Source organism: Arthrobacter crystallopoietes (assembly GCF_017603825.1).
Lineage (GTDB): Bacteria > Actinomycetota > Actinomycetes > Actinomycetales > Micrococcaceae > Crystallibacter > Crystallibacter crystallopoietes_B.
In genome coordinates this window covers 3546004-3602540 of sequence record NZ_CP072014.1, presented here as the reverse complement: position 1 = coordinate 3602540, position 56537 = coordinate 3546004, and the positions used below count along the sequence as shown (strand labels likewise).

Annotated in this window: 55 protein-coding genes and 1 tRNA gene (2 of these 56 only partly in view); 38 read left to right on the top strand and 18 right to left on the bottom strand. The window is 64.1% G+C overall.

The features are described 5' to 3' along the window. Positions 1–517: the 5' portion of a spermidine synthase gene (locus tag J5251_RS16480; protein ID WP_139006522.1), read on the bottom strand. It extends 254 nt beyond the left edge of the window; 517 of the gene's 771 nt are visible here — the first part of the coding sequence; its start codon is at positions 515–517; its stop codon lies beyond the left edge, outside the window. Positions 518–519: 2 nt separating this feature from the next. Continuing rightward, positions 520–1761 (bottom strand): aminotransferase class I/II-fold pyridoxal phosphate-dependent enzyme, encoded by a 1242-nt coding sequence (locus J5251_RS16475; RefSeq protein WP_139006521.1) that lies wholly within the window; start codon positions 1759–1761, stop codon positions 520–522. Between the two features lie 75 nt (positions 1762–1836). On the opposite strand from J5251_RS16475, the gene coaD reads away from it, so the two are divergent. The 8 genes from coaD (at position 1837) to fmdA (ending at position 7249) form a co-directional block, all read left to right on the top strand. Next, positions 1837–2319 (top strand): pantetheine-phosphate adenylyltransferase, encoded by a 483-nt coding sequence (coaD, locus tag J5251_RS16470; protein ID WP_139006520.1) that lies wholly within the window; start codon positions 1837–1839, stop codon positions 2317–2319. Between the two features lie 115 nt (positions 2320–2434). Continuing rightward, positions 2435–3010, top strand: a complete 576-nt coding sequence (locus J5251_RS16465; RefSeq protein ID WP_139006567.1) for a YceD family protein — start codon at positions 2435–2437, stop codon at positions 3008–3010. 2 nt (positions 3011–3012) lie between these two features. Beyond that, the gene (gene rpmF / locus J5251_RS16460) at positions 3013–3216 is read left to right on the top strand and encodes a 50S ribosomal protein L32 (protein ID WP_055240805.1); all 204 of its coding nucleotides are present in this window, start codon (positions 3013–3015) and stop codon (positions 3214–3216) included. Positions 3217–3226: 10 nt separating this feature from the next. Next, positions 3227–3922 (top strand): ribonuclease III, encoded by a 696-nt coding sequence (rnc, locus tag J5251_RS16455; protein ID WP_139006519.1) that lies wholly within the window; start codon positions 3227–3229, stop codon positions 3920–3922. Then, a complete protein-coding gene (mutM, locus tag J5251_RS16450) occupies positions 3915–4880 on the top strand; it encodes a bifunctional DNA-formamidopyrimidine glycosylase/DNA-(apurinic or apyrimidinic site) lyase (protein WP_208574621.1) in 966 nt (321 codons plus the stop codon). The genes rnc and mutM overlap by 8 nt, the downstream gene beginning before the upstream one ends. Positions 4881–5029: 149 nt before the next feature. Then, positions 5030–5671 (top strand): AmiS/UreI family transporter, encoded by a 642-nt coding sequence (locus tag J5251_RS16445; RefSeq protein WP_208574620.1) that lies wholly within the window; start codon positions 5030–5032, stop codon positions 5669–5671. Continuing rightward, positions 5668–5952, top strand: a complete 285-nt coding sequence (locus J5251_RS16440) for an FmdB family zinc ribbon protein (protein WP_139006516.1) — start codon at positions 5668–5670, stop codon at positions 5950–5952. Before J5251_RS16445 ends, J5251_RS16440 begins: the two co-directional genes overlap by 4 nt. Positions 5953–5992: 40 nt before the next feature. Further along, entirely contained in the window at positions 5993–7249 is a 1257-nt protein-coding gene (fmdA, locus tag J5251_RS16435) for a formamidase (protein ID WP_208574619.1), read from the top strand. A gap of 76 nt (positions 7250–7325) precedes the next feature. On the opposite strand, the gene J5251_RS16430 is transcribed toward fmdA, so the two are convergent. The 4 genes from J5251_RS16430 to J5251_RS16415 are packed head-to-tail and all read right to left on the bottom strand — an operon-like array spanning position 7326 to position 12908. Further along, on the bottom strand, positions 7326–8141 hold the full coding sequence (locus J5251_RS16430; protein ID WP_208574618.1) for a serine hydrolase domain-containing protein: 816 nt from the start codon (positions 8139–8141) through the stop codon (positions 7326–7328). A 23-nt stretch (positions 8142–8164) separates the two neighbouring features. Next, positions 8165–9193, bottom strand: a complete 1029-nt coding sequence (locus J5251_RS16425) for an NAD-dependent epimerase/dehydratase family protein (RefSeq protein WP_208574617.1) — start codon at positions 9191–9193, stop codon at positions 8165–8167. After that, positions 9190–11889, bottom strand: coding sequence for an alpha/beta fold hydrolase (locus J5251_RS16420; protein ID WP_208574616.1), 2700 nt, complete (start codon positions 11887–11889; stop codon positions 9190–9192). Before J5251_RS16420 ends, J5251_RS16425 begins: the two co-directional genes overlap by 4 nt. Then, a complete protein-coding gene (locus J5251_RS16415) occupies positions 11883–12908 on the bottom strand; it encodes a 3-oxoacyl-ACP synthase III (RefSeq protein WP_139006511.1) in 1026 nt (341 codons plus the stop codon). The genes J5251_RS16420 and J5251_RS16415 overlap by 7 nt, the downstream gene beginning before the upstream one ends. A 248-nt stretch (positions 12909–13156) precedes the next feature. On the opposite strand from J5251_RS16415, the gene smc reads away from it, so the two are divergent. Next, positions 13157–16780: a chromosome segregation protein SMC gene (gene smc, locus J5251_RS16410; protein ID WP_208574615.1), complete on the top strand. Its 3624-nt coding sequence runs from the start codon at positions 13157–13159 to the stop codon at positions 16778–16780. Between the two features lie 48 nt (positions 16781–16828). Here smc and J5251_RS16405 read toward each other — a convergent pair whose 3' ends face one another. Further along, positions 16829–17563, bottom strand: a complete 735-nt coding sequence (locus J5251_RS16405; RefSeq protein WP_208574614.1) for a glutamine amidotransferase — start codon at positions 17561–17563, stop codon at positions 16829–16831. Further along, positions 17560–19080, bottom strand: coding sequence for a CYTH and CHAD domain-containing protein (locus J5251_RS16400; protein ID WP_208574613.1), 1521 nt, complete (start codon positions 19078–19080; stop codon positions 17560–17562). The genes J5251_RS16405 and J5251_RS16400 overlap by 4 nt, the downstream gene beginning before the upstream one ends. A 191-nt stretch (positions 19081–19271) precedes the next feature. Here J5251_RS16400 and ftsY point away from each other — a divergent pair, with 191 nt between their 5' ends. Further along, complete coding sequence (gene ftsY, locus J5251_RS16395) at positions 19272–20462, top strand: signal recognition particle-docking protein FtsY (protein ID WP_432264405.1); 1191 nt, start codon at positions 19272–19274, stop codon at positions 20460–20462. A 128-nt stretch (positions 20463–20590) separates the two neighbouring features. On the opposite strand, the gene J5251_RS16390 is transcribed toward ftsY, so the two are convergent. The 3 genes from J5251_RS16390 to J5251_RS16380 form a co-directional block, all read right to left on the bottom strand. Further along, positions 20591–22273 carry an HNH endonuclease gene (locus tag J5251_RS16390; protein WP_244250703.1) on the bottom strand — a complete coding sequence of 561 codons (1683 nt, stop codon included), beginning with the start codon at positions 22271–22273 and terminating at the stop codon, positions 20591–20593. 203 nt (positions 22274–22476) lie between these two features. After that, the gene (locus J5251_RS16385; RefSeq protein ID WP_139005356.1) at positions 22477–23274 is read right to left on the bottom strand and encodes a dioxygenase family protein; all 798 of its coding nucleotides are present in this window, start codon (positions 23272–23274) and stop codon (positions 22477–22479) included. A gap of 163 nt (positions 23275–23437) precedes the next feature. After that, a complete protein-coding gene (locus J5251_RS16380) occupies positions 23438–24718 on the bottom strand; it encodes an MFS transporter (RefSeq protein WP_139005357.1) in 1281 nt (426 codons plus the stop codon). Positions 24719–24895: 177 nt separating this feature from the next. On the opposite strand from J5251_RS16380, the gene J5251_RS16375 reads away from it, so the two are divergent. Both J5251_RS16375 and J5251_RS16370 read left to right on the top strand, forming a co-directional pair. Continuing rightward, on the top strand, positions 24896–26194 hold the full coding sequence (locus J5251_RS16375; protein WP_139005358.1) for an ammonium transporter: 1299 nt from the start codon (positions 24896–24898) through the stop codon (positions 26192–26194). Further along, complete coding sequence (locus tag J5251_RS16370) at positions 26191–26529, top strand: P-II family nitrogen regulator (RefSeq protein ID WP_139005359.1); 339 nt, start codon at positions 26191–26193, stop codon at positions 26527–26529. Before J5251_RS16375 ends, J5251_RS16370 begins: the two co-directional genes overlap by 4 nt. A gap of 99 nt (positions 26530–26628) precedes the next feature. Here the strand turns inward: J5251_RS16370 and J5251_RS16365 are convergent, their stop codons facing one another. Further along, positions 26629–28047 (bottom strand): glucose-6-phosphate dehydrogenase, encoded by a 1419-nt coding sequence (locus J5251_RS16365; protein WP_139005478.1) that lies wholly within the window; start codon positions 28045–28047, stop codon positions 26629–26631. 239 nt (positions 28048–28286) lie between these two features. Here J5251_RS16365 and ffh point away from each other — a divergent pair, with 239 nt between their 5' ends. The 20 genes from ffh (at position 28287) to J5251_RS16265 (ending at position 44564) form a co-directional block, all read left to right on the top strand. Further along, positions 28287–29873, top strand: coding sequence for a signal recognition particle protein (ffh, locus tag J5251_RS16360; RefSeq protein WP_208574611.1), 1587 nt, complete (start codon positions 28287–28289; stop codon positions 29871–29873). Positions 29874–30020: 147 nt separating this feature from the next. Next, positions 30021–30497, top strand: a complete 477-nt coding sequence (locus J5251_RS16355; protein ID WP_139005361.1) for a hypothetical protein — start codon at positions 30021–30023, stop codon at positions 30495–30497. 9 nt (positions 30498–30506) lie between these two features. Beyond that, entirely contained in the window at positions 30507–31217 is a 711-nt protein-coding gene (locus J5251_RS16350; RefSeq protein WP_208574610.1) for an alpha/beta fold hydrolase, read from the top strand. Between the two features lie 23 nt (positions 31218–31240). Beyond that, the gene (locus tag J5251_RS16345) at positions 31241–32470 is read left to right on the top strand and encodes a hypothetical protein (protein ID WP_208574609.1); all 1230 of its coding nucleotides are present in this window, start codon (positions 31241–31243) and stop codon (positions 32468–32470) included. 98 nt (positions 32471–32568) lie between these two features. Further along, positions 32569–33456, top strand: coding sequence for a VOC family protein (locus tag J5251_RS16340; RefSeq protein WP_208574608.1), 888 nt, complete (start codon positions 32569–32571; stop codon positions 33454–33456). 74 nt (positions 33457–33530) lie between these two features. Further along, complete coding sequence (locus J5251_RS16335; protein WP_139005365.1) at positions 33531–34013, top strand: hypothetical protein; 483 nt, start codon at positions 33531–33533, stop codon at positions 34011–34013. 201 nt (positions 34014–34214) lie between these two features. After that, entirely contained in the window at positions 34215–34655 is a 441-nt protein-coding gene (gene rpsP / locus J5251_RS16330) for a 30S ribosomal protein S16 (protein WP_074702046.1), read from the top strand. Beyond that, positions 34656–34898: an RNA-binding protein gene (locus J5251_RS16325; RefSeq protein WP_074702047.1), complete on the top strand. Its 243-nt coding sequence runs from the start codon at positions 34656–34658 to the stop codon at positions 34896–34898. It begins immediately after the preceding gene. A 112-nt stretch (positions 34899–35010) separates the two neighbouring features. Then, positions 35011–35559 (top strand): ribosome maturation factor RimM, encoded by a 549-nt coding sequence (gene rimM, locus J5251_RS16320; RefSeq protein WP_208574607.1) that lies wholly within the window; start codon positions 35011–35013, stop codon positions 35557–35559. Then, positions 35560–36351, top strand: a complete 792-nt coding sequence (trmD, locus tag J5251_RS16315) for a tRNA (guanosine(37)-N1)-methyltransferase TrmD (protein ID WP_139005367.1) — start codon at positions 35560–35562, stop codon at positions 36349–36351. A gap of 232 nt (positions 36352–36583) precedes the next feature. After that, on the top strand, positions 36584–36943 hold the full coding sequence (gene rplS, locus J5251_RS16310; RefSeq protein ID WP_074702050.1) for a 50S ribosomal protein L19: 360 nt from the start codon (positions 36584–36586) through the stop codon (positions 36941–36943). Positions 36944–37063: 120 nt separating this feature from the next. Beyond that, positions 37064–37690 carry a signal peptidase I gene (gene lepB, locus J5251_RS16305; protein ID WP_244250702.1) on the top strand — a complete coding sequence of 209 codons (627 nt, stop codon included), beginning with the start codon at positions 37064–37066 and terminating at the stop codon, positions 37688–37690. Positions 37691–37692: 2 nt separating this feature from the next. Next, positions 37693–38448, top strand: a complete 756-nt coding sequence (gene lepB / locus J5251_RS16300; RefSeq protein WP_139005368.1) for a signal peptidase I — start codon at positions 37693–37695, stop codon at positions 38446–38448. Further along, complete coding sequence (locus tag J5251_RS16295) at positions 38445–39158, top strand: ribonuclease HII (protein ID WP_139005369.1); 714 nt, start codon at positions 38445–38447, stop codon at positions 39156–39158. The genes lepB (J5251_RS16300) and J5251_RS16295 overlap by 4 nt, the downstream gene beginning before the upstream one ends. A gap of 88 nt (positions 39159–39246) precedes the next feature. After that, the gene (locus tag J5251_RS16290; protein WP_074702055.1) at positions 39247–39573 is read left to right on the top strand and encodes a DUF2469 domain-containing protein; all 327 of its coding nucleotides are present in this window, start codon (positions 39247–39249) and stop codon (positions 39571–39573) included. A gap of 130 nt (positions 39574–39703) precedes the next feature. Next, complete coding sequence (locus J5251_RS16285; RefSeq protein WP_139005370.1) at positions 39704–40060, top strand: YraN family protein; 357 nt, start codon at positions 39704–39706, stop codon at positions 40058–40060. Continuing rightward, a complete protein-coding gene (locus J5251_RS16280) occupies positions 40060–41607 on the top strand; it encodes a YifB family Mg chelatase-like AAA ATPase (protein ID WP_139005371.1) in 1548 nt (515 codons plus the stop codon). Before J5251_RS16285 ends, J5251_RS16280 begins: the two co-directional genes overlap by 1 nt. Beyond that, positions 41604–42812 (top strand): DNA-processing protein DprA, encoded by a 1209-nt coding sequence (locus J5251_RS16275; protein ID WP_244250701.1) that lies wholly within the window; start codon positions 41604–41606, stop codon positions 42810–42812. Before J5251_RS16280 ends, J5251_RS16275 begins: the two co-directional genes overlap by 4 nt. 88 nt (positions 42813–42900) lie before the next feature. Next, positions 42901–43854 carry a tyrosine recombinase gene (locus J5251_RS16270; protein WP_208574606.1) on the top strand — a complete coding sequence of 318 codons (954 nt, stop codon included), beginning with the start codon at positions 42901–42903 and terminating at the stop codon, positions 43852–43854. 206 nt (positions 43855–44060) lie between these two features. Continuing rightward, on the top strand, positions 44061–44564 hold the full coding sequence (locus tag J5251_RS16265) for a DUF3145 domain-containing protein (RefSeq protein WP_074702062.1): 504 nt from the start codon (positions 44061–44063) through the stop codon (positions 44562–44564). 122 nt (positions 44565–44686) lie between these two features. Here the strand turns inward: J5251_RS16265 and fabF are convergent, their stop codons facing one another. The 6 genes from fabF to aceE form a co-directional block, all read right to left on the bottom strand. After that, entirely contained in the window at positions 44687–45922 is a 1236-nt protein-coding gene (gene fabF, locus J5251_RS16260; RefSeq protein WP_139005374.1) for a beta-ketoacyl-ACP synthase II, read from the bottom strand. A gap of 94 nt (positions 45923–46016) precedes the next feature. Further along, on the bottom strand, positions 46017–46262 hold the full coding sequence (locus J5251_RS16255) for an acyl carrier protein (RefSeq protein ID WP_074702064.1): 246 nt from the start codon (positions 46260–46262) through the stop codon (positions 46017–46019). A gap of 122 nt (positions 46263–46384) precedes the next feature. Further along, positions 46385–47437 carry a beta-ketoacyl-ACP synthase III gene (locus tag J5251_RS16250; RefSeq protein ID WP_431188563.1) on the bottom strand — a complete coding sequence of 351 codons (1053 nt, stop codon included), beginning with the start codon at positions 47435–47437 and terminating at the stop codon, positions 46385–46387. Between the two features lie 11 nt (positions 47438–47448). Beyond that, the gene (locus J5251_RS16245) at positions 47449–48429 is read right to left on the bottom strand and encodes an ACP S-malonyltransferase (protein WP_208574605.1); all 981 of its coding nucleotides are present in this window, start codon (positions 48427–48429) and stop codon (positions 47449–47451) included. Between the two features lie 94 nt (positions 48430–48523). Beyond that, on the bottom strand, positions 48524–49801 hold the full coding sequence (locus tag J5251_RS16240) for a PucR family transcriptional regulator (protein WP_244250700.1): 1278 nt from the start codon (positions 49799–49801) through the stop codon (positions 48524–48526). A gap of 164 nt (positions 49802–49965) precedes the next feature. Continuing rightward, positions 49966–52707: a pyruvate dehydrogenase (acetyl-transferring), homodimeric type gene (gene aceE / locus J5251_RS16235; protein ID WP_208574604.1), complete on the bottom strand. Its 2742-nt coding sequence runs from the start codon at positions 52705–52707 to the stop codon at positions 49966–49968. Between the two features lie 398 nt (positions 52708–53105). Here aceE and J5251_RS16230 point away from each other — a divergent pair, with 398 nt between their 5' ends. The 6 genes from J5251_RS16230 to gndA form a co-directional block, all read left to right on the top strand. Next, entirely contained in the window at positions 53106–53525 is a 420-nt protein-coding gene (locus J5251_RS16230; protein WP_139005379.1) for a DUF3052 domain-containing protein, read from the top strand. A gap of 4 nt (positions 53526–53529) precedes the next feature. Then, entirely contained in the window at positions 53530–53988 is a 459-nt protein-coding gene (locus J5251_RS16225) for a peroxiredoxin (RefSeq protein ID WP_139005380.1), read from the top strand. A gap of 7 nt (positions 53989–53995) precedes the next feature. After that, on the top strand, positions 53996–54883 hold the full coding sequence (locus J5251_RS16220; protein WP_208574603.1) for an NAD-dependent protein deacetylase: 888 nt from the start codon (positions 53996–53998) through the stop codon (positions 54881–54883). 62 nt (positions 54884–54945) lie between these two features. Next, positions 54946–55018, top strand: a tRNA-Val gene (locus J5251_RS16215). Positions 55019–55175: 157 nt separating this feature from the next. Beyond that, complete coding sequence (locus tag J5251_RS16210) at positions 55176–56126, top strand: serine hydrolase (protein WP_208574602.1); 951 nt, start codon at positions 55176–55178, stop codon at positions 56124–56126. Positions 56127–56285: 159 nt separating this feature from the next. Further along, a protein-coding gene (gene gndA, locus J5251_RS16205) for an NADP-dependent phosphogluconate dehydrogenase (protein ID WP_208574601.1) crosses the window boundary here: on the top strand, positions 56286–56537 show its 5' end (the start). It continues 1185 nt past the right edge of the window; only the first 252 of its 1437 coding nucleotides appear in the window; its start codon is at positions 56286–56288; the stop codon falls past the right edge of the window.

Below are 56537 nucleotides of genomic sequence, written 5' to 3'. Positions count from 1 at the left end.
GCACTCCGCCGGGCGACAGCAGATCGAGCAACTCGCTGTAGAAACTGCCAGTGGCCAGATGCTCCGGGGCATCCTCTCCTGCGAAGACATCGAGTACGACGACGTCGAACTCGCCGTCGATATCGCCAAAGGTCAGTTCCTGGCGGGCATCCCCGATGTATATCGTCAGATCGGTTCCCTCAGGCAGCGGCAGCTGGTCGATGACGTAGTCCAGCAGCTCACGTTCCAACTCCACGGCATGTTGCTCGGAGCCCGGCCTGGTGGCCTGGAGGTAGCGCGCCAGCGTGAGTGCGCCGGCACCGAGATGCAACGAGCGCAGAGGCTGGCCCGGTTCGCCGGCAAGATCCACGACGTTGGCAATGCGGCGCAGGTACTCGTAGAAGACATGCTCCGGGTGCTTCAGATCTACATGTGACTGCTCGGCTCCGCCGATACTCAGGATGTACGCTCCGGGTACCCTGCTGTCCGGGTCAATGGAGGCATGCAGGCCGCTGCCGCGCAGGAAACGGTTCGTCACCGCTAGAGCCTGTCCTTCAAGGTGGCAAGCCTCGAGGCCGCTTCTTCCAGCACATCCACACGTTTGCAGAAGGCGAAGCGCAGCAGCGACTTGGTCCGTTCCGCACCTGCGGGGTGGCAGAACACCGGAACCGGTATGGCTGCCACGCCGACCAGCTCCGGGAGCCGGCGGGCCAGACCTGTTGCATCGGTAATACCCAGCGGCGCCGCGTCCACGTTGACGAAGTAGGTACCCTGCGGTGTGAAGACATCCAGACCCGCCGCCCGCAGGCCCTCGCTCAGGATGTCCCGCTTGCGCTGGAGCGTGTCCGCTATGTCCTCGTAGAACGACCCGTCCAGCGCAAGACCGGCCGCCACAGCGGCCTGGAAGGGGGTGCCGGAGGAATAACTGAGGAATTGCTTGACGGTCCGCGCTGCCGCCACCAGCTCGGCAGGTCCGCTCATCCAGCCGATTTTCCATCCTGTGAGCGAGAACGTCTTGCCCGCGGAGGAAATGGTCAGGGTGCGCTCCGAGGCTCCCGGCAGCGTTGCCACAGGAATATGGGCTACACCGAAGGTGAGGTGTTCGTAGACTTCGTCCGTAATGATGATGGCGTCGTGTCGGTTGGCCAGCTCCACAATGCGCGTGAGCGCCTCCCGCGTGAAGACACTGCCCATCGGATTGTGCGGATTATTGACCAGGATGACGCGCGTCCGGTCGGAAAAAGCAGCCTCAAGCGCAGCCAGGTCCGGCTGGAACCGTGGCGCCAGCAACGGTGCGGTGACGTGGGTTGCACCGCTGAGCGCGATCACGGCACCGTAGGAATCGTAGAACGGCTCGAAGGTCAGGACCTCATCGCCGGGGCCGGTCAAGGCCAGCAGGGCCGCGGCCAGAGCTTCCGTAGCCCCGGTGGTCACGATGATTTCCGTCTCCGGATCCGGCGTCAATCCATAGAAGCGCCGCTGATGATCGGAGATCGCTTCGCGCAGCGCAGGGATTCCCTTGCCCGGCGCATACTGGTTCGCACCAGCCGAGATGGCGTCACGGGCTGCCTCCCGCATCAGCTCCGGACCGTCCTCGTCAGGAAACCCCTGGCCAAGGTTGATCGCACCGGTGCGGACGGCCAACGTGGTGATCTCCTCGAAGATGGTCACGCCCAAATGGCCGTCCGCGCCCAGGAGGTTGGCGCCTTCGGCCGTGCGTAGCCACGGTGCGCGGTTCCCGGATGCGGATCCTTGGGCCAGGTTTTCGTCCGTTCTGCTCATGTCTCCCAGTAATATCACTACAACCGCGGGCTCACGTGCTGTGACTTGTGCAGTGAATGGATTAGATTCATAGATATGCGCCGAGCCGTCTGCCCTGGATCCTATGACCCGCTGCACAACGGGCACGTGGAAATTATTGCCCGTGCCGCCAGCATGTACGACGAAGTGATCGTCGCCGTCTCCACCAACTATGCGAAGAAGTACAGGTTCTCCCTGGACGTCCGCCTGGACATGGCGCGCCAGACCCTGTCCTACCTGCGCGGGATCACCGTGGAGCCGATGGGCGACGGGCTGCTGGCGGAATTTTGCCGCAGCCATGGTGCAGGTGTCATCATCAAAGGGTTGCGTTCCACGCAGGATTACCAGTACGAACTGCCCATGGCCCGGATGAACCGTCATCTTACTGGCGTTGAAACGGTGTTCCTGCCGGCGGAGAACAATTACACACACCTCTCATCCACTTTGATCAAGGAAGTGGCGGCGCTCGGCGGTGATATCGCGGACTTTGTTCCGAAGGCCGTGCTGCAACGTTTCCAGCAGGACGAACAAGGACAATAGTCCGGCGGAGGGTCCATTTGAGAGTATGGGCATCTTCGCGCTAAGATAATACGTCGGTCTATGTTCTATAGGAGTTCTCATCGTTGTGATCATGAATCATGATCAAAATTCGCCCCTGGCCATTTCGGTCAAGGATCTCGGGCGCAGCCCGGGTACTATGCGGACCCTGAACGAGCATGTACCTGCACCGGAGCAGTTCGGTGCAGCACTCATTGGCGTGCAGGAAGGCTCCGATATGGAGCTGGATCTGCGGCTTGAGTCCGTACACGAAGGTATTCTGGTTTCCGGCACTGCCACCGTTGATGTAACGGGGGAGTGCGGGCGCTGTCTGGATGCTATCGAGTATGATCTCTCCGTCAGGGTGCAGGAACTCTTCTACTACGAGGGCTTCGATCCACAGGATCAGGGTCCGGATGATGAAGAGGCTGAAGAGCAGCGGCGGGTAGAGCGCGATTCAATCGATCTCGAACCGGTGTTGCGGGACGCAGTGGTAACCGCCCTGCCGTTCCAGCCGGTGTGCCGGGAAGACTGTAAAGGCCTTTGTCCTGAATGCGGGATGCGCCTTGAAGAGGATCCGGGCCACCAACATGAGGTTTTGGATCCTCGCTGGGCAGCCCTCGCCGGGCTGGCTGGCACAGCTGCCGATGAGGCAGCAACACGTACAGAGTCAGACGAGAGAGAAGAGAGTTAGTCGTGGCTGTTCCCAAGCGGAAAATGTCCCGCTCGAATACGCGCGCACGCCGGTCCCAGTGGAAGGCAACTGCGCCCAACCTGGTCAAGACCGTTGAGAACGGCCGTGTCACCTACAGCCTGCCTCACCAGGCCAAGGTCGTCACCGACTCGGCAGGCACTGCGCTGTTCCTTGAGTACAAGGGCCGCAAGGTAGCCGACGTTTAATAGCGTCCGCATGCCTTCAACTGAAGAGCTTTTGAAGCGTCTCGGTGTCGAAATCGACGCCGAGACGCTTCGTCTTGCTCTGACACATCGTTCCTACGCGTATGAACACGGCGGCCTGCCGACCAACGAGCGCCTCGAATTCCTGGGCGACTCCATCCTCGGCTTCTCCGTCACTGATGCGCTCTACCGCGACAATCCGGACCTGCCCGAGGGCGAGCTGGCCAAGCGCCGTTCCGCCGTCGTCAGCACCCGTGCTCTGGCAGGGGTTGCCCGCGACCTGGATCTGGGCCAGTACATTCTGCTCGGCCAAGGTGAAAAGCTGACCAACGGCGCAGACAAGTCTTCCATCCTGGCGGACACGGTCGAAGCGCTGATCGGCGCTACTTACCTTGTCAACGGCATCGAAACCGCGCGCGGGATGGTCATGCGGCTCATTTCCCCACTGCTGGCGGATGCCGAGGCCCTTGGCGCGGGTACTGACTGGAAAACGAGCATCCAGGAACTGGCCGCCGCCCGCAAAATGGGCAGCGTCGAATATGCCGTCCAAGGCTCAGGACCGGACCACGCCAGAACGTTCGTGGCAACGCTGCGCATCGGGGGCACCGCTTACGGCGAGGGCACCGGCCACTCCAAGAAGGAAGCCGAGCAGGAAGCTGCCGCCGTCTCGTGGCGCCAGCTGCGTTCCGTCGAACCTGCAGATGCCTGAACTGCCTGAAGTCGAGGTAGTCCGCCGCGGCCTGGCCCAGTGGGTACGCGGCCGCACCATTACCGGCGTCGAGGTCCTCGACGAGCGTTCCATCCGCCGCCATGCGCTCGGCGCCGAGGACCTGCGCGGCAACCTCGAAGGAACCAAGGTAGAAGACGTGGTGCGCCGCGGCAAGTTCCTTTGGTTGCCACTGCGCGAAGAAACCAACAACGACGGCGGTACGCCGCAACTTGCGCTGATGGCACACCTCGGGATGAGCGGGCAATTGCTGGTCGAGGATTCCGTCCAGCCTGATGAAAAGCACTTGAAGGTCCGACTCACCCTGAGCCCTGCCGCGAATACCGACGGCACGCCCATGCCGGCCGAACTGCGCTTCGTTGACCAGCGGATCTTCGGTGGAGTTTTCCTGGCGGACCTCGTGCCGACGGCGGACGGGCACGCGGGAGGACTGTCGGAAACCGGCTTACCGCTTGTGCCGGTGGAGGCCGCGCATATCGCCCGTGATCCGCTGGATCCTGCCTTCTCGTTCGATGCCTTTTACCGCCGCCTGCGTGCCCGCCGCACTGGAATCAAACGCGCCCTCCTGGACCAGGGTCTGGTTTCAGGAATCGGCAACATCTATGCCGATGAAGCCCTCTGGGCAGCAAAACTGCACTATGCCCGGCCCACCGATACGATGCGGCGCAAGGAAGCGGAAAGGCTGGTCGAAGCCTGCCGCGGCGTCATGAACCGCGCACTGGACGCCGGGGGCACCAGCTTTGACTCCCTGTACGTGAACGTCAATGGTGCCTCAGGGTACTTCGCCCGGTCGCTGAACGCCTACGGGCGCGAGCGGGAAAACTGCAACCGCTGCGCCGCGCTGGGACTGGAGACCAAGATTCGGCGTGATGTCTTCATGAACCGCTCCTCCTACACCTGCCCGGTGTGCCAGCCGAGGCCGCGCAACGGCCGCTGGTAGCCCGGCGGTCGCCGCCTTTCCTGCCCGAAAGCGGCAATAAGCCCATGCCATAGGGTTTTCCCAACGTCTTCCATTGACTGGGCAACCAGGGGTTGTTAGGTTCGGCCCATACCCGTTCGAAGTTCCACTTCCTTTGCGATGAGGCAAATATGGCTAGTGCCGGACTGTTATACGTAGGAGCAATCCTTTTCATCAACGGGCTGATGCTGCTCGGCCGGATTCCCGGAAAATCAGCCGCAATACTCAATCTCTTCGTGGGCGCCCTGCAGACCGTGGTGCCGCTCGTCCTGCTGGCCCAGGCACAAGGCGAACTGGCCCCGACGTTTGCGGCAGCCGGACTGTTCCTGTTTGGCTTTACCTACCTGTACGTCGGCATCCTGCAGTTGACCGGCATCAGCGCCGAAGGACTCGGCTGGTTCAGTCTTTTCGTGGCTGTCGTCGCGATAGTCATCGGCGTCCTCAGTTTTACCCTGATCTCGGATCCGCTGTTCGGCGTCATTTGGATTACCTGGGCCGTGCTGTGGTTCATGTTCTTCCTCCTCATGGCCCTGGGCAAGAACTCGATCACGGCCGCCACAGGATGGTTTGCCATCTTCTGCGGCTGGTTGACCTGTACCATTCCCGCCCTGCTGTTGCTCAGCGGCAGCTTTGTCTCGACGGCCACCACAGCCTGGACCGGTGCGCTGATTTTCGCCGCATCCTTTGCTGCCTCATTGTTCCTGGGGCGGTCGCGGCAAAAGAGCGAGGCAGACCAGGTTGGGCCGGCAACAACACAAGGAGCGGCTTCATGACCCTTTACGAATACCGCTGTGCTGCGTGCGATGCCGTGGAGCTGAATTTCGCCATCGGACAGGCACCGCAGAGCGCCGAATGTCCTGGCTGCGGACGTCAGGTCCGCAGAGTCTTCAGCCCACCGAGATTGTCCATCGCCGGGACCAGCGCCTACAAACTGCTGGACAGCACGGCCAAGAGTGCCCACGAACCGGAGGTAGTCTCCGGGCTGCCCGGCAGGAAGGCACCCAAGCAACGTTATACGCACAATCCGCTGCACCGGAAGCTTCCGCGGCCCTGATCCGCAGGACGCAGAACATCAATAAGGGGAGTAGAGATTAATGCCAGAAGTCATTTTCCCGCTCGACTCGAGCAAGAAATTCGAAGACCAGGAAAAGGTCGGACACAACCGCTACCATCCGGAGATCCCGCCAGTGGCGACGGTCAAACAAGGTGTGTCGGTCCGGATAGACTGCCGTGAATGGTTCGACGGGGCTATCGTCAATGACGACTCCGCGGAGGACATCCTCAATGCCCCGCTGCTGACCGTGCACAAACTCAGCGGTCCGTTTGCCATCGAGGGAGCCCAACCGGGCGACCTGCTCGTCGTCGACATTCTGGATGTAGGACCGATCCCGCAGGAGGATTCGGGGCCGCTGGCCGGCCAGGGCTGGGGCTACACCGGGATTTTCGCCAAGACCAACGGTGGCGGATTCCTCACGGAGCAGTTTCCGGATGCATACAAGGCCATATGGGACTTCACCGGTCAGAAAGCGACCTCACGCCACGTGCCGAATGTGTCCTTCAACGGCATCATCCATCCGGGGCTGATGGGAACCGCCCCCTCGGCGGAGCTGCTGGCCAAGTGGAACAAGCGCGAGGGCGATCTGATCGCGACTGATCCGGACAGAGTGCCGCCGCTGGCGCTGCCTCCGGAGCCGCAGTCCGCGCTGCTGGGTGCTGTACCGGAATCCGATTTCGACCGGGTTGCTGGCGAGGCCGCGCGCACAGCGCCGCCGCGGGAGAACGGCGGAAACCAGGACATCAAGAACCTGACCAAGGGGTCGCGGGTCTTCTACCCGGTGTTCGTGGACGGCGCCAACTTCTCGCTCGGAGACCTGCATTTCTCCCAAGGCGACGGCGAAATCACCTTCTGCGGGGCTATCGAAATGGGCGGGTTCATCGACCTGCGTTTCGAAGTGATCAAGGGCGGAATGGACACCTACGGCGTCAGTGAGAACGCTATCTTCATGCCCGGAACCGTGGACCCGCAGTTCTCCGAGTGGCTGGCTTTCTCCGGCACGTCGGTCACCTTGGATGGCAGGCAGCACTATTTGGACTCGCACTTGTCCTACCAGCGCGCCTGCCTGCATGCTATCGATTACCTGACGAAGTTTGGCTACAGCCCCGAGCAGGCCTACCTGCTCCTGGGCGCCGCGCCGATCGAGGGCCGGCTGTCCGGAGTGGTGGACATCCCCAACTCATGCTCGACGGTGTACCTGCCGACGTCGATCTTCGATTTCGATGTGCGGCCATCGGCGTCCGGACCCTTCCAGATAGACCCCGGCATCGGCGCGCCCAGCGCTTCAGCTGGCTGAGCTGAGGCTGCAACGGTGCCGCGGACGCGTGTACAAACCGCAGTCCGCGGCACCGCACAGCGACCAGGAACTTTGCTCAGGCAGCCAGATCGGCCAGCGCCGCATCGGTGAAAGCCGGCCAAGCCTCGGCCGCCCAGGGGCCGAAGTCACGGTCCGTGAGCGTGACACAGGCGGCGCCGGCTTCCGGATCCACCCAGAGGAACGTACCCGACTGACCGAAATGGCCGAATGTGCGCGGCGAACTGTTTGCGCCGGTCCAGTGCGGCTGCTTGCCGTTGCGGATTTCGAAGCCCAGGCCCCAGTCATTGTCCTTCTGCCGCCCGAAGCCGGGCAGCACGCCTGCCAACCCGGGGAAAACCACGGAGGTGGCTTCGCTCAGCGTTGAGGAATGCAGTAGTCGGGGCTGTTGCAGCTCCGCCGCGAAGCGCGACAAATCGGCGACGGTGGAGGTGGCTCCAGCGGCAGGGGAGCCCTCCAGCGAAGTCCGCTGCATGCCCAGCGGCAGCAGGACGCCGTCGCGCAGATAGTCGGCGAAGGCCAGTCCGGTTGCCTGTTCCACGGTTTCGCCGAGGACCTCGAAGCCAGCGTTGGAGTACAGGCGGCGTTCGCCAGGGGTATAGCGCACGGAGCGGTCACCGAAGTCGTAGCCGCCGCTGTGTGCCAGCAGATGCCGGACGGTCGAACGCTCCGGTCCTGCGGGCTGGTCCAGTTCCAAGGCGCCTTCCTCCACCGCCAGCAAGACGGCATAGGCGCTAAGCAGTTTGGTGACGGAGGCCAGCGCGTACTGGCGGTCCTGGTCTCCGTGGGAGCCCAGCAGTCCGCCGTCCTTTCCGATCACCGCGGTGGAGGCATTCGGGACCGGCCAGTCGGCGACATGTTTCAGACTCTGCATGCTGATTCTCCTGCGGGTGGTAGTTAGGCGTGCCGGCCGGACGGGCCGAGGTAGTGCTCCGCGAGCCGGTCCAGGCCCTCTTCGATGCTGACCGCGGGGGACCAGTCCAGCACCTCGCGCGTACGGCGCTGGTCAAACCAGTGCGCGGTGGAGAGCTGTTCGGCCAGGAACCTTGTCATCGGTGGCTCGTCGCGGACCAGTCCGCGTTTACCGGCTGCGGTCCACGCACGCTCGATCACGCTGCCGGCGCCCCGGGCGAGCCAACCCGGCACATTCCAGGCAGGGGGTCTCACACCGGCGGCCGCGCAGATGCCGGCCAGCAGTTCGCCTACCGGCCGCGGCTGGCCGTTGGTGACCACCAGCGCCTGGCCGTGGGCGTGGTCCATCCGCTCCACCGTCCGCACTATGGCGGCGGCGGCGTTGTCGATGTAGGTGCTGTCGATCAGCGCGGTGCCATGGTCAAGCAGGGGCAGCCGGCCAACCCGTGCCCGTGCCACGACCCGTTCCACCAGCTGAGTGTCCCCGGGCCCCCAGACGACGTGCGGACGTACGGCGGCCACCCGGAAACCGGGGGAGTCTTCTGCCAAGGCGAGCAGCTCGGCGGCAGCCTTGGATCTGGCATAGTTTCCGTGTGCGCGATCCGGATCCGCAGTTCCTGCGCCGGCGCCGGCAATGGCCGTGCCGAAATGGGCGACCGACGGCGAAGAGACGAGCACAAAGTCCCGCACACCGGCACCGCGGGCGGCCTTGAGCAGAGCCCGGGTACCGTCGATATTTGTGGCGACAAAGTCGCTCCATTCGCCGGTGAAGGAAACCTTCGCCGCCAAATGCACGACGGCGTCAACGCCCGTGACTGCGCGGGCTACGGCCAGCCCGTCGGTCAGCGACCCCAGAACCGTCTCTGCCTGTGCCGCATTACGGCCCAACGCAGCCGGACGCCGCTGGAAGGTGCGCACGCTGTGCCCTTGCTCCATCAGCAGCCGGGCGACGGCACTGCCAAGCATGCCGCTGGCGCCGGTGACCAGGATGTTCCGGGCGTTTCCGGTGCTCATGGCTGGCCCATCCGTCCTCCGGCCAGCGCCTTCGCGGCCCACTGTGCCAATGCGGCCCGGTCGATCTTGGAATTGTGCCGGATATCGGTAGGCAGCTCGGGCACCAGCAGGACGGATGCTAGGTCCAGGCCGGTTTCTGCCGCTACGTTCTCGCGCACCTTGGCACTCAGCTTCCATGCAGCCGGAGCGGGTTTCCGTGCCTTCGGCTGGGTTTCGACGACGGCGACCGGAACCTGGGCGCCATCGGGGCCTACTCCCACCACGGCCGCCCGCGCCACCTGGGAGACCGATTCGGCTGCCTGCTCTGCGGCCACGGGCGTCCTGACGCCGTCGGCGGTAGTCAGGATGTGTGCCAGCCGTCCCTCGACCCAGAGGCGTCCGGCGTCGTCAAGATGCCCAACGTCGCCGGTGCGGTGCCAGCCGGGAACGGATCTGCTGTGCGATTCGGTGATCCACAACCGGTCATAGCGGTCCTTCACGTGCGGAGCGCTGACCAGGATCTCGCCGGTCACACCGGGCCGGGTGAGCGGGTCATCCGTGCTGCTGCCATCCGGGTTCAGAGCGGTGACGGCAACCTTGGTGCCGGATACGGGAGTGCCGACGCAGACGCCGTTGCCCTTACCTGCTGCGCGGATTTCCTCGAGGCTGATGTCGGTGACGGGCAAGGCCTCGGTCATCCCGTACGGCGTGTGCAGGGATGCGTTGGGGACGAGCCGCTGGACTTTGGCCAGCAGCGGCTCCGGGATCGGCGCGCCGGCGGAGAGGAGCAGTTCAACCTCGCCCAAAGCGCCGCGCTGCGGACCGGACAGCTCGGCGGCGGTAGCAACGACGTTGTTCAGTGCCGCCGGGGACGCGAAAACGGCCGTCGCCTGCACGGCGGCCGCGGCTTCGGCCAGTGCCGCCGCGGTCAGGGTCTTGGGCGCGGTGACGTCCATGTCCGGGGTGACCGAGGTGGCTCCCAGCGCGGGCCCCAACAGGGCAAAGGGGGCGAAACCGGCAACCAGCGCGGTGCCGGCCTGCAGCTTGTACGTATCCTTCAAGGTATCCCGCATGGCGGCCAACTGCCGGTGCGTGTAGACCACGCCCTTCGCTGGTCCGGTGGAGCCGGAAGTGAAGAGAATAGCGGCATCCGCGTCCGGTTCCGGACTCGTTGTGGCGGCTTCGGTACCGGGCGTGCCCGGAATCGACTGCAGCAGGTCCTCCACTGTGTGGCTGACGCCGTATAGCGCGCGTTTGGGCGCGCTCATGGCCGTGGCGCTGATTCTTACCCCAGGCCATTGGAAGAGCCGTGCGGCAACGAAGGCGCGTTCGATTCCGATGATGAATTTCGGCCCGGCACCCTTGATGGCACGGCTGAGGCCGGTGGCGCCCAGGCCGGCGTCGGCCACCACGATGACGGCGCCGAGCTTCAGGCACGCGTAGATCAGACTCGTCAGCTCGATGCCGGGCGGAACCAGCAGATTGACCCGGTCTCCGGCCTTGACACCGATGGACGACAAACCCGCTGCCAGACGGTCCACGACAGCGGCCAATTCGGTCCACGACAATATCCGTGGACCCGTTCCCGGCTCGGCGTCGAGGGGGGCCATGTCCACCACGGCCGGCCAACTGTCCCCGGCGCGCTCGGCCAGTTCGGCCAGCATGTGACGGAACGAGGCCGTGTCTGCTGCGGGCACCGTTGCTGCGGCTTCGAGTGTGCCGCTTTCCGGAGTGCTGGCAGCCGCCACTGTATGGGTCAGTCCGTTTCCCGCGCTGTCCAGGTCGAGGCCTGGTTTCAACGTGTCCAGCCAGTTGAAGACGGGGCTTGCGATGTCTGCGTCCTCGGGAAGCAGATGGCCGGCACCTTCGAACCGGTGCACGTCGGCCTGCGGCAGTCGCTGCAGCAGATCGCGCAGGTAACGATCGGAGAAGACCGGATCCTTCGGCCCCCACAGGACCAGGGCCGGAACATCCAGCGAACGGATGCCATCGGCTACCCCGGTGAGCGTGCCCCAGCTGGGTGCAGACGGGTCCGCGGGGATGTCGGCGACGAAATTGCCCACCCCGGACCTGCGCCCGGCACTGCGGTACGGTGCCATGAACGCGTCGCGGACGTCCTTGTCCAGCGGGGGATGCGCCAACGCATGTGTCACGCGGAGGAAGGCGGCCGACGTCGTCGTTCCCCAACTGTGCACGGCCGGGTGCAGTGCGAGCTGCAGCGGGGCGGGGACGGAATAGCCGGCCGGATGAACGGCCGTGTTCGTCAGGACGACCGCGGCAAGCTGCTGCCGGTGGCGTGTTGCCCAGCCGAGGGAGATCAGGCCGCCCCAGTCGTGGCCAACGGTGACGACCGGGCCCGTGAGGTTCAGCTCCCGGGTCAGGTCGCCCAGATCCGTGATGCGGTCCTCAAGTCGGCGGAACGCACCAGTGCGGGCGGAGAAGCCCATGTCCAACTGGTCGACGGCGACAACACGCCAGGGCCGGTCCGCCGCGGTTGCTGCCGCCAGCAAGCTGCGCCAGAGGTAGGACCAGGTGGGGTTGCCGTGCACGCAGAGCAACGTGCCGGCGGGCGTGATCCCGCGTTCTTCCAGTTGGGGGCCGTTGTCGAGCAGATGCCAGGTGTGCGTGCTGCCGTCCGGGTCCGCTGCCGCCGTCGAGGGTACGTTGATGCGGCGGGACCAGACAGCCCGGACGCCGGGCCACAGCTCAGTTACCACGCAATCTCCATCATGGCCGTGTTCAGCCCGGAGCCTACGCCCATGCACAGGACACGGTCGCCGGCGTTGAGGCTCTGCGCTTCCTGGGCCAGGGTCATCGGCAGCGACGCCGGACCCACGTTGCCCCACTTCGGGAAGGTGATCGGTACTCTCTCCTTCACGAGGTTGACGGCTTTGATGATGGCGTTGGTGTAGGAATTGGAGACCTGGTGGGTGACGTAGCGGTCCATGGACCCCCAGTTCCAGCCGTTGTCATGCGCCTCGTGCCACGCCGTGACCACCAGTTCAAGCCCGCCTTCCAGCAGCCCCTTGGTATCGGTGAACATCCCGTCCTGGCCGCCCACGCACAGTCCGTGGTGTTCGGTCCCGGCGCGCGATACGCCACCGATGATCCGGTGCGAGCCGGGGTGCAGGTCCGCCGGGCCGATCACGGCTGCGGCGGCGCCGGAGCCAAGCGTCAGGGTGGCGAATTCGCGCAGGTAGTCTTCCCTGGAGGACCCGGGGTCGTTCAGCCGTCTGAAAGTGGTTTCCTGGGTTTGCTGTGCATCTTCCCCGGCGACGATGAGGGCGTACTTGATCTGGCCGGAGTCGATCATGTTGGCCGCCAGGGTGATCCCGTTGACGAACCCGAGGCAGGCATTGGCAAGGTCGAAGTTGATGGCCGACGACGGTAAACCCAAGCTGTGGTGGATCTTGACCGCCACGGAAGGCTCGAGGTTCTTGCGGGTCACCGAAGTATTGATCAGGAGACCGATTTCGTCCGGCTCGATGCCGGCTTCGGCCATGGCTTTGGCGCCGGCTTCAATGGCGGCATCGTCGAAACTTGTGCCCGGCGACCACCAGCGGCGTTCGGACACTCCGGCGACACGCTCGAGCAGACGCTTGGAAAGGCGCAGACGCTTGAGGCTGGGGGCTAGGCGCTCGTCGAACTCCGCGGAACTGACGACTACCGGCGCCTCCACACTTGTGACGGCCAGCAGTGCCGTGTTGTCATGTCGAAACGTCGCGTTACCGATCAATATCCAGCCTTTATTCGTGTTTCTGTCCGCGGCACCGGTCCGCGCCTGTGATGCACCCCGAAACCTTAACTATGCACCTAATGCGGCCGTTCCCGCACATGCACCGTCCGGCATGCATATGTGATTAACCGCTCCTCCACAACAGACCCGGGAGGCCTGCTTGCGCACACTACCGCCCCTTCTTGCCGCGGTCTGCATAGGAAACACGATAGATTGTTTCAAGGAAAAAGTGCTGCGGGAGACACAATTTGCATCTGAAATCTCTGACTGTGCGCGGCTTCAAGTCTTTTGCGTCTGCCACGACCTTCGATTTCGAGCCCGGTGTCACGGCCGTCGTCGGGCCCAACGGGTCCGGCAAATCCAACGTCGTCGACGCCCTGGCCTGGGTCATGGGCGAACAAGGTGCCAAGACTCTGCGCGGCGGCAAGATGGAAGACGTCATCTTCGCAGGGACCTCTGGGCGTTCGCCGCTGGGCCGTGCCCAGGTCTCCCTGACCATAGACAATGCCGACGGCGCCTTGCCCATCGAATACGCCGAAGTCACCATTTCGCGCACGCTTTTCCGCACCGGCGGCTCCGAATATGCCATCAACGGCAGCAACTGTCGACTGCTGGACATCCAGGAACTGCTCAGCGATTCCGGCCTTGGTCGCGAGATGCACGTGATCGTGGGCCAGGGCCAGCTGGACCGCATCCTGCATGCCACTCCGGATGACCGCCGGGGGTTCGTCGAGGAAGCCGCGGGAATCCTCAAGCACCGAAGGCGTAAGGAAAAGACGGTCCGGAAGCTGGAGTCGATGCAGGCCAATCTCGCGCGCCTGACCGATCTCACCGGGGAGCTCCGGCGGCAATTGACCCCGCTGGGAAAACAGGCCGAGGTGGCCCGCCGCGCCCAGCAGGTGCAGTTCGAGGTCCGGGATGCGCGGGCGCGTCTGCTGGCAGATGACTTGGTCCAGTTGACCGCTGCCCTGGCTCAGGAAGTGGCGGACGAAGCCGCGATGAAAGCCAGGCAGGCCGAGGTGGAACGGACCCTCGAGACCGGACGGCGGCGGCTCGCGGAACTGGAACGGCTGGCGGCAGAGACTACACCGACGCTGAATGCCGCCCGGGATGCCTGGTACCAGCTTTCTTCCGTCCGCGAACGGTTCAGATCACTCGGCAACCTGGCCAATGAACGACGCCGGCTGCTCGGCAATGCGGATGCGGAACCCGAAACCGGACGGGATCCGGACCAGCTGGAACAGCAAGCCGCACAGGTGCGCGAAGAGCAGGCGGAGCTTGAGTTCGAACTGGAGGACCGCAGGGAAGCCCTGGAGGACGCAGTGCAGGCCCGCGCCGACGCGGAAGCCAGCGCCGCCGCCGAAGACCAACGCCTGACCGCCATCCTCCGGGCGGCAGCAGACCGCAGGGAAGGTCTCGCGAAGCTCGCCGGACAGGTGGCGGCGGCCCGCTCGCGGGTGGAGTCAGCGGAAGCTGAACTGGGACGCCTGCGTGCCTCGATCGGTGAGGGCGAGGAACGACGTCGGAAGGCGCAGACCGAGTTCAGCGCGCTGGAATCACAGGTCGCCGGCGTGGAGGAAGGGGAAGAGGGCCTCGACGCCGAATACGAGCAGGCATCGCAGGAGCTGGATGCCATCGAGGAAGAACTCGAATCCCTTGTCGCGGAGGAACGGGAAGCCGAACGTGAGCGTGATGCGCTGTCAGCCCGAAAGGAAGCACTGGAAGTAGGCCTGGACCGACGGGACGGCAGCGAGGCTCTGCTGGCCTCTGGTTCACAGGGAGTCTTGGGCGCGCTGGCAGAACTGATCTCGGTGGAACCCGGGTACGAACCCGCGATAGCCGCGGCCCTGGGAAGCAGCGCCGAAGCGGTTGTCGTTGCCGACCGGGTTGCCGGGGTGCAAGCGCTGGAGTTGATGAAGAGCGAGGACGCGGGCCGGATTGAGCTTGTCTTCGCCCGGACGGGTCATTTCGCCCCTGCGGATCCTGCCCCTGCCAACCAGGCTTCCGCGGATCAGGCCCCGGGTGACCTGGCCCTGCCGGGCGACGCGGTCCGTGCCCTCTCTCTAGTCACGTTGAAGGAAGAAGCCGCAGCGGTACGCGCCTTTCTGGCTTCCGTCGTCGTCGTTGAGGATCTCGCCGGGGCTGCGGAAGCCGTTTCCGCCCGTCCGGAGCTGACCGCGGTCACCAAGGCAGGCGAGGTCTTCAGTGTTTATGGCGCTCGCGGCGGCTCGGCCGGCCGGCCGAGTCTGCTGGAGGTGCAGGCTGCGGTGGAGGAGACGGGCCAACGGTTGGCACAGGCCACAGCCAGGGCAGAACGGGCCAAGTTTGCGATCGCAGCCGCGACGGCGCGGCGTGCAGAAACCGGCGCCCGGGCAGAGGCGGCGCTGGAACAACTGAACGAATCGGACGCCAGGCTGGCGGCCGTGGCTGAACGGCTGGGCCATCTCGGCTCCACGCTGCGCTCGGCCGTGGGGGAGAGTGAACGGCTTGCCAGGCTGGTTGAAGCTGCCGAGGCCAACGTTGCCACTGAACAGCAGAAACTGGCAGAGATCACCCAGCGGCTTGGCGCCGCCCAGGAAGCACCTGCAGAATCCGAGCCCTCAACTGAAGAGCGCGACGCGCTCGCAGCCGCCGCCACCAGGGCACGTCAGAGCGAGATGGAAGCCAGACTTGCCCTGCGCTCGGGCGAGGAGCAGTTGAACGCCATCGGCAACCGCGCCGCATCGCTGGAACGGGCAGCGGCAACGGAACGTCACGCCCGGGCGCAGGCAGCCGAGCGGGCCCGCAAGCGCCAGGTGCAGGCGGCCAAAGCCGCCGCCGTCGCGCGGGGCGTCAAACAGGTGCTGGCGTGGCTGGACGTGTCGGTGGATCTGGCCGAACGCGAACGTGATGCTGCGGAGGAGGTCCGGGCGGCGTGGGAGCGCGAACTGGCCACCGTCCGCACCTCGACCGACACGCTCGCCAATGAGCTGCGGGAGCTGACGGATTCCGTCCACCGCGATGAGATGGCGCGGGCCCAGCAGCGGCTGCGCATCGAGGCACTTGAAACGAAAGCGATCGACGAACTGGGCTTGACGCCGGATCACCTTGTGGCTGAATACGGGCCGGACCAACCGGTTCCGGTGGCCACGGCGGCGTCGAACGACAAATGGGCGGCCCTGCGCGCGGAGGTGGACGAAGACGGTAACCCGGTGATCGAGGGAGTGCCGTTTGTCCGGGCAGAACAGGAGAAGCGGCTGAAGAAGGCCCAACGGGACTTGTCCTCCCTAGGCAAGGTGAACCCGCTGGCACTGGAGGAGTTTGCGGCGTTGGAGGAACGCCACCAGTACCTCAGCGGCCAGCTGGAGGATCTCAAGGCCACGCGCAAGGACTTGCTGGACATCATTAAGGAAGTCGATGAGCGGGTGGAACGCGTCTTCACCGAGGCTTACCATGACACGGCGGCACAGTTCGAACGCGTCTTCGGCCGGCTGTTTCCCGGTGGTGAAGGACGCCTGGTGCTCACGGACCCGGACGACATGCTCACCACGGGTATCGAAGTCGAGGCACGCCCGGCCGGCAAGAAAATCAAACGCCTCTCGCTGCTCTCCGGCGGCGAGCGCTCATTGACTGCGGTAGCCCTTCTGGTGGCGATCTTCAAGGCGAGGCCATCGCCCTTTTACGTGATGGATGAGGTTGAGGCGGCCCTGGATGACACGAACCTGGGGCGGCTGATCACCATTTTCGAAGAGCTGCGCGAATCCAGCCAGCTCATCGTCATCACCCACCAGAAGCGCACCATGGAAGTCGCCGACGCTCTCTACGGCGTGACCATGCGGGGGGACGGCGTCTCCACCGTCATATCCCAGCGCCTTGCCACGGCAGAGGCCTGACGCGCGGAGGCACGAGGGCACAGACCCGCGCCGGTCCCATCGGCAGTGTTAATGCCGCCGATAGCGCCGCACGAAGTTGCGCAGCACGTGCTGGGGCTCGGTGACCACGCTTCCACGGACACTTTCCATGACCCTTGCCGCTTCGGCCGGCGGGAAGTACCCGGCAAAACGGTAGATGGAGATCCGTGTCAGCAGCCCGTCGATGTCGAGTTCGGGGTGGAACTGTGTGGCGTACAGGTTCGATTTCAGCCGGAACATCTGTATCGGGCAGGTAGCCGAGCCGGCCAGCCGCACGGCGCCGGCGGGCAGCGTCGAACACGCTTCCTTATGTCCCACAAAAGCCTGGAACCGGTCCGGCACGCCTGCCAGCAACGGATCCTTTCTGCCATCATCGGTCAGTACTATCTCCACTTCGCCGATCGGCTCGCCGTGGGTCCTGTCCACCACACCGCCCTGATGCAGGCCCAGCGTGCCGACACCGTAGCAGGCGCCGAAAAACGGAAAATCCGTGGCGATGACCTGATCAAGCAGGCGGCCGAGCTCGCGTTCAACGCGGTGCTGCACCGCCGATTTATCCGCGGGCGCATCGCTGGAGTTGAACGGACTGCCGCCCAGAATGATCCCGCTGTAGGAATCCAGATCAATGTTGGGAAGCGGGCTGGCCTCCAGCCGCACCCGGTGCAGTTCCCCCTCCGCGAGGCCGCCGAAGCGCATGAACGCCGCATACTCTTCGTCGGCTGCTTTGTCTTGGGCCCGGGTAGCCAGCAGCAGGAACGGCTTCATGGGTTGATGCTAGTGGAAGGGAACCGTTTCCACTCACGGCGGAAGGCAGCTTCAGCGTTCTCTGCCGCAAACTGTTCCAGGGCGTGCAGACGGCCGTAGCTGAAGCCGTTTTCATTCTGTAGGACAACTCCGGCCCCCAACCGGCGCAGCAGGTCGCGCGTCAGGACGGTGTCCTGGTGTACGCCGAGCGACTGCTGCACCCGTTGCGCCGCCTCGGCGAGCCGCTGTGCGCGCTTCCCGCCTACCGGAATCGCAGCCTCCGCTGCATACCGCAACCGCTTGGCACCGATGCGGACCTCGTGCAGGGCATGTGCATCGGTGGCGCCACCGGGAAGTTGCTCCACCGCCGTGACCACCCTGCGCAGCCGCTTGGCCTCCCGTTTGACGCGCCTGCCGATCACCTCGCGCGCGGGCTCCGCGGCCAGCGCCGTCAGCGGGGGATCGGCAAGCAACGCATCCAGGGCATCGAGCAGGCGGAAGTACCGTTTCGTATCGAGCGCCCGCAATGTCTTGGTCCGCGCTGCCTTCAGGTCGGCCGTGAGCTGCTCATCTATCCTGCGGGCGACTGGCCCCAGCACCAGTTCCGCGGGCTCCCGGGCAAGGACATCCCGGAGCCGGTCCTGGATTACCTGGGCGTCCCGGGCTTCGCCCAGCAGGTCTGCGAGCCACTTCAGCTCGCCCCGCAGCCCACCGACTGTATCGCCGGCCAGCAGTTTCCGGTAAGTAGCCAGGCAGGAGCGCAGGCGCCTGGAAGCCACGCGCATTTTGTGTACCCCTTCAGGCTCACCCGAGCGCACTGGCGGATCCTGTTCCTTCAGGCTGCGGACCTGCTGATCCAAAAAGAAGAGTACGACGGCGGCCGCGTCACCTTTACGTTTCGGAGGGGGCGCAGCCTGCACCGGCTGGCGGGAATGTTGCGCCAATTCAGACCGCCGGGTGGATCCGCGGGATCCACGTTGTGCACCGGAGCCGGCGCACAGGGCGTTACAAGCGTCCAGCAAGTCCTGGTTGCCCTCGACAAGTTCAATCGCCCATTCCCGCCACCGGCGGTCCCCGGACGAACTTCCCTGTTGCTCGGACCGCAGATGGTCATCCAGTATGTTGGCCAGCACCTGATCCCCGGAGCCGCGGAGCCGGTGCAAAACCCGTCTGGTCAGGACCCGGGTAACGGGAACCAACGGCTTGTCCCGCACATGCACACGCACCAACTGCAGTAGGGTCTTCGGCACTCCGTCTGTGCCACGGCCAGGGGGTGAAGAGCTGACCCGGCGCTCGCCGTCGTCGGCTGGCTGCTCCAGTTGCCAACACGCTTGAGGGCCGGTGCGACGTTCAAGCGTGATGCCCCGTGCGGCCAGCACGAAGTCATTCGTATCGAAGTAGACCGCCTCGAACTCGGCTTCCACGCCTTGCTCCACACGGTTCACGCCCGGCAAAGTGTGCAGAGCGGGCAGCGGCGCCGACTCTTCGACGACGAAGGCACGTCCAGTCTTTGTGCCGTATCCGCAATCACTGGCCATATCCGGCCTTTCGCATAAGCCCTGCAATCTGCCTCGGAGCACGGTACGGCCACCGGCCCAGCGCGGCGGGGGAGGTGACGCCATGATAAGCCCGCACGCCGGATTCGCCCACCTCCGGTTCCTGCCCCATCGGCGGCGCGTCCGAAGGAGGCAGGGGCTGTGAGAAGCTAGGGATTGTGAACGACGTAACCATGATCCTTATATATGCTGTCATCGCGATCGCCGTGATCGGTACGGTTGCCATTCTCCTGGTTAAGGGCCGCAAGACCCCTCCGGGAACCTACACCACCACTCGGGACGCCAACGACCCGGTGCGCGGCGGCGGTACCGATACGTTGGAAGCGCCGCCCGCGCCGGCCGGATCCCGTGTTGCGGTTCCTGAAGAGGAACTGCCCGAGACCGATGTCGAAGTTGCCGATGATGCGGCGGGCATCGAGACCGTACCGGTCGAGACCCCTGCTCCGGTTGAGGGCCGGCTGGCCCGCCTGCGTGCCCGTCTGATCAAGTCCAACAACGCCCTGGGCAAGGGCCTGCTGGCGCTGCTTTCCCGGGACAAGATCGACGAAGATGTCTGGGACGAAATCGAGGAAACGCTCCTGATGGCGGACCTCGGTACCGAGCCAACGATGGAGCTGGTCGACGCCCTGCGCGACCGGGTAAAGGTCGCTGGCAGCCAGGACCCTGAGCACGTCAAGGCGATGCTGCGCGAAGAACTCATCAAGCTCGTTGACCCAGGGATGGACCGTTCGCTGGCGGTCGAGCGCCATGCGGATCGTCCGTCTATCGTCATGGTGGTAGGCGTCAACGGCGTGGGCAAGACCACCACTGTTGGCAAGCTGGCCCGAGTGCTGGTGGCCGAAGACAAGGATGTGCTGCTGGGTGCGGCGGATACCTTCCGCGCTGCCGCAGCCGAGCAGTTGGCAACCTGGGGCCAGCGCGTGGGCGTGCCTACCGTAAAGTCCGACATCGATGGTGCGGACCCGGCGTCCGTCGCTTTTGAAGCAGTGAAGGCCGGCATTGACCAGGAAGTTGACGTCGTCATGATTGATACGGCCGGCCGCCTGCAGAACAAGGTGGGCCTGATGGACGAGCTCGGCAAGGTCAAACGCGTCATCGAGAAGCAGGCCATGGTTGACGAGGTCCTGTTGGTTCTAGATGCCACCACCGGGCAGAACGGACTGAACCAGGCCAAGGTCTTCTCCGAAGTCGTCAACATCACGGGCATCGTGCTGACCAAACTCGATGGAACTGCCAAGGGCGGAATCGTCGTCGCTATTCAGCGTAGCCTCGGCGTTCCGGTCAAGCTCATCGGCCTCGGTGAAGGCGCGGACGATCTAGCTCCGTTCGAAGCTGAAGCCTTCGTGGATGCCCTCCTGAATTAAGGACGTTCTACCGTCCCGCGGGCGGTTGCTGTGGGCGGTTCGATGACTAAAGCCGCAGGGCGGACGTGAAAGCACGTCCGCCCTGCGTCGTATCTAGGGCACTTGCTTTGGCCAATCGTAAAATCTCCTCAGGCGGCGGGGCGGTAGAGGAAGTCGATGCGGCCGAGCGCCTGTTCGAAGGTTGACAGCGGCTCGGGCAGCTCGTCCGGCTGCTCTGTTGCCGGTGCCGGTGGTGTGCCGGGCAGCGCTGGTGCGGTTGATAGGTAGGTGTGCCCGGTGGGGGTGGTGGTTTCCACGGTGTGCCGTGGGCCGGGCACAGCTTGTGCGTGCCAGCCGTCGGCTTCCTTCGCGAGGTTGCATGCTTCGCATAGGCCTTGCCCGTTGACCTCGCTGGTGTCCCCGGCGTCGCGCCAGGGCACGACGTGGTCGTGGTGGCGGATCGGCGCGTCGCACCAGGGGGTGCGGCAGAGCTGGTCACGTGCCTGGATCACCCGTTGCATCCCCGCCGGCATCAACCGTGCCCGCGAATCCATCCCGAGCAGCTGCCCGGTACCGGGCGCCGTGTACAGCCGGCGCACCCACACTTCCACCTCGGCCGCATCGCCTGCATCGCCGGGGTCACGTCTGGAGCCCGGAGGCCCGGGCGCCGTACCTGCTTCCCTTGTGTTTCCGGCGGTTCGGGTGTCTCCGTTCGCGCCAGCAGCATCGGTGACCGGTACCGGTTCGCCTGCGCCTGTCGGACCGGACCCCGTAACACCGGTCCCGTTGCCGGCATCCGCGGAGCCGGCAACGGGACCGCCAGACCCATTTGCGGCACCTTTGATCGGGTTTCCGGCGGCCGCGGGGCCGGCCTCGCCGCCGTTCGCGTTCTCGTGGTCGGTGTTCTCGGTGCGGAGCAGGTCGCGGGCCCATTGCGCGGGGACGATGCCGTACCCGGCCAGGTGGGCCGGCTCGGAATCGCCTTGGAACAGGGTACGGTCGGTCATGACCAGCTGCACCTCGATTTTCGCCGGGCTCTGGGCGGGCTGGCCGGTGACGCGTTCGACGAGGATGTCGGCCATCAGCTGGCCCCGGCCGCGTTCATCGCCCTGCGCCTTCAACCGGTCGGCCGCCTTGACCAGCGCGGCGGTGACGGCCACGCCCTGCACCACCGGGAGCAGGGCGCTCACGTAGGCCATGGTGTCCGGCGCCGGACGGCAGGAAACATGGCGTCCGGTTTCGGCTTTCGCGGCCCGGCGGACCACCGCGTGCGGATCCAGCCGCAGCGCGGCCTGCTTCGCCAGCGCCCCGATCCGTTTATCCCCGCACCCTTGCAGCGTCGCCGGATCAGCACACAGTTCCCGGTCCACCGCGGCCCGGTCCTCCACCCTCAGGCAGGCGGTCTCGCGGACCAGGATGGTCGCCCGCCATTCATTCAGCCGGCCCTGGGCCAGCGCCTGATAGGTGCACGGCATTTCCCTGATCAACGTGGTCGCCAGGCCCAGGTGCTTACCTCCCCGGTTCGGGGAGTCCTTCCGGGCCAGGCCGACCTCCTTCGCCAGCCCCCGCCCCCGTCTCTCCGCGGAGATCCCGGCCGCGGCCCGGGCCTCCCGGCGGGAGGCAACAAACGCTTCCGTCTCCCGGGCCTGCGCGGCAGCCAGGGCTGCCTTGAGTTCCTCCATCGCGGTGATCCGGTCAATCCGCACCCCCTCGGAAACCTCCTGGTCCAGGTCCGGGAGCCCGGCGGCCCAGCCGCGGACCAGCACCGCACCCGGATCGCCGGGAACCGGTTTCACCGGACCCATCTCCGCTGGAACGATTGACTCGAACATACATTCGATTCTACGGGAGTGTGATGGATACCACAACACATACTGTTGGCGGTGGAAAACTACCGTCTTGTCGAGCGGCTATGGGCTTGTGCGGCTCCACTGCCTAGCTCGACGTTCATGCGCGGCAGCCTCATTCGGTGCCGCACAACGAGCTCAATGCGGCAAAAACAAGCCCTGTCACTTTCCCGTCCTCCGGAAGTGGGCTAGGTCAGCGTCCAGGAGCGCTTGGACAGGCCAAACCAGAAGCCGTCGATAGCAGTCTTCGCTTCAATTCCGCCCGAACCGTAAGCGGCGCCGAGTGCTACATATAGGGGCGCCCAGTGCTCGCTGCGCGGGTGTGCTTCTTTGGCTGCAGGCGCCTTGTTGAGGAAGTCCAAAATCGAGTCCACATCGCCGCGTGCCATTGCTTCTTCTGCCCAGTGGTCGAATTCACTGGAGGCGGCCGGCGGTGTAGTGTCCGGGCCGGCGGCAGGATTGAACCAGCGCAAATTGTGTGTGGTGAAGCCCGATCCGACGATCAAAGTGCCGCGATCGCGTAAGGGTGCCAAGGATTTGCCGAGCTCAAAGAGTCCCTGCGGGTCGAGTGTCGGCATGGACATCTGAACCACCGGCACATCGGCATCCGGGAACATTTCCACCAGCGGGACATATGCGCCGTGGTCCATTCCGCGGGTTTCATCCTGTTCGACGTGATGACCGTGGTCTCCAACCAGCCTGGCCACCTCTCCAGCGAGCTCGGGCGCTAGCGGTGCGTCGTACGTGACGTCGTAGTACTTCTGCGGGAAACCCCAAAAGTCGTATACCAATCCGGTTTTTTGCCGAGTGGCGCTCAGCGTCACCGGCGCGTTCTCCCAATGCGCCGACACCATCAAGATGTCCTTCGGCTTTTCAAAAGTGCCCGACCATTCGGCGAGCTGCGTGGTCCAGCGCTCGTCGTCGGCAAGCGGGGGAGCACCATGGCTCAGGAACAGGACCGGAGGCTGGGTCATCGTTTGTGTCATAAATCCATCGTAGCGGCTTTTACTTGAAGCTTCAAGTCACGGGTCCGGGTCGGCTCTTGGACAGATGATCCTGGCAAAAAGCAGAAGCAGAAGCAGAAGCAGAAGCAGAAGCAGAAACCGGAAGCGAGAGGTCGTTCTGGCCTTCTTGCTTCCAGCAGCTGAATTAGGGGCGGGAGCCGTCGGCAGAGGGTTCCGATTGCTGGGCTACGAGGGTTTCCCGACCGAAAAAGAGCCAAAACAGAGCCGCGATGATGGTCACGCAGCCGGTGACTGCGAAGGCCCAGCCATAATCCAACCTGTCTGCCAATGCGCCCGCCAGCACGGGTCCGACGATGGCACCGGCGTCTGTGGACATCTGGAACACAGCGAGAACCTTTCCGCCGCTGCGTTGATTGCCGATGATGTCCGCCACGGCTGCCTGCTGGGCAGGTCCCAGCAGGCCTGATCCGAAACCCGCGATCACGGACACTGCGACGAACACCGGGACCGAGTCGGTAAACCCGATGGCGGCAATCGCAAGTCCTGCGACTGCCAGGCCGGAAATGACCAATGGCCGCCGTCCCAAAGTGTCAGAGAGCCTGCCCGAAAATGTCAGGGCCAGGGCGTTGCCCACGGCAAAAACGGCCAGGGCCAGCCCGGCGGTTTCGGGCCCTGCGCCCAGGACAGCACCTGCAAAGAGCGGAATCAACGACATGCGGACACCGAACGTGGCCCAGCCATTGGCAAAGGCGGATGCGATGGCCGCCCGATACCCCGGATCCTTCATTGCTTCGCCCAGCGGCATCGGCTGGATAGGGGAGTCCGGGCCGTCTGCCGAACTGCGTTCGGGCTTCTTCAGCATGACAGCGACGACGGCGGCAGCCACCAGCAGTGCGACGGCGTACACCACGAAGGGAACCCGTAGGCCGAGACCGGCCAACAGGCCGCCCACCACCGGCCCGAGGATGCCGCCCATGAGGAACGTTGAAGCGTAGAGGCCGGAAACGCGTCCTCGGCTGTCGGGCGGTGCGAGCCGGAGGATCAGCGCGGTCGCGGAAACGGTGAACATGGTGGAGCCCAGACCGCCGAGTCCGCGGAACAGCAGCAGCTGCCAGTAGCCCTGTGCCAGGGCACAGGCACCGGTGGAGGCAGCGACGATCAGCAGTCCGGTGAGGTAGACCCGTCGTTCACCCCAGCGGCCCACCAGTGCCCCGCCCGCCGGGGCGAAGATCAACCGGGTGAAGGCGAAAACGCTGACAATGATGGACGCGGCAGCGACGCCGACATCAAAACTGGCAGCAAACTGCGGCAGTACCGGAGCCACGATGCCGTAACCCAGCGCGATCACGAAGGCGGCTGCCACCAGTACCTTGATGTCGCGGGGGATGGGAGTAGGGCGCTGGCGTACAGGCCGGGGGCGGGCGGGCTCGGCCGAGGAACGGGCCGAGCGGCGGAAGAGGGGCATGGCATCAAGCCTATCCGTGCGGCGAAACATGAATGAAACATGGCCGTGACACCGGATTTACGGTGGCCCATTCCTTGTAACGCCCCTGAAACGAAGTGCCGGACCGGTGGAAACAATCGACCGGCAATCTGGAAACCAGATGCGGGATGGGCCCGCCTCGGACGAGAGGACGCGAAAATGGATCTGTCAGCAGGTCACGTCTGGGTGATGATTTCCGCGGCGCTGGTGCTGCTCATGACGCCAGGCCTTGCATTCTTCTACGGTGGCATGACCCGTGCAAAAGCCGCCCTGAACATGATGATGATGAGCTTCATTTCCATTGGCTTGGTCGCCGTCGTCTGGGTTCTGTGGGGTTACTCCATGAGCGGCGGCGAGGGGATCGCTCAGCTCTTCGGCAACCCGTTCGCGGCGTTCGGCATGCAGACACTGCTGAACACGGAAGACCTGATCGGCGCCGGCTACGGCGCTACCTTCGCGATCATCACCGTGGCACTCATTTCCGGTGCCATTGCCGACCGCGCGAAATTCGGCGCCTGGGCAGTCTTCGTCCCGATATGGGTCACTCTGGTGTATTGCCCGCTGGCCTTCATGGTGTGGGGCGGCGGCCTCCTGAGCGCCGAAGGTGCTGTGGGTGCTTGGGCGGGAGAAGCCATCGACTTCGCCGGCGGCACCGTGGTCCACATCAATGCCGGCATCGCTGGCCTGGTCCTGGCCCTGATCCTGGGCAAGCGCAAAGGGTTCGGCAAGGATCCTGCACAGCGACCGCACAATATCCCGTTCGTCATGCTCGGTGCCGCACTCCTGTGGTTCGGCTGGTTCGGATTCAACGGTGGCGCCGCCGGTACTGCGGAGGAAGCGGGGCTCATCTGGGTCAACACCATGGTGGCGCCCGGTGCCGCGATGCTCGCCTGGCTTGTCGTCGAGCGCATCCGTGACGGTCGTCCGACGTCCCTGGGCGCCGCTTCCGGCGTCGTCGCTGGCTTGGTAGCGATCACCCCGGCCTGCGCGAATGTCTCTCCAGTCGGTGCCATCGGGCTCGGTATCGTTGCCGGTGCACTGGCAGCCCTCGCCGTGGGACTGAAGTACAAGTTCGGCTATGACGATTCCCTGGACGTCGTTGGCGTCCACCTCGTCGCCGGAATGGTCGGCACGCTGGCCCTTGGCTTTGTTGCCCTCCCTGCAGACGGGGCCGGTGGCGGGCTGTTCTACGGCGGCGGTCCCGCCCAGCTAGGGGCCCAGACGGTGGCAGCTGTTGTTTCCGTTGTGTTCACCGCGATCATGACGATTGTCATCGGTCTGGCAGTGCACAAGACGATTGGCTTCCGTGTCACGGAGGACCAGGAGGTCATCGGCGTGGACCTGACGCAGCACGCCGAAACGGCGTACGAGTTCGGCGGACTGGGCACCGGAGGCACTTTTGTGCCGCATCCGGCCACGGACCGCAGCGCGCACATCAAGGAAGAGGTCAAGGCATGAAACTGGTAACCGCTATCATCCGTCCCGAGAAGCTCGACGAGGTCCGCGGCAGCCTGGAAAGTTACGGCGTGCAGGGACTCACTGTCAGCCAGGCCAGCGGTTACGGCCGCCAGCGCGGACACACCGAGGTATACCGCGGCGCTGAATACACCGTCGATCTGCTGCAGAAGGTACGAGTGGAGGTCCTGGTCGCCAACGAATGGGCCAACGACATTGTCGATGTCCTGGTTGCCACGGCCAACACCGGACGTGCCGGCGACGGCAAAGTATGGCTTATCGACGTCGAGGAAGCCGTGCGGGTGCGCACCGGCGAGCGCGGGGAAGCCGCTATCTAGCAGGACCGGAAAGCTCTCACTGCACCTCCGGGAGCTGGAACCGAATCATCGGGTCCGGCTTTCGGAGGTGCAGTTCTGTGTGATCCCTTACCCCTCGGTTCAGGCCTCGGTGTCCACCGTACGCATCGGCGTATCGTCCCTCGATGTTTCCCAGCCGGTAGGTCCGTTCGATCCCGCTGCGTACTCCTCCAGCGGCACTTCGTTGGCCTCCCATGCCTTCAGGACCGGCTCGACAATCCGCCAGCAATCCTCCGCAATGTCCCCGCGGACCGAGAGCATCGGGTCACCGGTCAGGATGCCGTCAAGGACTTCGCCGTACGGCAGGAGATCCGCGGCGTGCAGGTTGGTCTCCATCACCTCGCGGTCGAGCGTGAAGATGTCGCCCGGCCCGTTGACATCGATCTCGAGCCGCAGGGTGTCGGGGCCGAAACCGATCCGCAGGCGCGTGGGGGCATCCACACCCTTGAAACCTGTCGGCAGATGATTGACGTGCTTGAAGGTGACGATGGCTTCCTTTTGCTTCTTGCCCAATGCTTTGCCCGAGCGCAGGATAAACGGGACGCCGGTCCATCGGCTGTTGTTGATCGACACCTCGATCTCGGCCAGCGTCTCCGTGTTCCGTGCGGGATCGATCCCTTCTTCGGCCACGTAGTCGGGGATCTTCCGCCCCTCCACCTCGCCGGCCGTATACCGGGCGCGGCGCGTGCTTTTCGCAAAGTCCGGTTTGACCGAACTGGCGCGCAGAACGCTGCCGATGTGGTCGCGCAGGTCACGCTCATGCAGCGTGGCCGGGGCGTTCAGCGCCATGAGCGCCATGATCTGCAGCAGGTGGCTCTGGATCATGTCCCGCAGGGCACCGGCCTTGTCGTAGTACCGTGCCCGTCCTTCCAGCGCCAGCGACTCGTCGTAGAAGATTTCCACCTTCTGCACATGCTCATTGCTGAACAGCGGCTCGAGCAGCCGGTTGGCAAAGCGTAGGCCCAGGATGTTGAACACGGTGGCTTTGCCCAGGAAATGGTCCACGCGGTGGATATGGTCCTCGGGCACCAGCCGCAGCAGCGTCCCATTCAGCGAAGCAGCCGAGACCCGGCTGGAGCCGAACGGCTTCTCCATCACCAGGCGCGTGCCCTCGGGCACGTCCTCAGGCTTGAGGACCTCGCAGGCCAGCTGGCTGACGGCGGGCGGTAAAGCAAAGTAGACCGCTGCCGGTCCCGGGACCGAGCGGAGCAGTTCCGCCAAAGCTCCCTCGGCGGTCACGTCCACCATGTGGTACTCGGTATTTTCCTGTACTTTGCGCAGTTCCCGCAGGCCGGCGTCGTTCGCTCCCTCCGTGCAGGAGCCGAAGGCTTCGTCGACGCGTTCGCGCCACCGGTCCTGGTTCCAATCGTCGGATCCCGCGCCCACGAGGTTCAGGCCCTGGGTCCTGCCTTGGGCGATGAGTTTTCCAAGTCCGGGCAGCAGCAGCCGTCCGGTCAGGTCCCCGGAAGCACCCAGAATGAGTAAGGTCTGGACTTTCATTTCTCCGCCGGTGGTTTCTGCGGATTCTGTCCCGGTTGAGGTCTGTTCGGCAGTCACCTTTCCTACCTTGCCATCTACGGCGCCCGATGTCGCCGGTTCGCTGCCATCAAGTACGGTCCGGTCGCCGTCGTCGTTGTGGGAATTGGGACATTGCCCGTCCGCAGTTGCTACCCTAGATAGTTGAACTCCGGCGCGGCCGGGGACTGTGAGCCTAGATCGACGAAAGAAGTACACGGCGCGTGTTCAATTCACTCTCTGACCGGTTGGCCTCGACCTTCAAGAATCTGCGCGGCAAGGGACGTCTCTCGGAGGCGGATGTCGACGCCACTGTCCGCGAGATCCGGCGTGCCCTGCTGGATGCGGACGTCGCCGTACCGGTGGTGCGTGAGTTCGCCGCGCACGTCAAGGAGCGTGCGCTCGGCGAGGAAGTCTCCGGTGCGCTGAACCCGGGCCAGCAGGTCGTCAAGATCGTCAATGACGAACTTGTCAACATTCTCGGCGGCGAGACCCGGCGCATCCGCCTGGCCAAGAACCCGCCGACCGTGATCATGCTGGCCGGCCTGCAGGGTGCAGGTAAGACCACGCTCGCCGGCAAGCTCTCCAAGTGGCTCAAGGGACAGGGCCACAGCCCGCTGCTGGTCGCCGCTGACCTCCAGCGGCCCAACGCCGTCACCCAGCTGCAGGTCAACGGCCAGCGCGCCGGTGTGCCGGTCTTCGCGCCGCACCCGGGCGTGCAGTCTGAATTTGAATCCGCCACGGGCGATCCGGTCGCCGTCGCCCGCCAGGGTGTCGAGGAAGCACGCCAGAAGCTGCATGACGTGGTCATTGTGGACACCGCCGGCCGCCTCGGTGTGGACTCGGAAATGATGCAGCAGGCCGCGGACATCCGGGCTGCCATCAACCCGGACGAGGTCCTTTTCGTCATCGACGCCATGATCGGCCAGGACGCGGTCAACACCGCGCAGGCGTTCAATGAAGGTGTGAATTTCACCGGCGTCGTGCTATCCAAGCTCGACGGCGATGCCCGCGGTGGTGCCGCGCTCTCCGTTGCGTCCGTGACCGGCAAGCCCGTTATGTTTGCTTCCACCGGTGAGAACCTGGACGATTTCGAAATCTTCCACCCGGACCGGATGGCCAACCGCATCCTGGACATGGGCGACATCCTCTCCCTGATCGAGCAGGCGGAGAAGTCCTGGGACAAGGGCGAAGCCGAGCGCATGGCGCAGAAGTTCGCCGACCAGGAAGACTTCACGCTCGATGACTTCCTTGCGCAGATGCAGCAGATCCGCAAGATGGGATCGATGAAGAAGATGCTGATGATGATGCCCGGCGCTGCCGGCATGCGCCAGCAGCTGGAGAACTTCGACGAGCGCGAAATCGACCGCGTCGAGGCAATTGTCCGCTCCATGACCCCGCATGAGCGGGTTGCACCGAAGATCATCAACGGCTCGCGCCGCGCCCGCATTGCCAAGGGTTCGGGTGTCCACGTCTCCGAGGTCAATGGCCTGCTGGAGCGGTTTGGCCAGGCCCAGAAGATGATGAAGAAGATGGCGCAGGGCGGCGGCATCCCGGGTATGCCCGGCATGGCTGGTCCGGGCGGCTTCAGCGGTGGAGCCCGCAAGGGCAAGCAAGTCTCGAAGGGCAAGAAGAAGGCGCGCTCGGGAAACCCGGCCAAGGCCGCGCAGGAACTGCGGGAAGCCGAGGAGCGCCGCGCCAACGCCAAAAAGGCGCTGCCTACCGGTGCAGCTTTCGGCCAGCAGCAGGAAGACTTCGATCCGTCCGCACTTAACCTGCCCAAGGGGTTCGAAAAGTTCCTGGGCAAGTAGACTGGCCGCGGTCCGCGCCGGCACGGCCGGACCGCGGCAGCATACCGTTCCGCATCCTGGTAAGAGTTGGGGCTTCTACGAAGGGCTTTTGTGAGCAGGCACGATCTGAGTGGATTTTATAGTTCCCAATGGAAGCGCCCTGCCAACGTGGCGGTGGTGGTACGCACCGTCAGTGGTTCCATTCTGCTCAGCCCCGATGCCGACGGCCAAGCATCGTTGCCTGCCGGGATGGTGAAATCGGGGGAGGACCCGCGCTCAACGGCCGGACGCGTTCTGCAGGCAACCTCGCTGTCGCTGCCGCTGGGCCGCATTCTGGCTATTGACTACCAGCAGACGCCGGCCTCCCCAGCGGAGGCCATCACGTTTATTTACGACGGCGGAACCTACGACGGCGGTTCGCTCGCCGCTGTGGCGGGCGGGCAAGCCGAGTTCCTCGCGGCGGACCTGGCGCTGGCCGGCCTGGGCCGTCCCCAGTCGGCCCAGCTGAAAGCCGCCCTCGACGCTCATGAACTGCTTTCGGTGCTGGAGCTGCGGGACGGGCAGCGGATCGATACGGTACAGCGGGACGTGCCGCCACGCGAGCTGCTTCCGGACTTCGACAACACAATCAGTTCCGGATCCTAGACTGCCCTTATGCAGCGCAGCAGCCCCAAGCCCCGTGTGGTTTTTGTGCACGGAACCGGTCTCTTCGGCATCGCCGCATGGCCGTACCAGCACCGTCTCGCCAGCACCTACGATTGCCTGTTTGTCCGCCGGCACGGCTTCGCTCCGGATACCGCCCCACTGCGGACGGATTTCCGTGCAGATATGAACATCATCGTGGAAAACCTCGGCGACGGCGGTCATCTCGTCGCGCATTCCCAAGGGGCCGTCGCGGCGATGATGGCGGCGGTGGAACGGCCGGAATTGGTGGCCTCCCTGACCCTGTTCGAACCTGCGTGTTTGTCGCTGACTGCGGACCTGCCGGCAACAAAGGCGCACCGGAAGCGGCTGGAGCCCCTGTTCGCCGCACGGGACGGGCTGGACGACGAGCAGTACCATCGTGAATTCTCGCGCCTCGTCCTTGGTGCGTCGGCGAAGCCGCTTGCCTCGGCCGCGGACCGCCTGCAGGCCCGCCGGCTCCGGCTGCAGGATCCGCCCTGGACCGCCCCGCTGCACATCGTTCCCGGCGTCCGCACCCTCGTCGTTACCGGCGGCTGGGAGCCGTTGTATGAAGAGGTCGCGGAATATCTGGCTACCACCGGCGCGGCGCATCGCCATGCAGCCAACAACCATCGTCCGCAGGACACCCCGGAAGGCCATGGGCTGTTGGTCGACTTCCTGGCCGCTGGACAGCACGGCTAGCGGGACTTGCTAGCGTTGATGCCATGAGTGAATCTGCCTGGGAGCCCATGACCGGTGAACTTTGGTGGCCGTGGCCACTGGATGAGGCTGGTGTAGCGGCCCTGATGCAAGAGATCACGGACCGTTCACTGCTCGGTGCTTTCGCGGCAGGCCAGCCGGAGGCGGGCCAAACGGTCGTTGAAATGCTGCTGGCCCGAAATGCTGCCGGACGCGTCGCTGTCCTGGACCAGGATGGCGACGCCGTGCCGGGCCCCGACTACCGTATGCTGGCCCAAAGTTTCTCGTTAGCCCTCGGCGCTGCCGTGGACATGGATGGCTTCAGCTACCAGGCTCCCGCAGCAGAGGCCGCGTTCCGGCTGGCCGAGGAGCCTGAACTCGGGGATCCCAGTGCGACGGATGTGGAAGATTCGATGTTGCTGCGCACCGTGCTCGTGGGACAGATCCGTCACGAGGATCTGATCATGTTCGGCACGCTGAACCGCGTCGAACTCCAGATCCTTGAAGACGAAGCCGTGCCGGGCCGCTCTGTGGTGGTTGTGGAAGGAGAAGCCGCGCCCGGGCTCTACAACTGGCCGGCCGAAACCAAGCCCTTGGTCGCGTTAATGAACCTGGACGGACTGCGAGCCGTTGAAGTTTGGCTTCCCGGTGCTGTGAACGACGCGCGCAATAACTTCTGGCACGCCTGGCAGCCGCAGCCCAAACCGTTCGCAACCACCGACAAGGCCTCGGCCGAAGCCCTGCGGTTGCTTGGAACATTGGTCCGTTCCACCGAGCCGAGCACCTCCGGCATCGCCCAAGCCTTCGACCTGGATGCTGAGGCGGAGTCCCGGCTCAGGGACCTGATGCAGGGGCCGGAGGACGGCGAGGTCCTGGCTCGGACAGCGGTGTCCCTGGGCTTGCCGGAACTGGCCGGCCGGCTGGCCGAAGCGCCGATGGCCGCCGTGGGACAGCCGGTCACGGTGATGCCCCCGCTACCGATGGCCAGGGCTTTGCTCGAAGTCATCGCTACTCCCACCTCCGGACATTCTCCCCTCGCCAAATGGCACCGGACCGTATTGGCGCATCCGGAGCTGCTGGCCGGAAGTGCGGCCGTGGCGGCCAGTGCTGCTGCAGTCCTTTTCCGCGCCGCGGCCAGACACCGAAGCCCCCGCAACGGAATCATGCGCGCGGGCGCGCTGTCGTTGGTTACCGAGGCAGCAAGCGAGCTCGTCCTCTACGGCTTTCTCAAGTCCCGGCGGAACCGCCGTCGCTGATCTTGCCCCGCTGGGTCGCCCAGTGGCAGATCCGGGAACTCGACCGCCTTACCACGGGGGACTGGAATAAACGTGAAGCTTCAAGTATTCTTATATACATGAACTTTCAACCAAAAGACCAGGATCTGTTGGCAGGCGACATCACCATGGGCACCGTAATGCTCAAGGTGGGGGACATGGCGAACATGACCAAGTACTACCAGAACGCGCTGGGCTTGGATCCTGTTGCGGAAGGTCTCGGCGGCGTGTATCTGGGCCGCGGCACCACGCCGCTGGTCCACCTTGCGCCCGCCGCCGGGCTCCAGCTGCCGTCGCGCGGCGAAGCGGGACTGTTCCACACGGCATTCCTTTTCGACAGCCAGTCGGACCTTGCCGCTACTGTTGCCTCTGCGGCCCAAACGGATCCCACGCGTTTCGTTGGCAGCGCCGATCACTTGGTGAGCGAAGCCTTCTATTTCACCGATCCCGAGGGCAACGGCATCGAGCTGTACTTCGACCGGCCCCGCGAACAGTGGGAATGGAACGAGACTGCCACGGGCAAAGAAGTCCACATGGACAGCCTGGCCCTGAACCCCCAGTCCTACCTGCACAGCCACCTCACCGAGGACTCCGTCCGCAAGCAGCGCGACGCTGGCGCGGCCATCGGCCACGTTCACCTGCAGGTTGGCGACACCTCGGTGGCGGAGCAGTTTTACGTCAATACCCTCGGATTCGAGCGCACGGCGGGCTGGCACGGCCAGGCGTTGTTTGTCTCCGCCGGCGGCTACCACCACCATATGGCGATGAACGTGTGGAACAGCCGCGGCGCTGGCCCGCGTAAGGACACCCTGGGCCTGGGGGAGGTGCTGATCCACGTTCCGAACGACGACGAGGTCGGCGCGCTGGCCCAGCGGCTCGCGAGTGCCGGTGTCGGCCATCATCACACCGGTGCGGAGCTTCGGTTTGAGGATCCCTGGCGCAACCAGCTGCGCGTCGCCGTCTCCTGATACTGCGCAGTTTGGCCGCAGCCCCGCGCAGGATAGGGTGAAACCAAATGCATCCAATCCGAGGCGGAGGCGCTATGTCCGGAATTACTGAAGTTTTTGTGGCCACCCACGACGCGGCGGTGCAGCGCGCCGCCGCGCTTGATAAGGCGCTGGAGGCTGTTGGCGAAGGCGGAGCCCAGGTGGAAATTCCGGATGCTCCCCACACGAGGATCAACGGCATCACCGATTGGGAAATCGAACGGTTGGGCCAGTTGGCAGGGCAGGCGGTTCATTCCGTTGGTGACGATGAGCTGGCCATTGCCGACGTCGCCAGCGAGACCCTGTATGTCGCACCGGAGCCGATGGTCCGCGCCTTGGCCGACCTGCTGGCCGAAACGTCCGACGACGGCGCGCCCGTCCTGCCCGACGTCGCCGCCGCGTGGGCTTCCGAAGAGGACATGCCGCTCAATGGCGACGCCGCAGTGGAGTCGGTAAAGCGGATCGGCGAACTCGCTGCGGACGCCGCGGAAGACGGCCGCCAGCAGCTCTATATCTGGAGCGGTACGGAGTCCGTCTGACCGGTATTCGTCGCCGCTCGCAACGTTCCGGGAAGTCGAGTCGCGCGGATTGGGCTGCATCTGGCACAATAGACAGGTACTCGATCTGCGCGGCCCCTCTCTCCGTGCAAGTATCTTGTCCTTTGAACCCCAACCACGGCCCGCCCCACGGGTGCAGACATACGGGTTCGCCCATTTTCAGAACCAGGAGTGACCACTAAAGTGGCCGTAAAGATTCGCCTTAAGCGCCTCGGCAAGAAGTTCTCAGCCCACTACCGAATCGTTGTCATGGATGCCCGCGCCAAGCGCGACGGCCGTGCCATCGAGGAGATCGGACTGTACCGCCCCACCGAGGAGCCGTCGTACATCGACATCAAGTCCGACCGTGCACAGTACTGGCTCGGCGTAGGCGCCCAGCCGTCCGAGCAGGTTGCCGCCCTGCTCAAGATCACCGGTGACTGGCAGAAGTTCAAGGGTATTGAGGGCCAGGAAGGCACGCTCAAGACCAAGGCTCCCAAGGAAGCTTTCGCTGCTCCCGAGAAGGAGTCCGTGATCATCCCCGAGGCCATCACCCCGAAGGCCAAGAAGGAAGAGGCCGCCGACGAAGCCGCTGCAGAAGCGCCGGCTGAAGAGTCTGCCGACGAAACCGCAAAGGCTGAGTAAATGCTGGCTGAAGCGCTCGAACACCTGGTCCGTGGCATCGTTGACCGTCCCGAGGACGTCAAGGTCATGGTAAAGACCAACCGCCGCTCAGACATTATTGAGGTGCGGGTCCACCAGGATGATTTGGGCCGCGTCATTGGCCGTCAGGGCCGCACTGCACGCGCACTGCGCACCGTCATCGCCGCACTGGCCGGTGGCGAGCAGGTCCGCGTGGACGTAGTGGATACTGACCGCCGCCGCTGAGCACGCTTCACATCAGTCATCGCATCCGGCCCCGCACCAGATAATGGTGTGTGGGCCGGATGTTTTTGTGCCCCGATTTTCTACCCTCTGACGTAGTTCGACAGGAGATTCCATGCAGGTCCAGGTTGCGCGGATTGGCAAACCCCACGGCATACGAGGCGAGGTCACTGTCCAGGTGATGACGGATGCGCCGGAGGAACGCTTCGTTCCGGGTACCGCCTTTGTCGTTGAGCCGGAGCGGTTGGGGCCGTTGACGATTGAGTCGGCCCGTTGGAACAAGGACATCCTGCTGCTGGGCTTTGCGGAAGTGGTGGACCGGAACGAGGCCGAGGAGCTCCGCGGCGCCAAGCTGTTCGTCGACACGGAAAATGTCGACGACGATGAAGACGCCTGGTACGAACATGAACTGGTCGGCCTGCGCGTGCTGGTGGATGGGCAGGAAGTCGGCAAAGTTGCCGCCCTGAACACCCTTCCCGCCCAGGACCTTCTGGTTGTCACTGCAGCCAACGGCGAGGAAGTTCTGGTTCCCTTTGTAGAACAGATTGTCCCCGAAGTCGACGTAGAGGCCGGTTTCATCCGGGTCACGCCGCCCGCAGGTCTTTTCGAGCTCAACTCGGCCGAGAGCCAAAGCACCCCCGACGACGGCGAAGGGGAGCGCTAAGTGCGCATCGACGTCGTTAGCATTTTTCCCGAATATCTGGCCGCCCTGGAGCTTTCCCTGATCGGCAAGGCACGCCAGGACGGCCTGCTGCAGCTGCACGTGCACGACCTGCGGGAATTCACGACGGACAAACACCGCACCGTGGATGACACGCCGTACGGCGGCGGCGCCGGCATGGTGATGAAGCCCGAGCCTTGGGCGCAGGCCCTCGAATCCGTGCTGCCTGCGGACGAATCCCACCGCCCCGTGCTGATCGTGCCGTCTCCGGCGGGTGAAGTTTTCACACAGGCGGCCGCCCACGAGCTCGCTGAGGAAGAACATCTGGTCTTCGCTTGCGGCCGGTACGAAGGTATCGACGAGCGCGTGCTGGACTGGGCCGAAGAGAGATTTACCGTCCGGCCGATGAGTCTGGGGGACTATGTCCTCAACGGCGGGGAAGTGGCCGTTCTCGCGATGGTGGAGGCCATCGGACGCCTGATTCCGGGTGTGGTGGGTAACCCCGAATCCCTGGTCGAGGAATCGCATTCCGACGGCCTGCTTGAGTACCCCGTGTATACCAAGCCTTCGCAGTGGCGGGACAAAGAGGTTCCCGAGGTGCTGCTCAGCGGCAACCACGCCAAGATCGCCCGGTTTCGGCGCGACGAGCAATTGCTGCGCACTCTCCGCCGTCGCCCGGACCTGATTGCCCGGCTGGATCCAGGCACGCTGGACAAGGCGGACAAGGCGTTGCTCGACAGCCAGGGCTACACCGTTTCGGCGACCGGCATCGTGCCGCACCCAGCTAACCGCTGACCCAAGCCGGTTCAATTGGCGGTGCCCGCCGCGGTGTGGCAAAATGAAGACTTGTGTTTGCTGGGTTCGCGCCTGCCACAGGGGGCGTGGAGCCAACAGCTAGACACACCGGCGTACCATTTCCGGACGCGCCGGTTTATCAGATCTTTCGGTATTGAAGGTCCGGCCGCGCGCCGGAGTCTCAGCCGTGACCAAAGTGGATGACCTGTGGCGTTCACCAGGAGTGATAACAATGCATATCCTCGATTCCGTAGACGCAGCTTCACTGCGCAGCGACGTTCCTGAGTTCCGCGCCGGTGACACCGTCAAGGTCCACGTCAACATCATCGAAGGCAAGAACGCCCGTATCCAGGTCTTCCAGGGCTTCGTGATGGGCCGCCAGGGCGACGGCGTCCGCGAGACGTTCACCGTCCGCAAGGTTTCCTTCGGTGTCGGCGTGGAGCGTACCTTCCCGGTTCACTCTCCGATCATCGACAAGATCGAAGTTCTGACCAAGGGTGACGTTCGTCGTGCCAAGCTGTACTACATGCGCGACCGCCACGGCAAGGCTGCCAAGATCAAGGAAAAGCGCGACTTCGGTACTGCCAAGTAGCATCCCTTTTCTTAGGGCAGCTTGAACTAAGTGGTGCAAGAAATTCCAGTTCCCCGGGCCTCATCCGGGGAACATGCAAAACGCCGGTCCGGATTCCCGGGCTGGCGTTTTGTCTTAGCTGTGCTCGCTGCGGCAATCGTGCTCAGCGCCGTGGTGCGCGCTACCCTGATCGACGTTTACTACATTCCCTCGGATTCGATGGAGCCGCTGCTGGATAGCGGTGACCGGGTACTGGTCTCCAGAACGGATTATGCCTTTGGACCCATCGAGCGGGGCGACCTGGTGGTTTTCGACGGCCGAGGCTCCTTTGCGCCCTTCGACAGCGGGAACCCCGCCTACGTGGACGCTTTGCTCGGGCTGGGGCAATGGTTTGGTCTCGTCGGCAGCGATACCGTTTACGTGAAGCGGGTCATCGGGCTTCCGGGCGACACGGTGGAGTGCTGTGCTCCGGACGGCCGGCTCATGATAAATGGGGAAGCGGTTACGGAAGAGTACGTGTATCCCGGAGATGCCCCCAGTGAACAGGAATTCTCGGTTGAGGTGCCGCACGATAGGTTGTGGTTGATGGGGGACCACCGGTCAATCTCAGCAGATTCGCGTGTACTGCTCGGTGCGCCCGGCGGCGGTATGGTTCCCTTGGAAAGGGTAATCGGAAGGCCGATGGAAATCGTCTGGCCGCTGGAACGGTCCGGCCCGCTGGAGCGGACCGCTCTTGGCATCGATCCCGAAACGGACAAAGGAAAGTGAACATGGAGCAGGCGGCAGGCAAACGGAAAAACCCGGTTCTGGCCTGGCTGCGCGAAATCGCGGTCATTGTGGCTGTAGCCCTGTTGTTGTCGTTCCTGATTAAGACCTTCCTGTTTCGGGCCTTCTACATCCCGTCCACTTCCATGGAAAACACCTTGGAGGTCAACGACCGCATTTTCGTCAATCTGCTGGTGCCCCAGCCGTTCAGTCTCAACCGCGGGGACGTTGTTGTCTTCGAGGACGACCTCAGCTGGCTGCCTCCGGCGGAAACGAACGACGGCGATGGCTGGTTCCAGCAGGCCCTCACTTTTGTTGGGCTGCTGCCGGACAGCTCGCAGCAGCATCTGGTCAAGCGCGTGATCGGTGTCAGCGGCGACCGGGTGGTCTGCTGCGATGCAGACGGACGGATTACCGTGAACGGGTATCCGCTCAATGAGCCCTATCTGCATCCGGAATCCGACAACGCACGCCAGCCCTTCGACGTCGTTGTTCCCGAGGGTAAAATCTGGGTCATGGGGGATAACCGGAACCACTCGGCCGATTCCCGTGAACACCGCGACGAGGAATCCGGCGGATTCATTGACATTGACGCGGTGGAAGGCAGGGCCGCCGTGATCGCCTGGCCGTTGGGCCGGATGAGTGTGCTGGGCAGCTATCCGGAGGTGTTCGACGCCGTCCCGGCGCCTGATGGAGCGAACCCCGGCCAGGAGTCGGGCTCAGTGGAGGAAACCGAACCGGCACAGGGGGCCAGCCGATGACGCCGAAGGACGCGCATCTGCGCTTCGAGCGTTCGTTCAAGACGCAGGGGCACCGGTTGATCGCCGGTGCGGATGAAGTTGGCCGTGGAGCCTTGGCCGGCCCCGTCTCCGTGGGCATGGTCCTGATCGACGCCACCACGGCAAAGGCACTCAAAGGTGTGCGCGACAGCAAACTGCTCAGCGCCGCGGACCGTGAAGCTCTCGTACCGGTGATCCGGACCTGGGCCGCTGCCTACGGCGTTGGCCATGCTTCCCCTGCAGAGATTGACGGCCTGGGGCTGATGGCGGCACTGCGCTTGGCCGGAACCCGCGCCTGGCTGCAGGTTCTTGCCGTAGCACGGCCGGATGTCGTGATCCTCGACGGTAACTATGACTGGCTCTCGGCACAGCCGCAGGCATCGCTCTTCGAGGTATCCGACGGCGCCGGGTGCGACGCGCCAGTGCACACAAAGATCAAGGCCGATCTGCAGTGCCTTAGCGTGGCCGCCGCCAGTGTCCTGGCCAAGGTGGAACGCGACGCAATGATGATAAAGCTTGCCGACGAGTACCCGGCGTATGGCTGGGAGGCCAACAAGGGCTACGCTACGGGCAGCCATCGGGCTGCCATTCTGGACAAGGGTCCTTCAAGCCAGCACAGGCAGAGCTGGCGGCTTACGCCGGACAGCCCGGCCATGGCCGCCGTTGAACTGAGCGGAGCAGAACCGCTCTGACCGGTTCTCCACCCGCCGAAATCGCCTCCAAGAGGGTCGACGTCCGGCAGGGAACACAGACCTACCCGAACTGCGAGAAGATGGTGGCATGAGCGCCGAAGATCTTGAGAACTATGAAACGGACATGGAGCTGCAGCTCTATCGCGAATACCGCGACGTTGCGGGTCTGTTCAGCTACGTTGTGGAGACCGAGCGGCGGTTCTACTTGGCCAACCACGTTGATCTGCAGGCCCGCTCCGCCGATGGCGAAATCTACTTCGACCTGACCCTGCAGGATGCCTGGGTCTGGGACATTTACCGCTCGGCACGTTTCGTCAAAAAGGTTCGCGTGCTGACCTTCAAAGATGTGAACATCGAAGAGTTGACCAAGACCGATGACCTGACGCTGCCCAAGGACGCAGACCTCGGCAACTAGCGTTTTCCCCGCCTGCCTACGGCCCAGTGGATATTGCACTTTTCCTGCACAGCAATCACGGTCAGGTTCAACGTCCACATAACACTCTTGGCCTCTGTCCCGTGGCGGTCCGTGCCGCAACGCTGGGGGTATGAGAGCCAAAGACAAACTGGGAAAAGACGGCGAGGACCTGGCCGCCAGGTATTTGGAGCAATCCGGGCAGCGGGTCGTGGACCGGAATTGGCGTTCCGGCACGGGGGAGATCGACATCGTTGCACTGGAAGGTGCGACCGTTGTCGTTTCCGAGGTCAAAACGCGGCGGAGTCCGGACCACGGGCATCCGCTCGAGGCGATTACGCCTGCCAAGGTGCAGCGGCTGCAGATTCTCACCCTGCAATGGTTGCGTGCGCACGGCATGTCGGGCGCCGGGTACCGGATCGATGCCGTAGCCATTCTCCATGACGGGCAGACCCCTCCAGTCATCGAGCATGTGAAGGCCGTGGGCTGATGGGACTGGGCAGAACATTTTCCGTGGCACTGGTCGGCCTGTGTGGGCACATGGTCGAAGTGGAAGCCGACATAGGCCAGACCCTCCCGGCATTTGTCCTTCTCGGCTTGCCGGACGCGTCGCTGAATGAGGCGAAGGACCGGATCAAGGCGGCGGCCAAGAACGCCGGAATCCCGTTGAGCCGGCGCAAAATCACCGTGAACCTGATTCCGGCCTCCTTGCCGAAGAAGGGCTCGGGCTTCGATCTGGCAATCCTGATGTCCGCCCTGCAGGCAGCCGGTGATGTCCGGCCAAGCGGCGGGACAGTGTTCCTCTCCGAGCTGGGGCTTGACGGCAGGCTGAGGCCCATCCGGGGAGTATTGCCCGCCGTCATGGCAGCCGTTGATGACGGCCACCCAGAGGTCGTTGTGGCGGCGGCCAACCGGGCGGAAGCGGAACTGGTTCCCGGCGTCAAGGTCCGGAGTTATGGAACTCTGGCTGAATTGCTGCTTGCCTATGGCGCGGATCCGGTCCCGCTGCTGCTCCCATTGGACGGGGCAGAAGAAACGCCGGCCGGGCACGGGAGCCCATCAGCCGGTGATTGCCGCGAACCCGACATGGCAGACATCACGGGCCAGCACGAAGCCAGGACTGCCATGGAGGTTGCCGCCGCCGGCGGGCATCACATCATGCTTGTCGGGCCGCCCGGGGCAGGCAAGACGATGCTCGCGGAGCGCCTGCCCGGTCTGCTGCCTGACCTGCCGGACCATCACGCCTTGGAAGTCACGGCAGTCCATTCGCTGAGCAATACAGCCGCGCATTTGACCCAGTTGCTGCGGCGTCCGCCATTCGAAAACCCACATCACACGGCCACCACTGCTTCCATCATCGGCGGCGGTTCCGGAGTCCCGCGTCCCGGGGCCGCATCCCGGGCACACCGCGGCGTCCTCTTCCTCGACGAGGCGCCCGAATATGACCGCGCCGTACTGGATGCGCTGCGACAGCCGCTGGAGAGCGGGAACCTCGTGCTCCACCGGGCAGCGGGGACGGCTGCCTATCCTGCCCGGTTCCAGCTGGTGCTGGCCGCAAATCCCTGTCCCTGCGGGATGGCCAGCGGCAAAGGACTGGAGTGCAGCTGCACGCCCATGCAACGCCGCCGGTACTTCGGCAAGTTATCCAAACCCCTGATAGACCGTATAGATCTTCAGCTGCGGCTCAAGCGGCTGTCGCTGGCCGACATGGCCGGTGCTGCGGAGCAGGAAGCGAGCCGTACCGTTGCGGCACGGGTGCACGAAGCCAGGCGGGCCCAAAGGGAGCGGCTGGGACGTTGGGGGCACGAATTGAATTCTGAAGTCTCAGCCGAGCTACTCAAGACCGAGCTGAGGCTTTCGCGCACGGCAACGGTTGACCTCGACAAGGCCATGGAGCGCGATGTGCTGACCGGCCGGGGTTATGCCCGGGTGCTCAGAGTGGCTTGGACCATGGCCGACCTGGCCGGCCTGGCGGTTCCCGGTCGAGACTGCGTCAGCACGGCGCTGGCTTTCCGCCAACAGGTAGGTGCGGCATGATGACGACAACTACGCGGGCCGCCGACCGCAGGGCGCGGGCGGCCTTATCACGGCTCATGGAGCCTTCGGACTGGGTGGGACTCGCCCTTGTCGCGGCCGTTGGTGCCCTGGATGGGCTGCGTATCGCTACAGGCGAGGTGAAACCGGGGCCGGAGCTGCAGGGTGAGCTCTACCGCCTGCTGAACCGGGAGCAGTCACGCAGCCAGCAGGGAATGCTTTCCGAGGCCCTGCAGCGCTGGCAGCCGCGTGTTAAGGATCTGGACCCGGATCGGGACCTAGCCACGATCGAGCGCCTGGGTGGGAATGTACTGGTGCCAGGCGATGAGTCTTGGCCACTGGCACTGGCTGATCTGGAACTCGCAGAACCGCTGTGCCTGTGGATTCGCGGGCAATACTCAGGCGGAATTCCCCCAGCAGAACGCACCGTAGCCCTGGTCGGTTCAAGGGACAGCACGAACTACGGCAACTCGGCTACCGGCGACCTGGCAGCGGGCCTGACGCAGAAGGGCTATTGCGTGGCTTCCGGAGGTGCCTACGGCATCGACGCCCAGGCTCATCGGTCCGCCTTGGCAGCCGCGGAGCCAGGGCAGTGGCCAGCTACCGTTGCCATTATGGCGTGCGGACTGGACCGCTACTATCCGGCGGGGAATGAGGAACTGCTCCGAACCGTGGCCAGCCGAGGTCTTCTGCTTTCCGAGCTGCCGCCGGGGGCCGCGCCCACGCGCTGGCGGTTCCTGCAGCGCAACCGTTTGATCGCCGCACTGGCCGGTACCACTGTTGTCGTAGAAGCCCGGTGGCGCTCGGGAGCCCTGAACACGGCGCACCATGCTGCAGGACTGGGCCGTCCGGTCGGCGCAGTACCGGGATCCATTTACTCGGCGAACTCGGCAGGCACGCACCGGCTGCTGCGGGACGGCAGTGCAGTCTGCGTAACCGACGCTGCGGAAGCCGCTGAATTAGCGGGACCCCTTGATGCCGGGGCGGCCGCAGAGCAACAGGCGCCACTGTCCGATCATGATGGTCTAAGCGTGGAGGACCTGCTCCTGCTGGACGCACTGCCCGTGAGGCAGGGAACCACGGTCGAGAAGCTTTCGGCTGTAGCCGGGTTGCCCCTGAGGGCGGTGCTGGCGGGGCTCGGCCGGCTGGAAATCATGTCCCTTGCCCAGCAGGATTCGTCGGGTTGGCGGCGGCACCGGCGGGGCTGAATGCTGGGTAGTCGTCGCTTCCTAAATCCTGCCGGCGCCTAACGTGTGGCGTCTTGAGTTCGCGACCGGGATCGAGGACAGTGGAACGATGAATGCTCGTGAGACGCCGCAAGCTGCATTGGGCCGGCCATGGCCGGAAAGCTTCAGCTTAGCGTTCAACGGGTTTGAAAAGTACCTGACTGCCGAGCGTGCTCATTCTGAACACACCACACGTGCCTACCTGGCCGACCTCCAACAGCTCTTCAACTTCGCGGCGGACAACTCCGTAACAAATTTAAGTGGAATCAGTCTGCTGACTTTACGCGCCTGGCTGGGCGGTATGAATGCCGACGGCCTGGCCCGGTCCAGCATCGCCCGCCGTGCCGCTGCCGCCCGAATGTTTACCGCTTGGGCACTGCGCGAAGAACTGATAGGAAGCGATCCGGCAGTGCGGCTGCAGGCCCCCAAACGCCAACGGACGCTGCCCCACGTCCTGCAGCGGCGCCAGGTGGATCAACTGTTCTCGACCCTGGCTGCGGAAGCAGCCGAGGGGCAGCCCGTTCCGCTGCGGGATCGGGCGCTGATCGAACTTCTCTACGCCACAGGAATTCGTGTTGGGGAGTTGTCCGGACTGGACATTGACGACCTTGACCAGGACCGCAGGCTGGTACGCGTGCTGGGTAAGGGCAATAAGGAGCGAGCTGTTCCCTATGGCGTTCCTGCCGCAACTGCGTTGGACGACTGGCTTCGCCGCGGTCGGGGAGCACTTGCCACGGATGCCAGTGGTCCGGCGCTGTTTCTGGGCCGCCGGGGAAAACGGATCGACCAGCGGCAGGTGCGGGACGTTTCCGCACGCTTGTTTGCTGGACTGGGCGACACCGCGGCCACCAGCCCGCACGCATTGCGCCACAGTACCGCTACGCATCTTCTCGACGGTGGAGCGGACCTCCGTGCCGTCCAAGAGATTCTTGGCCATGAGTCCTTGGCGACTACACAGATCTATACCCACGTCTCGGTGGATCGTCTGCGAGCAAGCTATAAGCAGGCGCATCCGCGTGCCTAATGCTTGCGATGAATGGCAACTCGGTAGTTACGCTGGCGGAATTCCTGGACATGCGGCAGAATGAGTCACATAATCCATCGGGTTGACGAAATACTAAGAGAAGTATCGTTGAATCAACCTGAGCAATAGCAGCGTCGGAATCAGATAACTGTCCGTGGGCTGAAGGTCGTTGGGGAAGACGTACCTACAGCAAATTGGAGGATGGGATGTCTGTTGTGATGACGCGTGGTGTGCTGTTTGTGCATTCGGCGCCTACAGCGCTATGCCCCCACATCGAGTGGGCCGTCGGATCCGTCGTGGACAAGCGAACGGATCTTGACTGGACCCCTCAACCTGCTGCGCCCGGAATGTTCCGGGCCGAACTCTCGTGGATCGGTCCACAGGGGACAGGTTCTATGTTGGCGTCCGCCTTGCGTGGCTGGGCCCACCTGCGTTATGAGGTGACAGAAGAGCCGAGCCCCGGCGTCGATGGCGGCCGCTGGTCGCATACGCCCGAACTCGGCATATTCCACGCGGCAACAGATGTACATGGCAACATCATGGTTTCGGAAGACCGCATCCGCTATGCCTATGAGACGGGTGCCGGTGATCCGGCAGCGGTCTACCATGAGCTCTCCCTCGCGCTGGGCGAGGCTTGGGACGAAGAGCTGGAACCTTTCCGGCATGCAGCCGAAGGCGCGCCCGTCCGGTGGCTTCACCAAGTCGGCTGACACTTCTGCATCAAACGTCTTCGCCGCTCATCCAACAGCAAAGCAAAGGAGAGGCTGCCCAGCGAATCGCTGGGCAGCCTCTCCTTTGCCAATCGACGGCAGGGATTTCTGCTCCCGTACGGTCAGGCGTTCCGGAATACGACGACGGCGTTGTGTCCGCCGAAACCGAAGGAGTTGTTCAGCGCCACAATGTCGCCGCTCGGCAAATCCCGGGCGGAGGTCACGACGTCCAGCGGGATCTCCGGATCCTGGTTATCGAGGTTGATGGTCACAGGTGCCTTGCGTTCGTACACAGCAAGGGCCGTCATGACAGATTCAACGGCGCCCGAGGCACCCAAGAGATGTCCGGTCTGTGACTTGGTCGCCGAGACCGAGACATTGTCCACCTGACTGCCTAGCGCAGCCTTGAGTGCTGTGTACTCGGGTTTGTCGCCGACCGGGGTGGAGGTGGCGTGAGCGTTGACGTGGACCACGTCTACGGCCTGAGCGCGAGCGTCAAACATGGCTGCCTTGAGTGCCCGGGTCGCTCCAAGGCCTTCCGGATCCGGGGCAGTGATGTGGTAGGCATCGGCGGTGACTCCGGAGCCGGCAAGTTCGGCATAGATACGGGCGCCGCGGGCCAGGGCGTGTTCCTCGGCTTCGAGGACAAGCGCGCCGGCTCCTTCGCCCATGACGAATCCGTCGCGGTCCAGATCGTACGGCCGTGAGGCGTGCTCAGGGTCGTCGTTACGCTTGGAGAGCGCCTGCATGGCGCTGAAGGCGGCAATCGGCATGGCATGGATGGCAGCTTCGGCGCCGCCGGTCATGACGACGTCGGCCTTGCCGGCGCGGATGAGATCAACCCCCAAGGCGATGGCTTCGGTGCCGGAGGCGCAGGCGGAAACAGGAGTGTGGGCGCCGGCGCGGGCACCCAGATCCATGCTCACCGCTGCTGACGGGCCGTTGGGCATCAGCATGGGCACGGTCATCGGCAGAACCCGGCGGGGGCCCTTTTCCCGGAGGGTGTCCCAAGCGTCCAGCAGCGTCCAGACGCCGCCGATACCGGTAGCGAAGGCCACGGCTAGCCGGTCGTGGTCGATCTCCTCGATGCCCGAATCCTTCCAGGCTTCACGGGAGGCGACCACGGCGAACTGCGTGGAGGGATCCATCCGCTTGGCCTCGACACGGGTCAGTACTTCGTCCGGTTTATTCGAGGCCCGGCAGGCAAAGGTCACGGGGAGTTCGTAGCGGGCTACCCAATCGTCTTCAAGGGTACGGGCGCCTGACACGCCCTTGAGAGCGTTCTTCCACATCGTGGGGACGTCGCCGCCGATGGGCGTGGTGGCGCCAAGGCCGGTGATGACTACTTTGCGTGCCATTTACTTATTCTCTCCAAGGGTGTGGGGCAAAAAATGCAAGAGTCGGCGGCCGGACCGATTTCCATCCGGCCGCCGGTCCCTGTGAAGGGAAAACTTACGCCTGGGCGTTGGCGATGAAGTCCACGGCGTCGCCGACGGTCTTGAGGTTCTTGACCTCTTCATCCGGGATGCGGACGCCGAACTTTTCCTCGGCGTTGACGACGATCGTCATCATGGAGATGGAGTCGATGTCCAGATCATCGGTGAAGGACTTGTCCAGCTCGACAGCCTCGGGGGCGAGCCCGGTTTCCTCGTTAACGATTTCGGCCAGGCCTGCCAGGATTTCTTCGTTGCTAGCCATTGAAGGCTCCTTTTCTTATGGTGCCGGCACGGTGTCCGGCCGGGGTTGTCAAACCGCTGAATACGGCTTGGAATGGAAAACTGTTCACATGCAGGGGAAAATGCAGCGGAACGACTGCGATACTACGGCAGAACGACGACCTGTGCACCGAAGACCAGCCCCGCACCGAAGCCGATCTGCAACGCCAGGCCTCCGCTGAGCTGGGGGTTTTCCTGCAGCAGCCGGTGCGCGGCCAGCGGGATGGACGCCGCGGACGTGTTCCCGGCGTCTGCGATGTCGCGGGCAACCGCAACACTATCCGGAAGCTTAAGCTGCTTGATCATTTCGTCGATGATGCGCATATTGGCTTGGTGCGGGACGAACGCGGCCAGCTCTTCCGGCTTGACCCCGGCCTCGTCCATGGCGCGCTTGGCAACCTTCGCCATTTCCCACACGGCCCAGCGGAAGACCGACTGTCCGTCCTGCCGCAAGGTGGGCCACAGCTTCTTGCCGTCCTCGGTCCGTTCTTCGGCAGCTGCGGAGAGAGAGCCTGCGGCCTCTGCCGCCAAGGACAGCTCCCGCACGTCGTTCAGCGAATGGGTCATGCCGATGACGTCCCACTTGCTCCCGTCCGAGCCCCAGACCGACGGTCCGATGCCGGGTGTGTCGGAAGGGCCGATAACAACGGCGCCTGCACCGTCGCCGAGCAGGAAGGAGATGGTCCGTTCGGAGTTGTCGATTACGTCCGAGAGCTTCTCGGCTCCTACCACCAGAACGTATTCGGCCGCGCCGGAACGGACCAGGGCGTCGCCCTGGGCAATGCCATAGCAGTAGCCGGCGCAGGCAGCGGAAATATCGAATGCCGGCGCGGGCGTTGCCCCCAGCCGGTCTGCCAAGGCAGCAGCGGCCGACGGCGTGGCGTACGGGTGCGAGACTGTCGAGACGATGACGGCCCCGAGCTGGGAGGCTTCTATGCCGGCCTTCTGGAGTGCTTCATTGGCAGCGCCCTCGGCCATGTCCACAACGGAGGTGTCCGCTCCGGCACGGTGGCGCGTCACAATTCCGGTCCGCTGGCGGATCCATTCGTCCGAGGACTCAATCCACTGGCAGACATCGTCGTTCGTGACGATGACATCGGGCCGGAAGGCTCCCATACCGAGGATGCGGGAATGTTCGCGCAGTTGTGACTGGCGCATGACGGGGGTGCTCACTGGTGGATGTCTCCAGACTTATGTTCATTGGTAAGTGCGACGCCGGCCGGTGTCTGCTGTGTATGCTCGGCGATGAAGGCACGGGCCTGTTCGAGCTGGTCGGGGGATTTCAGGGCCATTGTAGCGACACCCTTCATGCCGCGCTTCGCCAGCCCCGTCAGTGTCCCCGCCGGCGGTAGTTCAAGTAGGCCGGTCACTCCCACGGAGAGCAGTTCTTCCATGCACAGATCCCAGCGGACGGGCCTGGAGACCTGGGCGATCAGACTGTCCAGGTTCTGCTCGCCGCCGGCAACCGGTTCGCCGTCGTAGTTGGACAGCAGCGTCAGCGCCGGCGAAGCCGGGGAAAGCTGCGGACGCAACCCTTCCAGGACGCCGACGGCGGGCGCCATGTGTTCGGTATGGAAAGCGCCAGCCACCTTCAGCGGGACGACGCGGGCCTTGGCCGGTGGGTTATCTGCCAGCTTCTGGAGTTGGTCAAAGGTGCCGGCTGCCACGATCTGCCCGCCGCCGTTCGCGTTCGCGGGGGTGAGCCCCGCAGCGTCGATAGCTGCGAGGACTTCCGCCTCGGCTCCGCCGAGCACTGCGCTCATACCTGTCGGCGTCTGGGCCGCGGCCTGGGCCATCGCATTGGCGCGTTCGCGGACGAAGGCCATCGCATCGTTTTCCGTCAGGGCGCCGGCGATTGCCGAGGCCGTAATCTCGCCGACGGAATGTCCGGCTACAACCGTGGAAAGATCCAGCGGCTCGTCCGCGGTCAGCGCTCTGGCCGCAATGAGACCAGCCGCGACGATCAGCGGCTGGGCGATGGCTGTGTCCTTAATGGTCTCTTCGTCGGAAGTGGTTCCATGGGCTACGAGGTCCAGCTTCGCAATGTCGCTGAGCAAGCTCAGGTGCTCAGCGACGCCGGGGACGTCTAGCCAAGGGGAGAGGAATCCTGGGGTCTGGGAGCCCTGGCCCGGGCAGACAATTGCAAGCACTTATCCAGCTTTCCAAAGAGGTTGGGTTTCTTAGGGTGTTTTGGCAAACGAAGCTCGCCTGATCCCTTTGTAGGAAGTCTACAAGGACAGGTTGTTACTGCCGAGTAGGCGCGCGCTCTTGGGCGGGCCGCGCCGCGGCCACCAGACGGCCAACAACGAGGGCTGTTTGCAGAACGAACGCCTCGCGGGGGAGCAGCGGATCCCAGCCGGTCACGTCACACACTCTCCGCAGACGGTACCGCACGGTGTTCGCATGGACGAAGAGTTCCCTGGCGGTCGCCTCCAGGGAATGGCCGAGAGACAGGTAGCTGGAGAGCGTTTCGCTGAGTCCGTTTCCGGCGTTGACCAGCGGCACGTAGATGTACTTGTACAGATCGCGGCGTGCGGCGTCGTCTCCCGACATGACACGTTCGGGCCACAGATCGTTTGCCGCCACGGGACGTGGCGCGCCTGGCCATGCCCGGGCGGCCGAGAGGCCGGCGAAAGCTGCCTGCGCCGACATACTCGCGTCCACCAGCGATTTGGTTTCCGGTCCGTAGACAACGGGGCCGGGGCCGAACAGTTCGCTGAGCCGGATGAAGGCCGTGCCCTGGTCTGAGATGCCGCCCAGTACCAGAATCAGCCTCTCGCCCTGGATCCCCACCAAGGTGTCGTCGGCAAACCGTGAACTGGCCCGGCGGATTTCGGCGACGAACGATGGGCTTGGTTCCGGCGGGGAGCTGCCGACCATGACGGTAATCCTGCCGGCGGACTTCCAGCCGACGGCGGCGATACGAGAACGCAACGCGTCCGAGCTCTCGCCACGCAGGATGGCGTCCACGACAAGCGCCTCCAGCCTTGTGTCCCAAGCGCCGCGGGTCTCGGCGGCACGAGCGTAGACGTCTGCTGCGGCGAAGGCCACCTCCCGGGAATACCTTAGGACCGCCTCACGCAGCGATGCTTCGTCGCTGCCGCCCGCCAAGTCGCTGACCTGGTCCTCCACGGCTTCAACCACAACCCGGATCAGCTGCAGGGCGCGTTGCAGGCTGATTGACCGGGTAAGTTCGGTCGGAGCGGTGCCGAAAACGTCATTCATGACCCAGGCAGGCGATGCCGGCCGTTCATACCAGGTCACGAAGGAGGCGATACCTTTTTGTGCAACCAGCCCCAGCGCGGCCCGCTCGTCGGGACGAAGACTGCGGTACCAGGGCAGCTCGCTTTCCAGCCGCTTGAGCGTAGTAGTAGACAATGCGCCGATTTTCGACCTGAGCCGGTCAAGGGTGGCAGCGGTAGCTGGCGGCTGCTTGCTTGAGGACGGCCTGGCGCCGCGAGCCGTGGTTTTCGGCGACGCTTGCGGGGCCGGGGTTGCGGCGTTGGTCCGGGGCTGGGGCATGCCTTGAGCATACGCACTCGGCGGCCTGCGCTCCATTCGTTCTTTTGTGCGGTTCCTACTAAAACTGCAGGAACTGTTCCCGCGGCCGACGCGGGTCGGGGAGATAAAAAAGCAGCGGGACTCCTTCCGGAGGTCCCGCTGCTTTTCCCGCTCATGCCGCTTGGTCAGGAATCGCCGCCGGCGTTTCCGGACGTCCCGGCCGTAACGTCGTTGAGCTTGTACCGGTCGAAGGCTTCCTTGGGGGCGTTCTGGTCCACCTCGCCACGGCGGGCGAGCATTTCCAGGGCGCGGACCACGATCGAGTGGCTGTCGATCTTGAAGAACCGGCGGGCGGCTGCACGGGTATCGGAGAAGCCGAAGCCATCCGCACCGAGCGTGGCGAACTCATGAGGCAGGAACTGGCGGATCTGGTCCGGCACGGCCTTCATGTAGTCGCTGACGGCCACGATGGGTCCGGTAGCACCCTCGAGTTGTTGCGTGACGAACGGCTTGCGCGGCTCGGAGCCTGGGTTAACGAAGGCTTCTTCCTCCGCCGCCAGGCCGTCCCTGCGCAGCTCGGCCCAGGACGTGACGGACCATACGTCGGCGGAGACACCCCACTCGTCGGCGAGGATCTGCTGCGCCTCCAGGGCCCACGGCACCGAGACGCCGGAAGCCAGCAGTTGGGTCCTGGGACCGTCAACCTTGGCCGGCGCCAGCAGGTAGATGCCCTTGAGCAGACCTTCGACGTCGAGCTCTTCGGGCTCTGCCGGCTGCAGGATCGGTTCGTTGTAGACCGTTAGGTAGTACATGACGTTCGGATCCTTGGAATCCGGTCCGTACATGCGCTCCAGGCCGGACTTCATGATGTGTCCGATTTCGTAGCCGTACGCGGGATCGTAGGTGATGACCGCCGGGTTGGTCGAAGCGAGCAGCGGCGAATGGCCGTCGGCGTGCTGCAGGCCTTCTCCGGTGAGCGTGGTCCGGCCGGCGGTGGCGCCGATAATGAAGCCACGGGTCATCTGGTCCCCGGCGGCCCAGAAGGAATCACCGGTGCGCTGGAAACCGAACATCGAGTAGAAGATGTAGATCGGAATCAGCGGTTCGCCGTGGGTGGCATAGGCGGTTCCTGCTGCCGTGAAGGCTGCGGTGGAACCGGCCTCGTTGATGCCCGCGTGCAGGATCTGCCCGGAAATCGACTCCTTGTAGGCCAGGACCAGGTCGCGGTCCACGGACAGGTAGTTCTGGCCCTTGGGGTTGTAGATTTTCGACGTCGGGAAGAACGAGTCCATGCCGAAGGTACGGGCTTCGTCCGGCACAATCGGGACAACCCGCTTGCCGAAGTCCTTGTCCCGCATCAGATCCTTCAGCAGACGCACGAAGGCCATCGTGGTCGCGGCCATCTGCTTGCCGGAGCCGCGCTTGGCAACTTCGTAGGCCTTGTCGTCAGGCAGATGGATCGGCTCCGCGGTGTTCCGCCGCTCCGGCACGTAACCGCCCAGAGCCTTGCGCCGCTCCTGCAGGTACTGGATCTCGGGGGAGTCCTGTCCTGGATGGTAGTACGGCGGCCGGTACGGGTCGGCTTCGAGCTGCTCGTCGCTGATCGGGATCCGCAGGTGGTCGCGGAACTGCTTCAGATCATCCAGGGTCAGCTTCTTCATCTGGTGGGTCGCATTGCGGCCCTCGAAGTGGGTGCCCAACCCGTAGCCCTTGACCGTGTGCGCGAGGATGACCGTCGGCTTGCCCTCGAACTCGGTGGCAGCCTTGTAGGCGGCGTAGACCTTGTGGTAATCGTGGCCGCCGCGCTTGAGGTTCCAGATCTCCTCGTCGGAAAGGTGGGACACCATTTCCTTGGTCTGCGGGGTCTTGCCGAAGAAGTGCTCGCGGACGAACCCGCCGGACTCGGCCTTGTAGGTCTGGTAGTCGCCGTCCGGGGTCCCGTTCATGACGTCCACCAGGGCGCCGTCCTTGTCGGCGGCCAGCAGGGGATCCCACTCACGGCCCCAAACAACCTTGATGACATTCCAGCCCGCGCCGCGGAAGAACGCTTCGAGCTCCTGCATGATCTTGCCGTTGCCGCGCACCGGGCCATCAAGGCGCTGGAGGTTGCAGTTGATGACAAAGGTGAGGTTGTCGAGGTTTTCGTTGGCGGCCAGCTGGAGCAGGCCGCGGCTTTCCGGCTCGTCCATTTCGCCGTCGCCGAGGAAGGCCCAGACATGCTGGTCCGAGGTGTCCTTGATGCCGCGGTTGTGCAGGTAGCGGTTGGACTGCGCCTGGTAGATGGCGTTCATCGGGCCGATACCCATGGAGACCGTCGGGAACTCCCAGAATTCCGGCATCAGCCGGGGGTGCGGGTAGGACGAGAGTCCGTGGCCGGCCTTGGATTTCTCCTGCCGGAAACCGTCCAGGTCCTCTTCGCTCATGCGGCCTTCGAGGAAGGCGCGGGCATACATGCCGGGCGAAGCGTGTCCCTGGAAAAAGACGTGGTCGCCACCGCCGGGGTGGTCCTTGCCGCGGAAGAAGTGGTTAAGTCCGACTTCATAGAGGGTGGCGGCGCCGGCGTAGGTAGAGATATGCCCACCGACGCCGATGTCGGGCCGCTGCGCGCGGTGCACCAGCACCGCCGCGTTCCAGCGCAACCAGGCACGGTACTTGCGTTCGATTTCTTCCTTGCCCGGGAACGCGGGTTCCTGGTCGGCGGGAATGGTGTTGACGTAGTCCGTGGTGGTGACCATGGGCACGCCGACGCTCTGGGCGCCCGCTCGTTGCAGCAGGGAGCGCATGATGAACTGTGCGCGCTCGGTGCCTTGGGACTGAATCAGCTGGTCCAGCGATTCGATCCATTCCGCGGTTTCCTCAGGATCGCGGTCCGGGAGCTGGTTTGTCAGCCCGCTCAGGATGTGCGAGGTATCTTCTCCTGCGCTCACGTCCAACCTCTCTTATGTGCAGATTGTGTCTGCGCCGTGCATAGTCAAGCGTCCCGGCCGCTCTTACGGCGGGCAATGTCTCCGGCTTCAAGCGGAGGCATTGGTTGCTGAATCCCGAGGCAGTCCGGGTTGGACGCGCACGGATATTCTTCGTGCAACTCTAGCCGCTCATAGTGCCATAGCGTAGCCGCGGTACCGTGCGCGAACCCGTTGATTACGCGGTGGAAGGACGCACTATCACAATTGCGGCAGGGGCTGCCTTTTTCACGTCGTACACTGCGACTGGCTTGATGCATCCGCAAATAGGGTGTTGGCTTGTAGTATCCATTACAGGACCGACCCGGTCCTGTACATGCACGTATGACAGTTGCAAGACAGTTCCAACCAGGAGGAGCACAGTGAGCGAGGCCGAGGCCGCCACGGTTGACAATGTGGCAGGCAAGTTGGGTTTCAAAGACGGAGACCTAATACAGGAGTTCGGCTACGACGAGGATGTGGATTTCGATCTGCGTGCCGACATCGAAGAGTTGACTGGCTCCGAACTGCTCGCCGAGGACGACCAGGATTCCGTAGATGCTGCCATCCTGTGGTGGCGGGACGGTGACGGAGACCTGGTGGACGCGCTGGTGGATTCCCTCACCATGCTGGACGACGGCGGTGTCGTATGGGTCCTGACACCGAAATCGGGACGGGACGGCTACGTTCCGCCGTCGGATATCCAGGAAGCAGCACCCACGGCAGGACTGCACGTCACCACGTCCGCAGGAGTCTCCGATGACTGGGCAGCAGCCCGGCTTGTAAGCAAGAGGAATAAATAACCGTATGAGTTTTCCCACCGTCGGCAAGGCTGCCCCGGATTTTGAGCTGTCCAACCAGTTCGGGGAGCCGATCCGTCTCTCCGAACTCCGCGGCCAGTCGGTCGTTATAGTCTTTTACCCCTTCGCTTTCTCCGGGATCTGCACCGGCGAACTGTGCGCGCTCCGTGACGATTTGGCGTCCTTCAAGGATCAAAACGCGCGACTGCTGGCCGTGTCCGTTGACCATAAGTTCGCGCTGCGGGCCTTTGCCGAGCAGGAAAGCTATGAATTCGATCTGCTGGCCGATTTCTGGCCGCATGGCGGCGTTGCGAAGGCTTATGGCGTGTTCGACGAAGAATCCGGAATGGCAGGACGCGGAACCTTCATCGTGGACGCGGACGGAATCCTGCGCCACGTGATCAATAGCCCTCGTACCCAGGCGCGGGATATTCAGGAGTATCACCGCCTGTTGAAAGAACTTTAGGCAGCTTATGAACCGGGGACGGCTGGACCAGGCTATTGATGCCATGGCCGGCCGTCCTCTTGCTGTCCTCACCGGTGCCGGGCTCAGCACGGATTCGGGCATCCCGGACTACCGGGGGCCGGACTCCGTGCCGCGCAGCCCCATGACTTATCAGCAGTTCGTGTCGGATGACTTGCTGCGGCGCCGGTACTGGGCGCGCAATCATGTCGGCTGGCGCCACATGCACCGCGCCGAGCCCAATGCCGGCCATCGCGCTCTGGCGGCGCTGGAACATGCGGGGCTGCTGACAGGGCTGATCACACAGAACGTGGACCGTCTGCATGAAGTTGCGGGCAGTATCAATGTGATTGACCTGCACGGGCGCTTCGACAAGGTCATCTGCCTGCAGTGCCGCCGGGTAATTGACCGCTCCGCACTCGCGGACCGGTTGGAAGCACTGAATCCCGGATGGCCCGACTCCTCGGCCGATCCCGGCGATGTAGCCCCTGATGCGGACGCCGACGTCGGTGACACGGCGCGCTTTGTCATCGCGGACTGCGAAGTGTGCGCCGGGATGCTGAAGCCGGACTTTGTTTATTTCGGCGAGAACGTTCCCAAGGACCGCGTTGCCGCGGCCTATGCCATGGTCGACCGGGCCGAGGCCCTGCTGGTGGCGGGAACATCGCTGACGGTCATGAGCGGGCTGCGGTTTGTCCGCCATGCCGCCAAAACAGGCAAGCCGGTGGTCATCATCAACCGCGGCAGCACTCGCGGGGATGAACTGGCGGCGGTGAAGCTCGAGGCAGGCGTCTCTGAGAGTCTGGAGAGCCTTGCAGCGGAGCTTCCTGCCCAGTCCGCCGATGATGCAGATGGTGCCAGTGAGTCCAGTTGGCACATCGGACCAGTTATCCGGTAGAGTATTTCCTTGTGATGTTGCGGCGGATAACGCACTGCGGCACTGTACAAAACATCACCATTGGGTCTTTAGCTCAGCTGGTAGAGCGCCACGTTTACACCGTGGATGTCATCGGTTCGATCCCGGTAGGACCCACCCTCGCAGGGTTCCGGCAACGGAGCCCTGCTGTGTTTAACGGCAAAGTGGCGAGTTCCAGGGCGCAGCGTTCAGCTCCTGCATAGGTTGCGCAGAGGCCCCGGCCATGTAGCTGTGGTAGCAAAGATGAAACCGGTTTCCGACCCGAAGGTAGTCAATGCCAAGCATCAAGCGTCGGCCGTTCTTTGCCCTTGTGGGCAGTGCGGCCGCCATCCTCCTTGCCGCGCAGACTGTGGACGTAGCGGTTGACAGCCGGGCCGGGGACGAGGACCTGCAGGCCCAGGCCCTCTCCAGGGCAAGTCAGGTGGAGAATCTCCAGGTGAGCCGCAATGAAGGCTCCGGTGCGGATGCGAAGACGCCCGAATCCAGCCTGGATGAGCAGCAATTTTCCGCCGCCATGGATGAGTATGCAGCCGCAACAGGGAAGACGTTCTCCGCCGCGGTGTACGATCCCGCCACGGATGAGACCTGGACCTACAACGCCCGCCAAGGCTACATGGAAGCAAGTGTCGTCAAGGTGTCCATGGTCCTGACGCTGATTCGGCAAGCCACTGAGGAAGGCCGCGGGCTGACTTCCGGTGAGATGGACCTGTCGGCCCGGATGATCCAGTCAAGCGACAATGACGCCACCAACGAGCTCTATCGGAACATCGGCGGCGCCGAGGCTTTGCAGGAGACCTACGACCTGTTGGCCTTGAGGAGCACGGAGGCAGGGCCGCTCTGGGGCGCGTCGACCACCACGGCGGCGGACCAGCTCAAGATCGTCAACGCCGTCATCTATGGAACGGACTGGCTGAATGAAGACCAGTTGGCCTACCTCCGGAAACTCATGAACGGTGTGGAAGCGTCCCAGTACTGGGGAGTGCCTTCCGGCACCACTCATGCCTCCGTGGCACTGAAGAACGGCTGGCTGCAGGACGACGACGGCAAATGGAATGTAAACAGCATCGGCTACGTGAGTGAGGACAGCACGGAGTACGGGATCACCGTTCTCTCGTCAGGCAATCCGGAGATGGAAGACGGTGTCTCGCTGATCGAAGACGTCGCGGGCATCATTCATGACCTCGAACGCAGCGATGCAGCCCGGGGGACTCAGGAGTCCAATTGAGCCCCTGCAATGCCGGCGGGCACCAAGAGTTGGCCGTGCAAAATAGTGCAACGGCTTAACCGCCCGGGCGCTGCCGGACTAGGCTGGAGCGTGGATACCTATCCCGGCTGCCCACGCGAGCAGGCCCGGTCCACGCAAGTAATCAAGCACTGGAGAGTAATGAGCGCACACATCGGTGTGACAGGTCTGGCAGTCATGGGCGCCAACCTGGCACGGAATTTTGCCCGTAACGGTTACACCGTTGCCTTGCACAACCGTTCGGTGGAGAAGACCGATGCCCTGCTGAACCAGTACGGGGATGAAGGCGACTTCGTCCGCACCGAGTCACTCCAGGAGTTGGTGGACTCCCTACAGAAACCGCGCCGCGTGCTGATCATGGTCAAGGCCGGAAAACCGGTGGATTCGGTGATC

Coding starts and splice junctions, on each gene's coding strand:
- J5251_RS16425 (WP_208574617.1), bottom strand. CDS start 9,193: ATGAGCACCGGAAACGCCCGGAACATCCTGGTCACCGGCGCCAGCGGC.
- J5251_RS16365 (WP_139005478.1), bottom strand. CDS start 28,047: ATGAAAGTCCAGACCTTACTCATTCTGGGTGCTTCCGGGGACCTGACC.
- J5251_RS16210 (WP_208574602.1), top strand. CDS start 55,176: ATGCCAAGCATCAAGCGTCGGCCGTTCTTTGCCCTTGTGGGCAGTGCG.
- J5251_RS16290 (WP_074702055.1), top strand. CDS start 39,247: ATGAGCGCCGAAGATCTTGAGAACTATGAAACGGACATGGAGCTGCAG.
- J5251_RS16340 (WP_208574608.1), top strand. CDS start 32,569: ATGAACTTTCAACCAAAAGACCAGGATCTGTTGGCAGGCGACATCACC.
- J5251_RS16250 (WP_431188563.1), bottom strand. CDS start 47,437: ATGCGCCAGTCACAACTGCGCGAACATTCCCGCATCCTCGGTATGGGA.
- J5251_RS16380 (WP_139005357.1), bottom strand. CDS start 24,718: ATGCCCCTCTTCCGCCGCTCGGCCCGTTCCTCGGCCGAGCCCGCCCGC.
- J5251_RS16405 (WP_208574614.1), bottom strand. CDS start 17,563: ATGAAGCCGTTCCTGCTGCTGGCTACCCGGGCCCAAGACAAAGCAGCC.
- J5251_RS16390 (WP_244250703.1), bottom strand. CDS start 22,273: ATGTTCGAGTCAATCGTTCCAGCGGAGATGGGTCCGGTGAAACCGGTT.
- J5251_RS16445 (WP_208574620.1), top strand. CDS start 5,030: ATGGCTAGTGCCGGACTGTTATACGTAGGAGCAATCCTTTTCATCAAC.
- lepB (WP_139005368.1), top strand. CDS start 37,693: ATGGAGCAGGCGGCAGGCAAACGGAAAAACCCGGTTCTGGCCTGGCTG.
- J5251_RS16265 (WP_074702062.1), top strand. CDS start 44,061: ATGTCTGTTGTGATGACGCGTGGTGTGCTGTTTGTGCATTCGGCGCCT.
- J5251_RS16430 (WP_208574618.1), bottom strand. CDS start 8,141: ATGCAGAGTCTGAAACATGTCGCCGACTGGCCGGTCCCGAATGCCTCC.
- J5251_RS16295 (WP_139005369.1), top strand. CDS start 38,445: ATGACGCCGAAGGACGCGCATCTGCGCTTCGAGCGTTCGTTCAAGACG.
- J5251_RS16385 (WP_139005356.1), bottom strand. CDS start 23,274: ATGACACAAACGATGACCCAGCCTCCGGTCCTGTTCCTGAGCCATGGT.
- J5251_RS16280 (WP_139005371.1), top strand. CDS start 40,060: ATGGGACTGGGCAGAACATTTTCCGTGGCACTGGTCGGCCTGTGTGGG.
- J5251_RS16240 (WP_244250700.1), bottom strand. CDS start 49,801: ATGCCCCAGCCCCGGACCAACGCCGCAACCCCGGCCCCGCAAGCGTCG.
- rnc (WP_139006519.1), top strand. CDS start 3,227: ATGCCTTCAACTGAAGAGCTTTTGAAGCGTCTCGGTGTCGAAATCGAC.
- mutM (WP_208574621.1), top strand. CDS start 3,915: ATGCCTGAACTGCCTGAAGTCGAGGTAGTCCGCCGCGGCCTGGCCCAG.
- J5251_RS16255 (WP_074702064.1), bottom strand. CDS start 46,262: ATGGCTAGCAACGAAGAAATCCTGGCAGGCCTGGCCGAAATCGTTAAC.
- J5251_RS16285 (WP_139005370.1), top strand. CDS start 39,704: ATGAGAGCCAAAGACAAACTGGGAAAAGACGGCGAGGACCTGGCCGCC.
- J5251_RS16350 (WP_208574610.1), top strand. CDS start 30,507: ATGCAGCGCAGCAGCCCCAAGCCCCGTGTGGTTTTTGTGCACGGAACC.
- J5251_RS16370 (WP_139005359.1), top strand. CDS start 26,191: ATGAAACTGGTAACCGCTATCATCCGTCCCGAGAAGCTCGACGAGGTC.
- J5251_RS16220 (WP_208574603.1), top strand. CDS start 53,996: ATGAACCGGGGACGGCTGGACCAGGCTATTGATGCCATGGCCGGCCGT.
- J5251_RS16225 (WP_139005380.1), top strand. CDS start 53,530: ATGAGTTTTCCCACCGTCGGCAAGGCTGCCCCGGATTTTGAGCTGTCC.
- J5251_RS16335 (WP_139005365.1), top strand. CDS start 33,531: ATGTCCGGAATTACTGAAGTTTTTGTGGCCACCCACGACGCGGCGGTG.
- J5251_RS16375 (WP_139005358.1), top strand. CDS start 24,896: ATGGATCTGTCAGCAGGTCACGTCTGGGTGATGATTTCCGCGGCGCTG.
- J5251_RS16270 (WP_208574606.1), top strand. CDS start 42,901: ATGAATGCTCGTGAGACGCCGCAAGCTGCATTGGGCCGGCCATGGCCG.
- J5251_RS16400 (WP_208574613.1), bottom strand. CDS start 19,080: ATGGCCAGTGATTGCGGATACGGCACAAAGACTGGACGTGCCTTCGTC.
- rplS (WP_074702050.1), top strand. CDS start 36,584: ATGCATATCCTCGATTCCGTAGACGCAGCTTCACTGCGCAGCGACGTT.
- coaD (WP_139006520.1), top strand. CDS start 1,837: ATGCGCCGAGCCGTCTGCCCTGGATCCTATGACCCGCTGCACAACGGG.
- J5251_RS16440 (WP_139006516.1), top strand. CDS start 5,668: ATGACCCTTTACGAATACCGCTGTGCTGCGTGCGATGCCGTGGAGCTG.
- fabF (WP_139005374.1), bottom strand. CDS start 45,922: ATGGCACGCAAAGTAGTCATCACCGGCCTTGGCGCCACCACGCCCATC.
- J5251_RS16475 (WP_139006521.1), bottom strand. CDS start 1,761: ATGAGCAGAACGGACGAAAACCTGGCCCAAGGATCCGCATCCGGGAAC.
- ftsY (WP_432264405.1), top strand. CDS start 19,272: ATGATCCTTATATATGCTGTCATCGCGATCGCCGTGATCGGTACGGTT.
- J5251_RS16325 (WP_074702047.1), top strand. CDS start 34,656: ATGCTGGCTGAAGCGCTCGAACACCTGGTCCGTGGCATCGTTGACCGT.
- J5251_RS16275 (WP_244250701.1), top strand. CDS start 41,604: ATGATGACGACAACTACGCGGGCCGCCGACCGCAGGGCGCGGGCGGCC.
- rimM (WP_208574607.1), top strand. CDS start 35,011: ATGCAGGTCCAGGTTGCGCGGATTGGCAAACCCCACGGCATACGAGGC.
- J5251_RS16345 (WP_208574609.1), top strand. CDS start 31,241: ATGAGTGAATCTGCCTGGGAGCCCATGACCGGTGAACTTTGGTGGCCG.
- fmdA (WP_208574619.1), top strand. CDS start 5,993: ATGCCAGAAGTCATTTTCCCGCTCGACTCGAGCAAGAAATTCGAAGAC.